This window comes from Prolixibacter sp. SD074 (assembly GCF_009617895.1).
Taxonomy (GTDB): domain Bacteria; phylum Bacteroidota; class Bacteroidia; order Bacteroidales; family Prolixibacteraceae; genus Prolixibacter.
In genome coordinates this window covers 57,672-112,500 of sequence record NZ_BLAW01000001.1, presented here as the reverse complement: position 1 = coordinate 112,500, position 54,829 = coordinate 57,672, and the positions used below count along the sequence as shown (strand labels likewise).

General features: G+C 44.3%; 46 protein-coding genes, 5 tRNA genes and 2 rRNA genes (2 of these 53 only partly in view). 8 read left to right on the top strand and 45 right to left on the bottom strand.

Translation table 11 applies throughout. The features are described 5' to 3' along the window. From GJU82_RS00530 to modA, 7 genes are all read right to left on the bottom strand, one after another. Positions 1-151, bottom strand: a 23S ribosomal RNA gene (locus GJU82_RS00530) (it extends 2,746 nt beyond the left edge of the window). Positions 152-365: 214 nt separating this feature from the next. After that, positions 366-439, bottom strand: a tRNA-Ala gene (locus tag GJU82_RS00525). Between the two features lie 86 nt (positions 440-525). Beyond that, positions 526-602: transfer RNA gene (locus GJU82_RS00520), tRNA-Ile, on the bottom strand. 243 nt (positions 603-845) lie between these two features. Further along, positions 846-2,365, bottom strand: a 16S ribosomal RNA gene (locus tag GJU82_RS00515). The 16S and 23S rRNA genes sit together here with 2 tRNA genes alongside, the layout of an rRNA operon. 668 nt (positions 2,366-3,033) lie before the next feature. Beyond that, the gene (gene modC / locus GJU82_RS00510; protein WP_153630365.1) at positions 3,034-4,137 is read right to left on the bottom strand and encodes a molybdenum ABC transporter ATP-binding protein; all 1,104 of its coding nucleotides are present in this window, start codon (positions 4,135-4,137) and stop codon (positions 3,034-3,036) included. 24 nt (positions 4,138-4,161) lie between these two features. Then, complete coding sequence (gene modB / locus GJU82_RS00505; RefSeq protein ID WP_153630364.1) at positions 4,162-4,863, bottom strand: molybdate ABC transporter permease subunit; 702 nt, start codon at positions 4,861-4,863, stop codon at positions 4,162-4,164. Next, a complete protein-coding gene (gene modA / locus GJU82_RS00500; protein WP_194830922.1) occupies positions 4,860-5,675 on the bottom strand; it encodes a molybdate ABC transporter substrate-binding protein in 816 nt (271 codons plus the stop codon). Before modA ends, modB begins: the two co-directional genes overlap by 4 nt. 277 nt (positions 5,676-5,952) lie before the next feature. Here modA and GJU82_RS00495 point away from each other — a divergent pair, with 277 nt between their 5' ends. Next, complete coding sequence (locus GJU82_RS00495) at positions 5,953-6,474, top strand: GNAT family N-acetyltransferase (RefSeq protein ID WP_153630362.1); 522 nt, start codon at positions 5,953-5,955, stop codon at positions 6,472-6,474. 36 nt (positions 6,475-6,510) lie between these two features. Here GJU82_RS00495 and GJU82_RS00490 read toward each other — a convergent pair whose 3' ends face one another. Genes GJU82_RS00490 through GJU82_RS00480 form a run of 3 tightly spaced genes read right to left on the bottom strand, consistent with a single transcriptional unit; the run spans position 6,511 to position 10,168 of the window. Then, positions 6,511-8,220: an acyl-CoA dehydrogenase family protein gene (locus GJU82_RS00490; RefSeq protein ID WP_153630361.1), complete on the bottom strand. Its 1,710-nt coding sequence runs from the start codon at positions 8,218-8,220 to the stop codon at positions 6,511-6,513. A gap of 40 nt (positions 8,221-8,260) precedes the next feature. Further along, complete coding sequence (locus tag GJU82_RS00485) at positions 8,261-9,280, bottom strand: electron transfer flavoprotein subunit alpha/FixB family protein (protein ID WP_153630360.1); 1,020 nt, start codon at positions 9,278-9,280, stop codon at positions 8,261-8,263. A gap of 36 nt (positions 9,281-9,316) precedes the next feature. Then, entirely contained in the window at positions 9,317-10,168 is an 852-nt protein-coding gene (locus GJU82_RS00480) for an electron transfer flavoprotein subunit beta/FixA family protein (RefSeq protein WP_228488498.1), read from the bottom strand. Positions 10,169-10,463: 295 nt separating this feature from the next. Between GJU82_RS00480 and GJU82_RS00475 the strand changes: the two genes are divergently transcribed. Beyond that, positions 10,464-11,384: an IS1595 family transposase gene (locus GJU82_RS00475; RefSeq protein WP_153630358.1), complete on the top strand. Its 921-nt coding sequence runs from the start codon at positions 10,464-10,466 to the stop codon at positions 11,382-11,384. A 345-nt stretch (positions 11,385-11,729) separates the two neighbouring features. Here the strand turns inward: GJU82_RS00475 and GJU82_RS00470 are convergent, their stop codons facing one another. From GJU82_RS00470 to GJU82_RS00360, 23 genes are all read right to left on the bottom strand, one after another. Then, entirely contained in the window at positions 11,730-12,914 is a 1,185-nt protein-coding gene (locus tag GJU82_RS00470; protein WP_228488497.1) for a sodium ion-translocating decarboxylase subunit beta, read from the bottom strand. Positions 12,915-12,960: 46 nt separating this feature from the next. Next, entirely contained in the window at positions 12,961-14,871 is a 1,911-nt protein-coding gene (locus tag GJU82_RS00465; protein WP_153630356.1) for a biotin/lipoyl-containing protein, read from the bottom strand. A gap of 84 nt (positions 14,872-14,955) precedes the next feature. After that, positions 14,956-15,210: an oxaloacetate decarboxylase gene (locus tag GJU82_RS00460; protein WP_153630355.1), complete on the bottom strand. Its 255-nt coding sequence runs from the start codon at positions 15,208-15,210 to the stop codon at positions 14,956-14,958. Between the two features lie 173 nt (positions 15,211-15,383). After that, complete coding sequence (locus GJU82_RS00455; protein WP_153630354.1) at positions 15,384-15,704, bottom strand: DUF3467 domain-containing protein; 321 nt, start codon at positions 15,702-15,704, stop codon at positions 15,384-15,386. A gap of 11 nt (positions 15,705-15,715) precedes the next feature. Then, the gene (gene rpoC, locus GJU82_RS00450; RefSeq protein ID WP_153630353.1) at positions 15,716-19,993 is read right to left on the bottom strand and encodes a DNA-directed RNA polymerase subunit beta'; all 4,278 of its coding nucleotides are present in this window, start codon (positions 19,991-19,993) and stop codon (positions 15,716-15,718) included. Positions 19,994-20,096: 103 nt separating this feature from the next. Beyond that, positions 20,097-23,909, bottom strand: coding sequence for a DNA-directed RNA polymerase subunit beta (gene rpoB, locus GJU82_RS00445; protein ID WP_153630352.1), 3,813 nt, complete (start codon positions 23,907-23,909; stop codon positions 20,097-20,099). 102 nt (positions 23,910-24,011) lie between these two features. Beyond that, on the bottom strand, positions 24,012-24,389 hold the full coding sequence (gene rplL / locus GJU82_RS00440) for a 50S ribosomal protein L7/L12 (protein WP_153630351.1): 378 nt from the start codon (positions 24,387-24,389) through the stop codon (positions 24,012-24,014). Between the two features lie 59 nt (positions 24,390-24,448). After that, positions 24,449-24,970 (bottom strand): 50S ribosomal protein L10, encoded by a 522-nt coding sequence (rplJ, locus tag GJU82_RS00435; RefSeq protein WP_153630350.1) that lies wholly within the window; start codon positions 24,968-24,970, stop codon positions 24,449-24,451. A gap of 16 nt (positions 24,971-24,986) precedes the next feature. Next, positions 24,987-25,682: a 50S ribosomal protein L1 gene (gene rplA, locus GJU82_RS00430; protein ID WP_153630349.1), complete on the bottom strand. Its 696-nt coding sequence runs from the start codon at positions 25,680-25,682 to the stop codon at positions 24,987-24,989. A 16-nt stretch (positions 25,683-25,698) separates the two neighbouring features. Continuing rightward, a complete protein-coding gene (gene rplK / locus GJU82_RS00425) occupies positions 25,699-26,142 on the bottom strand; it encodes a 50S ribosomal protein L11 (RefSeq protein ID WP_153630348.1) in 444 nt (147 codons plus the stop codon). A gap of 24 nt (positions 26,143-26,166) precedes the next feature. Then, the gene (nusG, locus tag GJU82_RS00420) at positions 26,167-26,715 is read right to left on the bottom strand and encodes a transcription termination/antitermination protein NusG (protein WP_153630347.1); all 549 of its coding nucleotides are present in this window, start codon (positions 26,713-26,715) and stop codon (positions 26,167-26,169) included. Positions 26,716-26,735: 20 nt separating this feature from the next. Continuing rightward, the gene (secE, locus tag GJU82_RS00415) at positions 26,736-26,927 is read right to left on the bottom strand and encodes a preprotein translocase subunit SecE (protein WP_153630346.1); all 192 of its coding nucleotides are present in this window, start codon (positions 26,925-26,927) and stop codon (positions 26,736-26,738) included. A gap of 155 nt (positions 26,928-27,082) precedes the next feature. Further along, positions 27,083-28,270 (bottom strand): elongation factor Tu, encoded by a 1,188-nt coding sequence (tuf, locus tag GJU82_RS00410; RefSeq protein WP_153630345.1) that lies wholly within the window; start codon positions 28,268-28,270, stop codon positions 27,083-27,085. Positions 28,271-28,333: 63 nt separating this feature from the next. Continuing rightward, positions 28,334-28,405, bottom strand: a tRNA-Thr gene (locus GJU82_RS00405). 8 nt (positions 28,406-28,413) lie between these two features. Beyond that, positions 28,414-28,486 (bottom strand) — tRNA-Gly (locus GJU82_RS00400). A gap of 10 nt (positions 28,487-28,496) precedes the next feature. Beyond that, a tRNA-Tyr gene (locus GJU82_RS00395) sits at positions 28,497-28,579 on the bottom strand. Positions 28,580-28,831: 252 nt separating this feature from the next. Further along, positions 28,832-29,137 carry a ribosome hibernation-promoting factor, HPF/YfiA family gene (gene hpf / locus GJU82_RS00390; protein ID WP_228488496.1) on the bottom strand — a complete coding sequence of 102 codons (306 nt, stop codon included), beginning with the start codon at positions 29,135-29,137 and terminating at the stop codon, positions 28,832-28,834. Between the two features lie 15 nt (positions 29,138-29,152). Then, on the bottom strand, positions 29,153-30,037 hold the full coding sequence (locus tag GJU82_RS00385; protein ID WP_153630344.1) for a tyrosine-type recombinase/integrase: 885 nt from the start codon (positions 30,035-30,037) through the stop codon (positions 29,153-29,155). 77 nt (positions 30,038-30,114) lie between these two features. Next, on the bottom strand, positions 30,115-30,306 hold the full coding sequence (gene rpsU, locus GJU82_RS00380) for a 30S ribosomal protein S21 (protein ID WP_153630343.1): 192 nt from the start codon (positions 30,304-30,306) through the stop codon (positions 30,115-30,117). Between the two features lie 138 nt (positions 30,307-30,444). Next, positions 30,445-31,362, bottom strand: a complete 918-nt coding sequence (locus GJU82_RS00375; RefSeq protein WP_153630342.1) for a helix-hairpin-helix domain-containing protein — start codon at positions 31,360-31,362, stop codon at positions 30,445-30,447. Between the two features lie 95 nt (positions 31,363-31,457). Further along, positions 31,458-32,807, bottom strand: a complete 1,350-nt coding sequence (locus GJU82_RS00370; RefSeq protein WP_153630341.1) for a sodium-dependent transporter — start codon at positions 32,805-32,807, stop codon at positions 31,458-31,460. Between the two features lie 211 nt (positions 32,808-33,018). Further along, a complete protein-coding gene (gene fbaA / locus GJU82_RS00365; protein ID WP_153630340.1) occupies positions 33,019-34,101 on the bottom strand; it encodes a class II fructose-bisphosphate aldolase in 1,083 nt (360 codons plus the stop codon). Positions 34,102-34,232: 131 nt separating this feature from the next. Further along, positions 34,233-36,551, bottom strand: a complete 2,319-nt coding sequence (locus tag GJU82_RS00360; protein ID WP_153630339.1) for a BamA/TamA family outer membrane protein — start codon at positions 36,549-36,551, stop codon at positions 34,233-34,235. 108 nt (positions 36,552-36,659) lie between these two features. Here GJU82_RS00360 and GJU82_RS00355 point away from each other — a divergent pair, with 108 nt between their 5' ends. Continuing rightward, the gene (locus GJU82_RS00355) at positions 36,660-37,439 is read left to right on the top strand and encodes an RNA methyltransferase (RefSeq protein WP_153630338.1); all 780 of its coding nucleotides are present in this window, start codon (positions 36,660-36,662) and stop codon (positions 37,437-37,439) included. Here GJU82_RS00355 and GJU82_RS00350 read toward each other — a convergent pair. From GJU82_RS00350 to GJU82_RS00335, 4 genes are all read right to left on the bottom strand, one after another. Then, a complete protein-coding gene (locus tag GJU82_RS00350; protein WP_228488494.1) occupies positions 37,408-38,913 on the bottom strand; it encodes an NAD(P)/FAD-dependent oxidoreductase in 1,506 nt (501 codons plus the stop codon). The genes GJU82_RS00355 and GJU82_RS00350 overlap by 32 nt on opposite strands. 158 nt (positions 38,914-39,071) lie before the next feature. After that, a complete protein-coding gene (locus tag GJU82_RS00345; protein ID WP_153630336.1) occupies positions 39,072-39,890 on the bottom strand; it encodes an outer membrane beta-barrel protein in 819 nt (272 codons plus the stop codon). A gap of 111 nt (positions 39,891-40,001) precedes the next feature. Continuing rightward, positions 40,002-40,721, bottom strand: coding sequence for a bifunctional demethylmenaquinone methyltransferase/2-methoxy-6-polyprenyl-1,4-benzoquinol methylase UbiE (gene ubiE / locus GJU82_RS00340; protein WP_153630335.1), 720 nt, complete (start codon positions 40,719-40,721; stop codon positions 40,002-40,004). 11 nt (positions 40,722-40,732) lie between these two features. Then, positions 40,733-41,776: an AIR synthase-related protein gene (locus GJU82_RS00335; RefSeq protein WP_153630334.1), complete on the bottom strand. Its 1,044-nt coding sequence runs from the start codon at positions 41,774-41,776 to the stop codon at positions 40,733-40,735. 113 nt (positions 41,777-41,889) lie between these two features. Between GJU82_RS00335 and GJU82_RS00330 the strand changes: the two genes are divergently transcribed. From GJU82_RS00330 to GJU82_RS00315, 4 genes are all read left to right on the top strand, one after another. Then, the gene (locus tag GJU82_RS00330; protein ID WP_153630333.1) at positions 41,890-42,651 is read left to right on the top strand and encodes an SDR family oxidoreductase; all 762 of its coding nucleotides are present in this window, start codon (positions 41,890-41,892) and stop codon (positions 42,649-42,651) included. 127 nt (positions 42,652-42,778) lie between these two features. Continuing rightward, positions 42,779-43,150, top strand: a complete 372-nt coding sequence (locus GJU82_RS00325; RefSeq protein ID WP_153630332.1) for a DUF6165 family protein — start codon at positions 42,779-42,781, stop codon at positions 43,148-43,150. Between the two features lie 67 nt (positions 43,151-43,217). Beyond that, a complete protein-coding gene (locus tag GJU82_RS00320; protein ID WP_194830921.1) occupies positions 43,218-44,273 on the top strand; it encodes a glycosyltransferase family 9 protein in 1,056 nt (351 codons plus the stop codon). 38 nt (positions 44,274-44,311) lie between these two features. After that, a complete protein-coding gene (locus GJU82_RS00315; protein ID WP_153630330.1) occupies positions 44,312-44,632 on the top strand; it encodes a hypothetical protein in 321 nt (106 codons plus the stop codon). Here the strand turns inward: GJU82_RS00315 and GJU82_RS00310 are convergent. The 8 genes from GJU82_RS00310 to GJU82_RS00275 form a co-directional block, all read right to left on the bottom strand. Beyond that, complete coding sequence (locus GJU82_RS00310) at positions 44,589-45,392, bottom strand: lipopolysaccharide kinase InaA family protein (RefSeq protein WP_153630329.1); 804 nt, start codon at positions 45,390-45,392, stop codon at positions 44,589-44,591. The genes GJU82_RS00315 and GJU82_RS00310 overlap by 44 nt on opposite strands. Before the next feature lie 37 nt (positions 45,393-45,429). Then, on the bottom strand, positions 45,430-46,182 hold the full coding sequence (locus GJU82_RS00305) for a nitroreductase family protein (RefSeq protein WP_153630328.1): 753 nt from the start codon (positions 46,180-46,182) through the stop codon (positions 45,430-45,432). 346 nt (positions 46,183-46,528) lie between these two features. Further along, complete coding sequence (locus tag GJU82_RS00300) at positions 46,529-47,974, bottom strand: B12-binding domain-containing radical SAM protein (protein ID WP_153630327.1); 1,446 nt, start codon at positions 47,972-47,974, stop codon at positions 46,529-46,531. A 74-nt stretch (positions 47,975-48,048) separates the two neighbouring features. Continuing rightward, positions 48,049-49,230, bottom strand: a complete 1,182-nt coding sequence (locus tag GJU82_RS00295; RefSeq protein WP_153630326.1) for a hypothetical protein — start codon at positions 49,228-49,230, stop codon at positions 48,049-48,051. Further along, entirely contained in the window at positions 49,220-50,677 is a 1,458-nt protein-coding gene (locus tag GJU82_RS00290) for a radical SAM/SPASM domain-containing protein (protein ID WP_153630325.1), read from the bottom strand. The genes GJU82_RS00295 and GJU82_RS00290 overlap by 11 nt, the downstream gene beginning before the upstream one ends. Before the next feature lie 18 nt (positions 50,678-50,695). After that, positions 50,696-51,007 carry a hypothetical protein gene (locus GJU82_RS00285; protein ID WP_153630324.1) on the bottom strand — a complete coding sequence of 104 codons (312 nt, stop codon included), beginning with the start codon at positions 51,005-51,007 and terminating at the stop codon, positions 50,696-50,698. Positions 51,008-51,109: 102 nt separating this feature from the next. Beyond that, positions 51,110-52,567: a radical SAM/SPASM domain-containing protein gene (locus GJU82_RS00280; RefSeq protein WP_153630323.1), complete on the bottom strand. Its 1,458-nt coding sequence runs from the start codon at positions 52,565-52,567 to the stop codon at positions 51,110-51,112. Between the two features lie 395 nt (positions 52,568-52,962). Continuing rightward, positions 52,963-53,634 carry a porin family protein gene (locus GJU82_RS00275; protein ID WP_153630322.1) on the bottom strand — a complete coding sequence of 224 codons (672 nt, stop codon included), beginning with the start codon at positions 53,632-53,634 and terminating at the stop codon, positions 52,963-52,965. Between the two features lie 799 nt (positions 53,635-54,433). On the opposite strand from GJU82_RS00275, the gene gap reads away from it, so the two are divergent. Then, a protein-coding gene (gene gap, locus GJU82_RS00270) for a type I glyceraldehyde-3-phosphate dehydrogenase (protein WP_153630321.1) crosses the window boundary here: on the top strand, positions 54,434-54,829 show its 5' portion. Its footprint extends 618 nt past the window's final position; the window shows 396 of its 1,014 coding nt (coding positions 1-396); its start codon is at positions 54,434-54,436; its stop codon lies off the right edge, out of view.

Sequence of the window (54,829 nt, the reverse complement as noted above, 5' to 3'; positions counted from 1 at the left end):
GGATACCATAATTACTTATGGTGGGTTGCCCCATTCGGATATTCGCGGATTAGCGGTTATTTGCACCTCCCCGCGACTTTTCGCAGCTTATCACGTCCTTCGTCGCCCCTGAGAGCCAAGGCATCCCCCGTACGCCCTTCATTACTTTCTCTCGCCTTGTTCGAAGGTTTTATCCTTCGGCGTTTCTCTTGTAACTCTGTTTTTCTTCCAGCATGTCAATGAACTTTACCCTTATTATTGGGCCTGTGGATTACAGGGAATCGAACCCTGCTTCTTGTTTCAGGCCCCAGCCTAATCCTTCGTGTTCCAAAATGTCTTTAAATGAACTTGTGCCTTCGTGATTTCCTGGCCTTTTATCTCGCCTGTGGAGAATATCGGAGTCGAACCGATGACCTCTTGAATGCAAATCAAGCGCTCTAGCCAACTGAGCTAATCCCCCAGATCCCAATTGAGAATGGAAAATTGAGAATTGAAAATTATGGAAGTTTCATTCTCAATTCTCAATTTTCCATTATCAATTGTTCCTGGTAGTCCCGCCCAGACTTGAACTGGGGACCCCTACATTATCAGTGTAGTGCTCTAACCAGCTGAGCTACGGGACTGTTTGCAGATTTGAGAATTGAAAATGGATAATTGATAATGTCCGTTTCCTGCTCTGCCCCTGCCTCTTTCAGGCCCCGTGCATTGAACCGTGAGAACCGTTTTTCATTGAATTCTCAACTTCAATTCTCCCCCCGAAGTATCGGGATTCAATTGCTCCTGTGTTTTTCAGTATTTTTTTTAAAAAGGAAGAAGTAAACACCCTTCATTCATTTCCTCTCAGAAACCTCTCGTGCCGGCCCCAGAAAGGAGGTGTTCCAGCCACACCTTCCGGTACGGCTACCTTGTTACGACTTAACCCCAGTCACTTGTTTTACCCTAGGCCGCTCCTTGCGGTTGCAGACTTCAGGTCCCCCAAGCTTCCATGGTTTGACGGGCGGTGTGTACAAGGCCCGGGAACGTATTCACCGCGCCATGGCTGATGCGCGATTACTAGCGAATCCAGCTTCATGGAGTCGGGTTGCAGACTCCAATCCGAACTGGGACCGGCTTTTGGGATTAGCATCATATCACTATGTAGCTGCCCTTTGTACCGGCCATTGTAACACGTGTGTAGCCCTGGGCATAAGGGCCGTGCTGATTTGACGTCATCCCCACCTTCCTCTCACCTTACGGTGGCAGTCTCGCCAGAGTCCTCAGCTTGACCTGTTAGCAACTGACGATAGGGGTTGCGCTCGTTATGGGACTTAACCCGACACCTCACGGCACGAGCTGACGACAACCATGCAGCACCTTGTAAATTGCCCCGAAGGGAAGTCACTTTTCAGCAACGGTCAATCCACATTTAAGCCCAGGTAAGGTTCCTCGCGTATCATCGAATTAAACCACATGTTCCTCCGCTTGTGCGGGCCCCCGTCAATTCCTTTGAGTTTCAACCTTGCGATCGTACTCCCCAGGTGGATAACTTAATGCTTTCGCTTTGCCGCTGACTGTGTATCGCCAACAGCGAGTTATCATCGTTTACGGCGTGGACTACCAGGGTATCTAATCCTGTTCGCTCCCCACGCTTTCGTGCATCAGCGTCAGTTACGCTTTAGTAAGCTGCCTTCGCAATCGGTGTTCTGAGTAATATCTAAGCATTTCACCGCTACACTACTCATTCCGCCTACCTCAGGCGCACTCAAGCCCCACAGTTTCAATGGCAGTCCTACAGTTGAGCTGCAGCATTTCACCACTGACTTACAGGGCCGCCTACGCACCCTTTAAACCCAATGAATCCGGATAACGCTTGCACCCTCCGTATTACCGCGGCTGCTGGCACGGAGTTAGCCGGTGCTTATTCCTGCACTACCGTCATAACGCTACACGTAGCGCCTATTCTTGGTGCAGAAAAGCAGTTTACAACCCGTAGGGCCGTCTTCCTGCACGCGGGATGGCTGGTTCAGGCCATCGCCCATTGACCAATATTCCTCACTGCTGCCTCCCGTAGGAGTCTGGGCCGTGTCTCAGTCCCAGTGTGGGGGATCATCCTCTCAGAACCCCTAGGCATCGTCGCCTTGGTAAGCCGTTACCTTACCAACAAGCTAATGCCACGCATGTCCATCCTGTACCGCCGAAGCTTTATTTTATAAGCCATGCGACTCATGAAAACTATGGGGTATTAATCCGGATTTCTCCGGGCTATCCCCCTGTACAGGGCAGGTTGCATACGCGTTACTCACCCGTGCGCCACTCGTGTGCCCCCGAAAGGGCCTTACCGTTCGACTTGCATGTGTTAAGCCTCCCGCTAGCGTTCATCCTGAGCCAGGATCAAACTCTTCGTTGTAATTAAAAAGTTTAAATGTCTATTTGCCTGGCACGATGGGTTTTCCTCTAAAAGAAAATTGAACTCCTGGTGCTTATCTTCTTTCCTTTTCAATATTTTCAATGAACTTGTCTTCTTTCTTTTACTTTCGCTCTCCTGCCCAACCCTCAGTTGCCGTCGGACGGGCCGAAAAAAGCGTTGCAAAGATAGGTAATCTTTTGCGTTAATCCCAAATCTTTTTTTGCCTTTTTTCTTTAGGCTCCAGTACCGGTTATCAACGCCCGCTTTTCGCTAAAAACGTGGCCGCAAAGATAAACCCTTTTTTCCCGGCTTTCCATATACTGCTCAAGATTTTTTTTCGGCGGATTCCGGCCCTGCTAAACCGGACTATTCCGGCTCACTGCTTCCCCTTTTCACTACCGGCTGAACGCTGCCCCCCTTTCGGAAAGCGGGTGCAAAGAAAGCGTATTTTTTCCTATTACTCCAAACCCAAAGGCAACTTTTTCAACAAAAGAATCAAAAGCCGTTCATTTTCAAGAATAAAAATCTACCAATACGTCGATGGATTGCATGCCTTTTTTGCAAGGGGGCGAGTTATTAAACGAAATTCATGGCCAAAAGGTTTACAAATACGACAGGGAAAAGCAGTTTCCTATGAAATTTCCAAGAATTGATCCCGGATTATGAAATCAATCCATTTCACAAACCTTGACTGACATGGATTTAAAGAGGCAAAATACTTTCATCTCAACCTCCAGTCCAAGTCGTTCGGTAGAGCTCCTGGTCAGTTCAATCAGAAGCGGGAATCCGACATCCACCAGGCAAACGACCTGCCCGTTCTCGTAAAGCAAACGCCTAATGGTTCCTTCCAATTGGTTTTGGATGGAAATATTGGGAACCGACTGCAACGAAATGGCAATATCGCCTGGCGGTACCGAAACTTTTACTTCTCGTCCCAAAACAACTCCTTCATTGCAAGCTTCGCAATGCACCTTTACCTTTTTCTCTCCTTTCTCACCGGTAAGCGTTGTTATTCCCTGCGCTTCGTCGACTTCATCGACATAAAGCGAAATCACATTCAACAATCCTTCTCCGGAACTCCGCGGCAACATCTTTCGTGATAATACGAGATCGAGATATTTGCCGAATGCCTCAACACGACCGTCACGCACCATGAGAATTTCATCGGTCAGGCGAAGGATATCGGGCAGATCGTGACTCACCACCAACATGGGAATCCGATATTTCCGGTGAATGCGTACCAGGTAAATCAGGATTTGTTCCCGCAAGGCGCCATCGACGGCAGAGAAGGGTTCATCCATCAACAATAATTGCGGAGATTTCAACAGAGCTCGTCCCATTGCAATCCGCTGCTGCTCACCGCCAGAACATTGTTCTGGCTTCTTTTTTAGAAGATGCCCAATTTCCAGGGTGGAAACCACATCGTCAAACTGAATTTGTCGTTTCGATTTCGGCAAAAGCCTTTCGCCATAGCGGAGGTTTTCTTCCACCGAGAGGTGTGGGAAAAGCCTGCCTTCCTGAAAAACAACGCCCAGTTTCCGGTAACGGGAAGGAATATTTTTCTTCTGTGTTTTATCAAAAACAATCTCGTCGCCTATGCTGATGAACCCGTCATCAGGACTTAACAAGCCACTAATTAACTGAAGTAACGTCGTCTTTCCATGCCCGGAGGGGCCATAAATCCCGGTAATTCCTTTACCAAAGGCACATTTCATATCAAACTGAAATGCTCCTCGTGATAAAGTGGCCTGGAATTCAATAACGTTCTTCATCGGATTAACTCTTCTTTTGATTTTCTATTTTCTTGAGCGCTTTATCGCTCTACGATTCAGGAATTCTGCTACAATCATTGCCAGTAGCGATAACAGAACAGATATCATCACCAAACGGAACGTAGCCGTGTCCTGACCGGGAACCTGCATATAGGAAAATACTGCCAACGGCAGCGTTTGGGTCTCCCCCTCGATGTTTCCCGCAAAGGTAATGGTGGCACCAAATTCCCCCAGGCTTCTGGCAAATCCCAGAATAAATCCGCTAATGATACCCGGCGAAGCCATTGGCAACGTGATGGAAAGAAATGTCGTTAACCGCGAAGCTCCCAATGTACGAGCAGCCTCTTCATATTTTTCGTCGACCAATTCGATAGCCAGCCTGATGGAACGGGTGATTAACGGAAAAGAAACAACCACACTGGCCAACAGTGCTGCATAAAAACTAAAAGCGATGCGAATTCCCGTGAGGTCATAAAGCCATTTACCAATGACTCCGTTAGTGCCCAGAATAATGAGCAAAAGATAGCCTGTTACAACCGGAGGCAATACCAACGGAAGATGTATCACTCCTTCCAGCAACGCTTTTCCACGAAATTGATTGCGTGCCAGAAACCACCCTATTGCAATGGCAAATGGCAATGCAATTATCGAAGACCAGATAGCTACTTTCAGCGAAAGCGAAATGGCCGATAAATCGGAAGCAGTGAAGTTAAACAGGTCGGTCATTTGTTATTATTGGATTTTCGAGGTTCAGCGATGGTTTTAAAGCCGAACTTTTTCCAAATATAATCAGCTTCAGCGGAATGCAAATATTCCAGTAACGAATCGGCAGTCGAACCACCAAATTTCCCTTTTGCGGCCCAGTATTCAACCGGCTGATGCGAATCTTCCGGGAAAACGCCTACCGCTCTGACTTTTTTCGATTTCATCGCATCGGTAGCGTACACAATTCCCATTTCGCACTCGCCCAATTCCACCACCATCAGCGCCGAACGTACATCTTTTGTTTTCAGGAAACGAGACTGCAGAGGCTTAAACCACCCCATCGATTTCAATGCTTCAGCTGCATATTGCCCTGCCGGAACGTGGGCCGGATCGCCAATCGCCAACCGACAATTAAAAGAACCGGGAAAATTAAGTGATGAAGTAATGGGCAATGTGTCGATGCGACTATTCGTTGGAACAACAACGACCAGACTATTTCGGGCCACCGGAAAACAAAAGGTTGAATCAGCAGAGCCATTTCTGCAGGCGAATTTCATCCATCGCGGACTGGCCGAAAGGTAAATTCCGGGAGCGGCACCTTCCTGCATCTGCCGGGCCAGGGTTCCTGAAGAAGCAAAATTCAATGCTACCTTTACACCCGATTTCGTTTGATATTCCTTAGCTAGATTTGACACTACATCGGCTAAACTCGCTGCCGCGAAAACGCTGATTCCCTGCTTCGACTTTTCTGATAGATTCTTCTTGCCTGTTTTCGATTGACACGAAAATAAGAATATCAGGATGAAGCTAATGAGGCCGGTCGTTAAGCGCATATATTCACAATTTCTACAAATATAAAAAGGTAACTGAGAAGGTTTTCTGCTCATAAACATTTACGACAAAATGAAGAACGAATTTATGCAATTACGGAAAATCATATCGTTCAGTACATATTACTTATGATTAATTTTTATTATTTTTACTGACACGCGAATAGCATTTTCCCTATTTCCATAGCCATTTTATTGCAATTTAAAATTCAATATAATGAGCTGATGAGCAGAAACTGAATACCGGAATTCCGCTAGAGCCCAAATAAACTTTTCCCAAATGAGCCAGATTATTCAATGTAACTTAACCACGCATCCACACCAATTAGCGTTCATCGATTTACTAAATCACTACATTTCGGACGATATGGGTGGTGGGGAGACATTGAACCGATCGAGAGCCGAAGAACTTTTCGTCCAATTAAATAATCAACCCAACTTCCGTGCGTTTTTTGTTCTGTATGAAGGAGAAGTTGCCGGGATGATTACCACATTCAAAAACATTTCAACTTTCCAGGCACGTCCACTCATTAATATTCATGATGTGATTGTGAAAAAGAGCTGCAGGAATAAGGGACTAGGGCACAAACTAGTAGGCTATGTTCTTGCTTTGGCTCGAAATGAAAATTGCTGTCGGGTTAACCTGGAAGTACGGGAAGATAATCACCGGGCCATGGAGGTTTACCGTGATTTCGATTTTGGATCCTCCAATCCCAAAATGCTTTTCTGGGAACGAATACTCGATGACTCGGAAGAAGGAATAAAATCGACCGCAGCTGAAAAAGACTTATCCAGCGAGTAAAATAGGAAGAGGCCCCGGATGGAGGCCTCTTTTGTTTTATGCTTCATATTTGTAATGTCCGATATCTTCGAGTGATGAAACACGAATAAATTCGGACCTGGAACGCACTTCGGCCTTGGCAATTTTATTGAAAACAACTGCTGAACGCAGAAACGAACTGTCCCGGTTGGTATCGAGAACCAGCAAGTAACTCATGATGATGTAACCCGCCATCTCAACCAATCTGCGTGCGTGGAAATCGAGGAATTCATTATCCTCTGCATCATGCACTTTCTTTACTGCTTCTTCGTAATCCTCCGTAAGCGAAATAAGGGTACGGCGGAATTTCTCCAATTCGGGTTTCAGCTCCGCTTTCTCGTATTCACGTATTTTCTTCAGATATCCACCGGTTGTCACACCACGAATGGCTGCAACTACCTGCAACTGGGTCGTTCCTTCATAAATAGAAGTAATACGGGCATCGCGATAAATACGTTCTACCGGATAATCCTTCATGAAACCGGAACCGCCATGGATCTGAACTGCATCGTAAGCATTCTGGTTACAGTATTCAGAACTGATACCCTTAGCCAACGGCGTGAAGAAATCGGACGAACGCTGGTATTCCTTCATTTCGTCACGCTCTTCTTTCTCCAGTTTGCGCTCTTCCGAAATATGTTGATAAGTCTTGTAAACATCTACAAAGCGAGCAGTTTCATACAACAATGTACGCGAAGCATCGAGCTTAGCTTTCATTACTGAAAGCATTTCGTACACGGCCGGAAACTTAATAATCGGTTTGCCGAATTGCTGACGCTCACGGGCATAATCCAACGCTTCCCGGTAAGCAGCCTCCGAAACACCGACTGACTGAGCAGCAATTCCCAAACGGGCACCGTTCATCAACGCCATCACGTACTTGATTAGTCCCATACGGCGTGAACCAACCAACTCGGCCGGTGCATTCTTGAACACCAGCTCACAGGTTGGTGAGCCGATGATACCCATTTTATGCTCAATACGACGAACTTTTACGCCTCCTTGTTGCTTGTCATACACAAACATCGAAAGACCACGGCCATCATTCGTCCCTTCTTCTGAACGGGCGAGGACCAGCGAAATATCGCCGTCGCCGTTGGTGATGAAACGCTTCACACCATTCAGTAACCAAACATCATTTTTCTCGTCGTAGGTTGCTTTCAGCTGGACAGACTGCAAATCGGAACCGGCATCCGGTTCGGTCAAATCCATCGCCATGGTTTCGCCTTTACAGACCCGGGGCAGATAATACTCTTTTTGCTCAGGCGAAGCGAACTCATTCAGCGTTTCAGCGCAATCCTGAAGTCCCCAGATGTTCACGAAACCGGCATCGGCGCGTGAAACAATATCAGCAGCCATAATGTAAGGAACAATCGGGAAGTTCAATCCACCATACTGCCGGGGAAGAGTGATACCCATCAAACCTGCATCAACCAGCGCCCTAATATTTTCGACAGTACCACTGGCATAGTTAACGTGCTCGTTAACAACCTCAGGACCTTCCTGATCAACACCTTCGGCATTGGGTGCAATGATGTCACCACTAATTTCACCCACCACTTCCAGCACGCGATCGTAGCTGTCCATGGCATCCTCAAAATCAAGCGGCGCATAATCAAAATTTTCCTTGTCGCTGAAATTCCGCTCTTTGAGAGCAACAATCTTCTGCATCAGCGGATGCGTCAGATAGAATTTCAAATCTTTATTATCGGTATAATAATTAGCCATTTCTCTAATTTTTACGGGACGGACCCGGTTCAACCCTCAATTACTTGGTGTTTGATTTATAAAACCTGACCATCTTGGGAATCACTTCACCAACATCACCGTGAATTACATAATCGGCAATGCTGTTGATGGGTGCATCGGGATCGGTATTGATAGAAATAATCTGTGCCGATTCTTCCATGCCGGCCCGATGCTGAACTTGTCCCGAAATGCCACAGGCGATGTATAACTTTGGACGAACAGTGACCCCCGTCTGTCCAATCTGACGTTCGTGTTCGGCATAACCGGAATCAACAGCTGCACGCGAAGCCCCAACTTCACCGCCCAATACTTCGGCCAGTTCGTATAACATTTTGAAATTCTCTTTGGACCCCACGCCATATCCGCCAGCAACAATAATCGGTGCGCCTTTTATATTCACCTTCTTTTTCTCCATGTGGCGCTCGATAACCGAAACGACAAAGTCTTCATCGGATACATACTGAGCCACATCCAGCTTCTTCACTTTGCCTTTGTACTCCGGATTCATCACCTCCTTTTTCATCACACCTTCGCGAACCGTCGCCATTTGCGGACGGCAGTCGGGATTGATGATAGTAGCGATGATGTTTCCACCAAATGCCGGGCGAATCTGATACAACAGATTTTCGTAGGTTTTACCAGCTTTCTTGTCTTCATGCGGTCCAATTTCCAGACTGGTACAATCGGCAGTTAATCCACTATGAAGAGCAGAGGAAACACGTGGTCCCAGGTCACGTCCAACAGGAGTTGCTCCCATCAGGGCAATCTGCGGCTTCTCTTTATCGAAAAGCTTATTCAGAATCGTTGCGTGAGGTGATGTAGTAAAAGGCTCCAAACGGGGATCGTCGGCAATGTGTACCACATCTGCACCATAAGGGAATATCTGATTTTCGACGCCATCGAGTCCTTTACCGATGACGACAGCTTCCAGTTTGCATTTGAGTTGATTGGCCAGGCTGCGTCCTTTGGTCAGCAATTCCTGACTCACCTCGGCCACAACGCCATCCTCAACTTCGCAATATACAAATACGTTATTCATGATTTTCCGTTTTTTTAATCGTCTGTTTGAGCGGCATCAACCGATGGTGTGGCTCAAGATCAATTCTTTCATTAACAAATCGATATCCTTGTCGACCGGTTTGAGAACCTTCGCATCTTTTGCCTGCAATACTACATTCTCAATTTTCTTTACCTTGGTAGGCGAACCGCTCAGTCCAAGCTGTTCCTGCTCAGCCTTGATATCGTTCACGGTCATTTCACGAATATTGAGGAAAGGACGCGAATCATACAGAAAGAGGTAATCTTCGCTGGCTTCCTGACGCTCGGTTACCGTACGTGCGTGTTTGTATTTCATCAGCAATGCAGCATTCCGGGTACGGCACGTCGCAGCACTGCCGTTTACAGTCAATACCAATGGAAGCGGAGCCTTAACGGTTTCCACACCGTTCTCGAGGCGACGAAGAGCCGTAATATGCTTCCCATCTGTATCCATTATTTTCTCGACGTATGTTACTTGCGGAAGTCCCAGTTTTTCAGCTACCTGCGGGCCAACCTGGGCCGTATCACCGTCGATAGCCTGGCGGCCGGCGATAATCAAATCAACTTCGCCCATCTCTTTGATAGCCTGTGCTAATGCATATGAGGTAGCTAAGGTATCAGAACCGGCAAATGCCCTGTCTGTCAACAAAACACCGTCATCAGCGCCACGATATAGTCCTTCGCGGATAATCTCAGCAGCACGGCCTGGGCCCATGGTTAATAACGAAACGGTTGTTCCGGGATAACGGCCTTTTAATTGTAAAGCCTGCTCCAGCGCGTTCAGATCCTCGGGGTTGAAGATGGCGGGCAAGGCAGCCCGGTTCACTGTCCCGTCGGCTTTCATGGCATCTTTCCCAACATTTCGGGTATCGGGAACCTGTTTTGCCAAAACTATAATTTTTAAACCCTTCATAGTGATTCGGTATGAGTTTTATATTCACGGAAGTGAGCAAATATAGAATTTCAACCATATGTTATCAAGATGAGTTTAAGACACTTCGATCCGAATTAGGTTTTCTTTTTGGAAAAAGAGTAAAAGCACACCAAGTTTGGGATGCTCCACATCCCATGGTTCAAGAGATTAAAACAAATTAACCTTCCGGTCGAAAGTTTATGATATTATCGAGCCACTACTCAATTTAGAATAATTTTATTGAATTAGGCTCTTTGTAAATACAATAGAAATGTCTACTTTAGGGGGAAATATTATAAAAATGGAGAACAAATTCAGAAGCCTTACTATTTTTGAGTTTCAGGAACGTTTCCCTGACGAAGATTCTTGTTATCAATATTTGACTGAACTAAAATGGGGGACTGGCTTTGTTTGCCCCAATTGTGGACACACCAATTATTGTAACGGAAAGCGCCTATTCGACAGACAGTGTACCAGTTGCCACCGAATCTCCTCCCCAACGAGCGGGACATTGTTTCACCAGTTAAAGTTCTCGGTATTAAAGGCCTTTTACATTGTTTATTATGTAAGTACGAGTAAAAAAGGGATCAGCAGTACGGAACTAAGCAGAAAGCTTGGGTTAAGACAAAAGACCTGCTGGAAGTTCAAAGGCAAGGTAATGAAAGCCATGGAAAGCAGTGGCAACCATAAAATCGATGGCAAGGCCGAAGTTGATGAAACAGTTGTCGGCGGCCAGGAAGAAGGGGTTGTGGGGAGAAAAAACGGCAAAAAGAAGTTGGTTGTATTTGCCATTGAGAGAAACGGCAAAGGAGTTAGCCGTATGTACGGAAAGGTCATCAAGCAGAGCAGTTCGAAGGAACTTGGTGGGTTTATGAAAATGACCATTGAGACAAGTGCACAAATAAAGACAGATAAATGGCGAGGATATTCCCCTTTGGTAAAAGACTTCAGTAATCTTGTGCAGGTTGATTCAGGGAAAAAGGGCGGCAACTTCCCTGACTTGCACAGGTGTATTATGGGCTTCAAAGGCTGGCTCCGGGGCATGCACCACCAAGTCGAAAATTTGCAAGCCTATATTGATGAATACTGCTACCGGTTTAACCGAAGTAATATGAAGGAAAGAATCTTCGATAGCCTTTTAACCAGAATGGTTAATGCAGAGCCCTTCCCTTATAAACAAAGTATTATTTAAATGCCTAATTCAATAATTTTATTTTCGGAACGACTCTAAACGAGGGCGAATCGGTGCGAATGGTTTGGATACTGCGGATAGGAATTCCCTCTTTTTTAAAAGTATCAAAATTCCTGCGGAATAATAGTTACTATATGTTATAGTTGACCATCTCCCGAAAATTGGATTGATCAAGTTCCACAATCCAGTCATATCGAAGTTTAAACATGTTTTATATATGAGGAAAGCTGGTTTAAAAAGGATATTTTAATTGTGTAAACAACATACAATGCAGCGCTCGATGTATGAAGAAAAGCCACCCCTCAATAATGAAGGATGGCTTTAGAATTTGGTTCGTATCTATTATCAGGCCAGGAATGTCATCAACACACCGGCAGCAACGGCCGAACCAATAACTCCCGAAATATTACTGGCCATGCAGTATTGCAGAAGATGATTACCCGAATCATGCTTCAAAGCAATTTCGTTGGCCACACGCGATGCCATTGGGACAGCGCTCAATCCGGTAGCTCCCACCAGCGGATTGATTTTCTTTTTGGAGAAAACGTTGTACAACTTCACAGCAACAATTCCACCGGCAATGGAAATGGAAAACGCCAGAAATCCGCCGACAATGATGCCGAGAGTTTTGGGTTCAAGGAACACATCTGCCGTCATGGTAGCACCTACGGTCAGGCCCAGAAAAATAGTAGCTGAGTTCATAATGGTTGTGGTAGCCGCATCGGTCAGGCGGCTCACTGTACTTCCAATTTCCTTCACCAGATTACCGAAGAACAACATCCCCAAAAGCGGAGTTGCTGTAGGTACCAAAATGGCAATCACGATGATCATTGTAATGGGGAACAGAATTTTCACCAGCTTCAGATTTTTGATCTTATGCTTTGGTGGAAAGAGTTTGTCCTGCTCCTTCATGTTAATCTTCAACTCATTCTTCGATACCATGCCTCTCACAACCAATGGTATAATAACGGGAACCAACGACATATATGAGTATGCAGCGATGGCAATCGGTCCCAGCAGATGTGGCGCTAATTTGATCGTGGTATAAATAGCTGTCGGGCCATCAGCACCACCGATAATTCCCAGCGAACCAGCTTCACGCGGCGTAAATCCCAAACCGATAGCTGCCAGAAATACCGTGAAAATACCAATCTGAGCTGCGGCGCCAAAAAATGCCAGCCGCAGGTTCCGCAACATCGGCCCAAAGTCAGTCAGCGCGCCAACTCCCATAAAGATCAACGGCGGTAACAAACCGGTTTTGATGAGTGCATAGTACAGAAAGTTCATGATGCCAAACTTATGGGCAATCTCGAACAGGTTCATGTAATGCTCTTTTCCTAACGCAATGCTTTCGCCGGGAACAACGCCCATCTGGCCACCCGGAAGATTCGCCAGAATAATTCCGAAGGCAATGGGCACGAGCAATAAGGGTTCATATTTTTTTCGAATTCCAAGATACAAGAGCACCGAGCCGATAAACAACATCAGCAAAACGGAAGGGTGCCCGAAGATCGCCTGAAATGCGGTCATTCGATACAGACTTTTTAAAATTTCCATGTTAATCAGGTTTCAGGCCTTATTTAATCCGGACCAGTACATCATCCTCTTCCACATCGCTGCCACTATTTTGAACAAGTTCCACAACCTGTCCGCCTACATCGGCTTTAATGGCATTGTATGTTTTCATGGCCTCTACATAACCTATCAGGTCACCTGCGTTAATGGTGTCTCCCACTTTAATTGCAGTCTCTGATGAGTCCTTGGTCAGGTAAAATTTACCTTCCAGCGGTGCCAGAATCTCACGAACTTTTCCATCAACTGCAGGCATGGCTGCTGCCGGGGTACTCGTTGAAGCAGGTGCTGCTGGAGCTCCAGCCGTTGTTTGCTCGTCACCATACGAAACCGTCACCTTGAAAATTTCGCCGTCGACATTGATATTCATGGATGTGGGAGCAAAATCAGCCAATGAAGCGACTGCTGTAGCTGCCGGTTTAACCGGCTCAGGCTTCGTATTCACGCCGCTTCCTTCTGCTTTTCGCTTGGCCAAATCTTCGTTAAAAGCTTTCTTGGCTTCGCCTGATTTATAGGCCCGGTATTGTTCGGGATGCATAGCCAGTTCGAGCAATTCCTCGTCATCCTGACCGTAATCCCAACCTTTTTCGTCCATTTCCTTACGGAAAGTATCGAGCGCATCCGGATACGGATCCTGCGGATGCCCGGTATAAAATTCTTTGCCTGCTTCTTTGGCAAGTTGTGCCAATTCCGGTGCCAGTTCTCCGGGCAGTTTTCCTGAATATCCTAAAAGCATGTCCCAGATGTTGTCTGCAATCATCGACCAGCGCCCTTTGCCTTTCTCCATCTGCATTACATTCATCAGCGCCAGGTTCTTCACATACTGGCTAAAGGGTGTTACCAGTGGCGGGTACCCCAATTTTGGCCAAATGTATTTCACTTCATCGAAAAGTTTGATGAGCAAATCGTCCTGCGAAAGCTGTGGCTCGTTACGTTTAGCTTTCCATTTATTCAGACTGGCCAGGTTATTTTCCAGATCGGACATCAAACTTCCCATCATACCACCGGGAAGGCCGGGACCAATCAACAAGGAGTTAATATAGCGGTTACGCGGGTTTATATAATACCCGAGGAAATCATCCATAAATTCCTGCGTCAGGCTACGGACTTTCATGTACTCAACCATATTGATATCCGGCACATCGAAGCCGTCATCCTTCAGCATCTCATGAACGGAAAGCAAATCGGCATGTCCTGTTCCCCATGAAAGGGGTTCCATACCTACATCGATAATGTCAGCACCCGCACGGGCAACCTCCAAAATAGAAGCCATGGTAAATCCGGGAGTCGTGTGCCCGTGGTATTCAATCACGATATCGGGATGTTTTTCCTTGATGCCGGCGGTAATTTTCCCCAACCATGCGGGGCGGCCAATTCCGGCCATATCTTTCAGACAAATTTCATCGGCTCCCGCCTGAATCAAATCATCTGCCAGGTTCACGTAATAATTTACCGTATGAACTTCGGAATAGGTAAGCGAAAGTGCCGCCTGGGCAATCATTCCGCCTTCTTTGGCATATTTAATTGAATCCTTGATATTGCGGGGATCGTTCAAACCACAAAAAGATCGGGCAATGTCGGTTCCCTGTTTCTTTTTCACCTTGAACATCAAACGACGAACATCAGCCGGGACAGGGCTCATGCGAATGCCGTTCAGGGCACGCTCGAGCATATGGGTTTGGATTCCTGCATCGTTGAAGGGCTGTGTCCATTCACGGACTGATTTATTAGGATTTTCACCAAAAAGGAGATTGATTTGCTCAAATCCACCACCATTGGTTTCCACCCGTGCAAAACATCTCATATTAACGATATGCGGAGCGACCTTCACCAATTGGTCTACCCGGGGCACATATTTCCCCGACGACTGCCACATATCACGATACAACAGTGAAAACTTAATCTTACGCTTCATAGTTACATTATTTTTGCCGACATCGGCACAGTTGTTTTTATTGTTTTAAGGTTATTGGCTGGCTGGCATGGGTGGTCAGTCCAGTCAAAGTTTTTCGATGTTGGTCATTTTTCCTTTGCCCCTGGTCGTAATATTTACTACTGCGGTAATAACTGCCAGTTTTTTCCGATTGATTCCTTTGTCTGTGTCAGTAGGAAAGACCTTTTCTGCTTCCGGAAAATATTTATTAACCAACCGGATAATTACATTTCCGAAAACGACAACAAGAAGAAGAATCAGGAAAACGGTGATCATCCCTACTCCAAGAAGCTTAAATGCCAGAGCATATTCCTCACTCATAATCTAACTATTTAATAATTTACATTTTTATATAAAAGTTTTTCCATGAAGGCCAATTTTAGTGATTATTACATTCAAAATGAAACTAAATAGTGGCCCCAGAATTTAAACTCGCCCTAAAAAAAAAGGTCCTTCCGAATCGAAAGAACCTTTTAACACTTATTGTCAATTACTTAAGCCTCACCCTTGGGTCCAAAGGTCATGGGGATACCCGGCTCATGTCCTTCAGCAATATTTTTGATGGGGCCATGAAGCGATTCATACTTTTGGATATTATCCTGCAATGCTTTCATAAGCCTTTTAGCGTGTTCCGGAGTGAGAATCACCCGCGATTTCACCTTGGCTTTCGGAAGCCCCGGCATTACACGTATAAAATCCACAATGAACTCGGTTGGCGAATGGGTGATGATAGCCAGGTTGGAAAATGTTCCCTGTCCTACTTCATCACTCAACTCGATGTTCAACTGCTGTTGTTGATTTTTATCTTCATTCATGGTAATACAGGTTATTCAGCATCTACATTTTCGGATGCCTTGATGTCTACCAAACGATCGTACTCCTCACGTGAGCCGACTACCAGGTTGCGGTATTCGCGTTTACCTGTACCCGCCGGAATAAGGTGTCCACAAATGACATTTTCCTTCAGGCCTTCGAGGTAATCGACCTTTCCGTTGATAGCAGCTTCATTCAATACCTTGGTAGTTTCCTGGAACGATGCAGCTGACATCCACGACTTGGTTTGTAGTGCCGCACGGGTAATACCTTGTAATACCTGGCTCGAAGTGGCAGGTACTGCAGGACGTGCTTCCACAATTTTCTTGTCGCGACGTTTCAGTAGCGAGTTTTCATCGCGCAAACGACGGGCCGTGATAATCTGGCCTGAACGCAAGGTTTCCGAATCACCCGGATCGTTTACGACCATTTTGTCGTAAATCCAGTCATTCTCCTGGTTGAATTCGCTCTTGTCGACAATCTGTTTTTCCAGGAATCGGGTATCTCCCGGATCATCGATATCAACTTTGCGCATCATCTGGCGAACGATTACTTCAAAGTGCTTATCATTGATCTTTACCCCCTGCATGCGATAAACGTCCTGTACTTCATTCACAATGTACTCCTGAACTTCGGTCGGGCCTTTAATCCGTAAGATGTCAGCCGGAGTGGTAGCGCCATCAGAAAGCGATGTACCTGCCCGAACATAATCGTTCTCCTGAACCAAAATCTGACGAGACAGCGGAACCAAATATTTCTTCACATCGCCTAAGCGGGAAGTGATGATAATCTCGCGGTTACCCCGCTTGATTTTACCCAATGAAACCTCGCCGTCAATTTCAGAAACAACCGCTGGATTGGAGGGATTACGTGCTTCAAACAGCTCAGTTACCCTCGGCAGGCCACCGGTGATATCGCCCGCTTTACCGGAAGCACGCGGAATTTTCATCAATACATCACCCGCATTCACCGTCGCACCTTCATCAACACTCAAGTGACCTCCTACCGGGAGGTTGTATGAACGCAATACCTCGCCCTTCTCATTGAGAATACGTAACGTTGGGTTCTTTGTTTTATCGCGCGTTTCAACGATTACTTTTTCCTTATATCCGGTCTGCTCATCGGATTCTTCCCGATAAGTTATCGAGTCAATCAAATCCTGATAAGAAACGCGACCTTTGAATTCGGTAATAATAACACCGTTGTACGGGTCCCATTCGCAAAGCTTGCTATCCTTACTAATAGGTTCGCCTTCTTTTACGTAAAGTTTAGAACCATAAGGCAATGTATGTGTCGACAACGGAATACCCGTATTCTTATCTACAATTTTCAACTCGGCCAAACGACTAACAACAATATCCATCTTGTCGCCGGCATCGTCGGTCCATTCAACTGAACGGAGTTCCTCGAACTGGGCAATACCATTGTAACGTGCCACAACCGTAGATTGTGACGAAACGTTACCGGCAATACCTCCCACGTGGAACGTTCTCAGTGTAAGCTGAGTACCTGGCTCACCAATGGACTGGGCAGCAATAACACCAACCGACTCACCAGCAGAAACCATGCGACCGGTAGCCAGGTTGCGTCCATAGCATTTGGCGCAAACTCCAACTTCAGATTCGCAGGTCAGTACCGAACGGATTTCAACACGCTCGATGGGTGATTCGTCAATAATTTTTGCTACCTCTTCGGTTATTTCCTGTCCCGAACGGATGATCAAATCACCGGTCATCGGATGGAAGATATCATGAACGGTGGTACGCCCCAGAATACGTTCATACAGCGATGCAACGATCTCCTCGTTGTTCTTGATAGCGCTGGCTACCAATCCACGCAGTGTACCACAATCACTTTCCGTAATAATGACATCCTGGGCCACGTCAACCAGACGACGGGTCAAATAACCCGCATCGGCAGTTTTAAGTGCGGTATCGGCCAAACCCTTACGTGCACCGTGAGTAGAAATAAAGTACTCGAGTACCGAAAGTCCTTCTTTGAAGTTGGCCAAAATCGGGTTCTCAATAATCTGAGCTCCGGTTGAACCTGACTTTTGGGGTTTCGCCATCAAACCACGCATGCCACAAAGCTGACGAATCTGCTCTTTAGAACCACGGGCTCCTGAGTCAAGCATCATATAAATCGAGTTGAACCCCTGCTTATCAGTACTCAACGTTTGCATTACATTCTGCGTCAACTTCGCGTTAACATGTGTCCAAATATCAATTACCTGGTTGTAGCGTTCGTTGTTGGTAATGAACCCCATATTATAGTTGGCCATCACCTCTTCAACTTCGGCATAACCTTCAGCAACCATATCTGATTTTTCATCCGGGATAATAACGTCATCGAGGTTGAATGACAGGCCTCCACGGTATGCCATTTTGTAACCTGTATTTTTGATGTCATCAAGGAATTGAGCTGTAATGGCATTGTTGGTCCGCTTCAGAATCAACGAAATGATTTCACGCAAAGCTTTTTTCGTCAACAGTTTGTTGATGTAACCAGCTTCTTTCGGTACCAATTCATTGACAATGATTCGACCTACCGTGGTTTCAATCATGTGCTCCTTCAGCTCGCCATTTTCATCCAGGTCAACCACTTTACAGTTGACAATGGCATGCAATTCGGCTTTGCCTTCATTATGAGCAATAATTGCCTCTTCAGGTGAATAGAAAGTCAAACCTTCGCCGCGTGCACCTTTTCGTGGTTTGGTCATGTAATACAAACCCAATACCATGTCCTGAGAAGGTACGGTAATCGGAGCACCGTTGGCCGGGTTCAGCAGGTTATGTGACGACAACATCAGCAACTGAGCTTCAAGAATCGCAGCATTACCTAACGGAAGGTGAACAGCCATCTGGTCACCGTCGAAGTCGGCGTTAAAACCGGTACAAACCAACGGGTGCAGACGGATAGCTTTACCTTCGACCAATACCGGCTGGAATGCCTGAATAGAGAGTCGGTGAAGCGTAGGAGCACGGTTTAGCATAACCGGGTGTCCTTTCATCACATTCTCCAGAATATCCCAAATAACCGGATCTTTCCGGTCGACAATTTTTTTCGCCGATTTAACCGTCTTTACAATTCCGCGCTCAATCAGTTTACGAATAATGAACGGTTTGTAAAGCTCGGCAGCCATATCCTTCGGAATACCACACTCGTGGATTTGAAGAGTTGGTCCAACCACAATTACCGAACGGGCTGAATAGTCGACACGTTTACCCAGAAGGTTCTGACGGAAACGTCCCTGCTTACCTTTCAGCGAGTCGGAGAGTGATTTCAGTGCACGGTTATTATCCGTTTTCACTGCATTGGATTTACGGCTGTTATCGAAGAGTGAATCAACCGCTTCCTGAAGCATCCGTTTCTCGTTACGGAGAATCACTTCGGGGGCTTTAATTTCAATCAGTCGTTTCAAACGATTGTTCCGGATGATAACCCTACGATACAAGTCGTTCAGGTCGGAAGTCGCAAAACGTCCACCATCCAACGGTACCAGCGGACGCAAATCCGGTGGGATTACCGGTACAACTTTCACGATCATCCATTCCGGCCGGTTACGGCCTTTCGATGCACGGAAAGCTTCAACGACCTGGAGACGTTTCAACGCCTCGTTTTTCCGCTGTTGCGAAGTCTCCGTGTTAGCTTTGTGACGGAGATCGTAGGACATTTCATCCAGGTTAAGACGTTCGAGCAGACGATACAGTCCTTCGGCGCCCATGTCAGCGATGAATTTGTCCGGATGATCATCATCCAGTGTTTGATTCTCCTTCGGCAGCGTCTCAATGATATCGAGATACTCTTCTTCCGTAAGGAAATCAAGATATTTTACACCATCATTACGTTTGATACCCGGGTTAATAACCACGTAGCGTTCGTAGTAAATGATGGAATCGAGTTTCTTGGTTGGCAAACCAAGCAGGTAACCGATTTTGTTCGGAAGTGATTTGAAATACCAAATGTGGGCTACCGGAACCACCAGTGAGATGTGTCCCATGCGCTCGCGACGTACTTTCTTCTCTGTCACTTCAACACCACACCGGTCACAAACGATACCGCGGTAACGGATGCGTTTGTATTTCCCGCAATGACATTCATAGTCTTTTACAGGCCCGAAGATCCTTTCACAGAAAAGACCGTCACGTTCGGGCTTATAGGTGCGGTAATTAATCGTCTCTGGCTTCAGTACTTCCCCGTGTGAACGTTCCAGAATTTCTTCCGGAGACGCCAAACTGATGGTAATTTTCGAGAAGTTACTTTTGACCTTGTTGTCTCGTCTGAATGCCATAATTTATCGAAAGAGTTTGTAAAGAATACAATATCTGAAGTATGGTGCTTCGGGTATACCGGGCATGTAAATATACCCGGTTTTCCCAAAGCGTAATATTCTACTACTCGAGGTTTACGCTCAATCCGAGCCCCCTGAGTTCGTGTAACAATACATTCAACGATTCGGGTATACCCGGACTTGGCATCGGATCGCCTTTTACAATGGCTTCGTAGGCTTTGGCCCTTCCAATGACGTCGTCGGATTTCACCGTCAGAATTTCCTGCAGGATGTGTGATGCACCGAATGCTTCGAGTGCCCAAACCTCCATCTCTCCAAAACGCTGTCCACCAAACTGTGCTTTGCCACCGAGCGGCTGCTGCGTAATGAGCGAGTACGGACCAATCGAACGGGCATGCATCTTATCTTCAACCATGTGACCCAGTTTAAGCATGTAGATAATACCTACGGTTGCCGGCTGATCAAATGGTTCACCGGTTTCACCATCATGCAGAACAGTTTTACCGAAACGTGGTACACCTGCTTTATCGGTGTATTCCGAGATTTCGTCAAGCGAAGCACCGTCGAAAATTGGAGTGGCAAATGTCAACCCCAGTTCTTTACCGGCCCATCCCAGAACGGTTTCGTAAATCTGTCCCAGGTTCATACGTGATGGTACACCCAGCGGGTTCAGTACGATATCAACCGGAGTTCCGTCTGCCAGGAACGGCATATCTTCGTCGCGTACAATACGCGATACGATACCTTTGTTTCCGTGGCGACCGGCCATTTTATCACCAATCTGCAGTTTCCGCTTTTTAGCAATATATACCTTGGCCAGCTGGAGAATTCCGGCAGGAAGTTCGTCCCCAATGGTCACGTTGTAACGTTTACGACGGGCAACAGCTTCCGCTTCCTTGTACTTCATAATGTAGTTGTTCACAAGGTTGCGAATCATTTCGTTCTTATCCTTATCGGTCGTCCACTTATTCGGATTCACATTCAGATAGTCGATTGACTGCAGTTGCTTCAAGGTAAACTTGGTTCCTTTCGGAATAATGTCCGTATTGAAATAATCTTTCACACCCTGTGATGTTTTACCATTCACTAACGTGAAGATTTTATCGTAAAGAATCTCGTTCAGCTTTTCAATCTCGGATTCAAACTCGCGGTCGATTTGCTCGAGTAGAGGCTTGCTGGTGATTTTGCCTTTTTTCTCTTTCATGGCACGAGAGAAAAGCTTTTTATCAATAACAACACCACGAAGCGACGGGGAAGCTTTCAACGAAGCATCTTTCACATCACCGGCTTTATCACCAAAGATAGCACGGAGCAGTTTTTCTTCCGGTGAAGGATCGGATTCTCCTTTCGGAGTAATCTTACCGATCATGATATCGCCGGGTTTCACATTCGCTCCAATGCGAATCAAACCATTTTCATCGAGGTTGCGGGTAGCCTCTTCACTAACGTTTGGAATGTCAGAAGTGAATTCTTCAGCACCTCGTTTTGTATCACGCACTTCGAGTGAATACTCGTCGATATGAACAGAAGTGAAGATATCTTCACGGACTATCCGTTCCGAAATCACAATAGCATCCTCGTAGTTGTATCCCTGCCATGGCATGAATGCCACTTTCAGGTTACGTCCCAATGCCAGTTCACCATTTTGGGTTGCATATCCCTGGGTCATTAGTTCACCTTTGGTTACCCTTTGGCCTTTGTATACCATGGGCGTCAGGTCGATGCAGGTTCCCTGGTTGGTTTTCTGATATTTAGGAAGATAATATGTTTTGCTGTCCGAATTAAAGCTGACAAAACGCTCGTCATCGGTCATATCATATTTAACGACAATCTTTTTCGCGTCAACATAGTCAATCACGCCGTCGCCTTCAGCGGCAATCTGAACGCGGGCATCGCGAACCACGTAGCCCTCGAGTCCGGTCCCAACGATCGGAGCTTCAGGACGCAACAACGGAACAGCCTGACGCATCATGTTCGATCCCATCAATGCGCGGTTGGCATCATCATGCTCGAGGAAAGTAATCAATGATGCAGCAATCGATGCAATCTGGTTAGGACCAACATCCATAAGAGTCACCTCTTCAGGACTGGCTACCGGATAGTCGGCTTCGAGACGCGATTTGATTCGTTTATTGACAAATTCGCCTTCTTCAGTCAGTGGTGCGTTCGCCTGGGCGATAACTTTTCCTTCCTCCTCTTCAGCCGTCAGGTAAACAACATCATCGTTACTCAGACTTACTTTTCCGGCTTCCACCTTACGATAAGGGGTGGAGATAAATCCAAGATCCGTAATCTTTGCAAATACACAAAGCGAAGAAATCAAACCAATGTTCGGGCCTTCCGGGGTTTCAATCGGGCACAGACGACCGTAGTGTGTGTAGTGAACATCACGAACCTCGAAACCTGCCCGTTCGCGTGACAGGCCGCCCGGACCAAGAGCTGACATACGACGTTTATGCGTCATTTCGGCCAGCGGGTTGGTTTGATCCATGAACTGCGACAGTGCATTGGTACCGAAGAAGGAATTGATAACCGATGAAAGGGTTTTCGAGTTAATCAGGTCAACCGGTGTGAACACCTCGTTGTCACGTACGTTCATTCGCTCACGAATGGTACGCGCCATACGGGCCAGACCTACACCAAACTGGTTGTACATCTGTTCACCCACTGTCCGTACACGGCGGTTCGACAAGTGATCGATATCGTCGACGTCAGTTTTGGAATTGACGAGTTTTATGAGGTACTTGATGATTTCGATAATGTCCTCTTTGGTAAGAACGCGGGTATCCATATCAATATTCAGCCCAAGCTTTTTGTTGATACGGTAACGTCCAACTTCACCCAAGTCATAACGAACTTCGGAGAAGAACAATTTTTCGATTACATCACGTGCAGTTGCGTCATCCGGCGGTTCGGAATTACGCAGTTGTCGGTAAATATGCAGTACTGCTTCTTTCTCCGAGTTACACGGGTCTTTTTGCAAGGTATTGTAAATGATGGCATAATCACCCACATTTTGTTCTTCTTTATGCAGAAGAATCGTTTTTGCGCCCGAATCAAGGATTTCTTCGACGTGTTCCGGTTTAATAACCGTTTCACGATCGATGATAACTTCGTTACGCTCAATGGATACCACCTCGCCGGTATCTTCATCGACAAAATCCTCCACCCATGTTTTCAGAACACGAGCAGCCAGTCTGCGTCCAACAACCTTTTTCAATCCCGATTTCGAAACCTTTACTTCATCAGCGAGACCAAAGATTTCGAGAATGTCTTTATCGCTCTCGTATCCAATTGCACGCAAAAGGGTGGTAACTGGTAATTTCTTCTTCCGGTCGATGTAAGCAAACATCACATTATTAATGTCAGTGGCAAACTCGATCCAGGAGCCTCTGAAAGGAATAATCCTAGCTGAGTAAAGTTTGGTTCCATTAGCATGTACACTCTGCCCGAAAAATACGCCGGGTGAACGGTGCAGCTGCGATACAACTACCCTTTCAGCTCCGTTAATCACGTATGAGCCACTTGGTGTCATGTATGGCACGGTGCCAAGATATACATCCTGAACAACCGTATCGAAATCTTCGTGCTCGGGATCGGTACAGTATAGCTTTAATTTGGCTTTTAAGGGTACACTGTAAGTGAGCCCACGCTCGATACATTCGGTAATCGAATATCGAGGCGGATCGACCTGATAATCGAGGAATTCGAGGACAAAATTATTTCGGGTATCAGTTATGGGGAAATTCTCCTGAAAAACGCTACTCAAACCTTCGTTTTTCCGCTCTTCAGGAGAGGTTCCCAACTGGAAAAATTCTTTGAAAGATTTAATCTGCACCTCCAGAAAGTCGGGGTACTCGAACCTACTCTTAGTAGATGCAAAACTAATTCTTTGATTTACAGTATTTGAAGACATTAGCAACCAAATTAAGGAACCTAAAATATAAACATAAAAAGGCTTAGAATCCCTTTACGGGATCCTAAACCGTATATAACCTCAGAACTATAGGTCAAAGTCTTATTTGAGTTCAACTTCAGCTCCAGCTTCTTCAAGTTGAGATTTCAGCGATTCAGCCTCTTCTTTCGAGACTTTTTCCTTGATGGCTTTCGGTGCACCGTCAACCAATTCTTTAGCTTCCTTCAGGCCAACACCCGCTAATTCCTTAACCAGTTTTACTACGGCCAGTTTAGAACCTCCGGCAGCATTAAGAATAACATCAAACTCTGTTTGAGCTTCTTCAGCGGCAACTTCACCACCAGCAGCAGGACCAGCAACGGCTACAGCAGCGGCTGCAGGCTCTATGCCATATTCTTCTTTCAGGATCTCAGCCAGTTCGGTAACATCTTTTACAGTCAGATTTACCAGTTCTTCTGCAAGCTTTTTAAGATCTGCCATTTTCCTCGAGATTTAAATATTAAGTAATTAAATTTTTTAACTCTAAATTGTAATAATAATTAGGCGTTACGCTCTTCCAATGTTTTCAATACACCAGAAATAGTTGTTCCTCCAGATTGAAGGGCCGAGATAAGATTCTTGGCCGGTGACTGGAGCAGCGCAATAACGTCTGCAAGCAATTCTTCTTTTGATTTGATATTTACCAATACGTCCAACTGATCGGCACCAATATATGTTGATTCTTCAACATAAGCACCTTTCAATACAGGCTTCTTGTTCACTTTGCTGAACTCTTTAATGAGCCTAGCTGGTACGTTACCTGTATTGCAAAACAGAATGGACGTATTTCCTTTCAGTACGTCATAAAGCGACTCAGCTTCCTTTTCAGAATTTTCGAGGGCCCTACGGAGCAGTGTATTCTTAACTACAATCAGTTTTACTTCACGCTTGTGACACAACCGCCTTAAGTCATTTGACTTCTCAGCATTCAGGTCGGCTGTATCGGCCAAGTAAAAGTGACTGTATGAATTGATCTGCTCGGTTAATTGATCAATAACCTCTATTTTTTCGGATCTTTTCATCTCAATAATCTTTTACTTAGTCCAAGCAAGACTTAGGTTCAACCTGAATCCCCGGGCTCATGGTACTGGAAACATAAATGCTCCGGATGTAAGTACCTTTCGCAGCGGCGGGCTTTAATTTCTGAATGGTATGCACAAACTCGCGGATATTCGCTTCGATTTTGTCCGGTTCGAATGATGCTTTTCCAACTGAGGTATGAACAATTCCATACTTGTCAACTTTGAAGTCGATCTTACCCATCTTTACTTCCTGGATTGCCTTACCAACTTCCATGGTAACGGTTCCACTTTTGGGATTGGGCATCAGACCACGAGGGCCAAGGATACGACCCAACTGACCTACTTTTCCCATTACCGGAGGCATAGTGATCACAACGTCTACATCGGTCCAACCATTTTTGATTTTATCAATGTATTCATCCAGACCAACATAATCAGCTCCTGCTTCATTGGCTTCGGCTTCCTTCTCAGGAGTTACCAACGCCAGAACCTTCACTGATTTACCGGTTCCATGGGGCAAAGTCACAACACCGCGTACCATTTGGTTGGCTTTCCGGGGATCGACCCCGAGCCGGACGTCTACATCAACCGAAGCATCGAATTTCGAACTGGTAATTTCTTTTACCAACGCTGATGCTTCCTGCAAAGTATAGACTTTCCCGGCTTCGAGTTTCTCCAAAGCAGCCTTTTTATTTTTGGTAACTTTTGCCATTTGGACGTTTACTTTTTTAGTTATTAAATGGAGAATCTCCGTTTACGGCAATCCCCATACTCCGAGCGGTACCGGCAACCATACGCATAGCCGATTCCACGGTGAAACAGTTCAGGTCAGTCATTTTGCTTTCGGCAATTTCCTTCACCTGATCCCATGATACCTCTCCCACTTTATTAACATGAGGCTCCGAAGATCCTTTTTTCACCTTTGCTGCATCGAGAAGTTGAACTGCTACAGGCGGTGTTTTTACGATGAAGTCGAATGACTTATCGGCATACACGGTAATTACTACCGGTAATACTTTGCCTGCCTGCTCCTGCGTCCTGCTGTTAAACTGCTTGCAGAACTGCATGATGTTCACCCCTTTGGCACCAAGGGCCGGACCTACGGGAGGTGAGGGATTCGCTGCACCACCTTTAATCTGTAATTTAATTAATCCAGCAACTTCTTTTGCCATAACGTTTTTTTAGAAAAAGTTACGTTACTCCTTTTCTACTTGCATAAAGCTAAGTTCCAAGGGTGTTTTTCGACCGAAGATCTTAACCATTACTTTCAGTTTCTTCTTTTCCTCATTGACTTCTTCAATGATTCCATTGAAACCGTTGAACGGTCCATCGATCACTTTGACGGTCTCTCCTACAACGAACGGCACTTCAAAACCTTCGCCACCTTCCTGAAGCTCGTCAACCTTACCAAGAATACGGTTTACTTCTGACTGACGCATGGGGACCGGTTCGCCCCCTTTGGTGTCACCCAGAAAACCAATTACATTGGTAATATTCTTTAGCATGTGTGGAATTTCTCCCACCAATGCTGCTTCAATCAGGACGTATCCCGGGAAGAAATTGCGTTCTTTCGCTACCTTCTTACCGTTTCGGATTTGATATACCTTTTCCGTCGGGATTAAAACCTGTGAAATGTAATCTTGAAGACCAGCATTCGCAATTTCGTTTTCGATATATTCTTTTACCTTCTTTTCTTTCCCTCCGATGGCTCGAAGAACATACCATTTGCGTTGAATTTCACTCATTACGGTCCTCCAGAATCAAATTAATAGAATAAACTGTAAACAAATTTCATCAAATTCTCAAAAGAGATATCGATCAAAAATATTAACAGTGCGATTATTAAGGAAGCAACCATTACTACTACTGCACTATTCTGTAATTCCTTCCAGGTTGGCCATGTAACTTTGTGTACCAACTCGGTATAGGCTTCAGCAAAATACGATTGTATCTTCATATCTGAATTTAATTCGTTTTATTTCTCTTTGCGAGATGTCGGGCAGGAAGAGTCGAACTTACCAGCAAACACCCCCAATGGGCTCACCCGTTGTAAAAGCAGTCCCGGGCATAAAGTCCGGGACTGCTTTATTGCTTTAGCTTTATGCTTTCAAATCACTCAATAATTTCAGTAACCTGACCTGCACCTACGGTACGGCCACCTTCGCGGATAGCAAAACGCAGACCGAGGTTCAAGGCAACCGGGTAAATCAGCTCAACAGTAATTGATACGTTGTCGCCAGGCATTACCATTTCAGTTCCTTCAGGAAGAGAAATTTCACCGGTTACGTCAAGGGTACGCAGATAAAACTGTGGACGGTACTTGTTGTGGAAAGGAGTGTGACGACCACCTTCTTCTTTTTTCAGTACATAAATCTCAGCTTTAAATTTGGTGTGAGGAGTGATTGTTCCTGGTTTTGCCAGAATCATACCACGTTTGATTTCCTTTTTATCAACACCACGAAGCAACAAACCTACGTTGTCACCAGCCTGTCCGTCGTCAAGAATCTTACGGAACATCTCAACTCCGGTACAAACAGTTTTACGACCTTCAGCACCCAAACCAATCAACTGCAACTCATCTCCAGTGTGTACGACACCAGTTTCGATACGACCGGTAGCCACGGTCCCACGACCAGTAATTGAGAATACGTCCTCTACAGGCATCAGGAAAGGCTTATCAATATCACGGGGAGGAAGCGGAATCCAGTTATCAACTGCATCCATCAGTTCCATCACTTTTTCTTCCCATTTTTCTTCGCCATTCAATGCGCCAAGTGCAGACCCCTGGATAACGGGAGTATTGTCACCATCGAATTCGTAGAAATCGAGCAGTTCACGAACTTCCATTTCAACCAGTTCCAACAATTCTTCGTCGTCAACCATGTCAACTTTGTTCATGAAAACAACGATCCTGGGAACGTTTACCTGGCGAGCCAACAGGATGTGCTCACGAGTTTGCGGCATAGGACCATCAGTAGCAGCTACTACAAGAATGGCTCCGTCCATCTGGGCAGCACCAGTTACCATGTTCTTTACATAGTCGGCGTGCCCCGGACAGTCAACGTGTGCGTAGTGACGATTTTCAGTCTGGTACTCGACGTGAGCCGTATTAATGGTAATACCACGCTCCTTTTCTTCAGGTGCGTTGTCAATAGAATCGAATTCTTTTACTTCAGACAGCCCCTTCTTAGCCAGAACTTTAGTAATTGCAGCTGTAAGTGTTGTCTTACCGTGGTCCACGTGGCCAATGGTACCAATGTTCACGTGGTCTTTGGTCCTGTTGTAATGTTCTTTAGCCATAAATCCAAAAATTAGATAGTGTGTTTTTAATTTTCTATTTGTAAATCATCTAATCTTTTTACGAGCCGATGACGAGAATTGAACTCGTGACCTCTTCCTTACCAAGGAAGCGCTCTACCCCTGAGCTACATCGGCAAAACCAGAGCGGGAGACGGGGCTCAAACCCGCGACCCTCAGCTTGGAAGGCTGATGCTCTATCAACTGAGCTACTCCCGCAAATTTTACGTGGGGAGAGCAGGATTCGAACCTACGAAGGCATAAGCCAGCAGATTTACAGTCTGCCCCAGTTGGCCACTTTGGTATCTCCCCATCTCAAGAAAATATGATGAACTTTTTGCTGTTTTCTACAATAATCGGGAAGCTTTAACTTCAAATAAAAACCCCCACTCATTTACATAACAGCTATTTACCCGTGATAGTTGCGTTCAATTCAAAGCCACCTGCCCAAATCACGCCCCGATACACAGAACAAACCATTTCCAAGGAATTACTCCTTAAAAATGGTTTGCAAATGTAAAAAATTTTTTGCCTAAAAAGCAAATTTACCACACTTTTTTTAAATTATTTAGCCTTTAGTTTTTCCTTGTATTTCTTGAGCTGACGACGTAATGCATCGATCGCCGAATCGGTCGCTTCCTCGAAGGTTCGGGCCTGCTTTTTGGCAAAGAGGTTTTCGTTGGAAGGAACGGACAATCTTATCTCCGCAATCTTGTTTTCCTTTTCCTCATCATTTTCCAATTTTAGCACTATATCGGCACCGATAATCCCGTCAAAGAACAAGTCCAACTTGTTTACTTTTTTCTCACAAAATTCGACCAGCTTCTGATCGGCCTTGAAATGAACTGCTTGTACTTTAACGTCCATCATAAATCCTCCATTCGTTTAAGCCCTGGGGTGAGCTTGTTTATAAACTTCTTTTAGCTTCTCAAATGATGTATGGGTGTAGACTTGCGTAGCTGCCAGGTTTGAATGTCCCAACAACTCCTTGATTGCATTCAGGTCTGCCCCATGATTCAAAAGATGTGTGGCAAAAGTGTGCCGCAGGATATGCGGACTTTTTTTATCGAGTGTGGTAACTTTAGCCAAATGTTTTTTCACAGAACGATAGACCAGCTTATCGTATACCGGCTCACCGGCTGCTGTCATAAATAAAAAACAAGACCCTTCCCCGAAAAGTTCACGACGTTTGGTAATATAGGCGGTCAAATCACGATTTATTTCACGTGGATACGGGACCAGGCGTTCCTTATTTCTCTTGCCCAACACTTTCACCATCGATTCATCCTGATTCAGATCGTCCATTTTCATGGTTCTCAGCTCCGCCAGGCGAATACCGGTACCATAAAAGAGGCTTATCATGGCCTTATCGCGCACTCCTTCAAAATCATTGGTGAAATAACGGCCATCGAGCAACCGGTTAATTTCGGTTTCCTGAAGGAAGGAAGGAAGACGTTTACCCGCCCTTGGCGAAATAACGCGATCCATCGGGTTCTTCTCCATCAATTCCTCCCGCATCATAAACCTGAAATAGGTCTTCAGCGTCGAAAGTTTCCGATTAACAGTCCGGGCCGAAATATCCTGCTCCATCATGGAAATAATCCATTGCCTGACCAAGTGATAATCGACCGCCTTTAAACAAAAATCCTCCACCAATTCATTCCCGAAAGAAATAAACTGATCGAGGTCTTTTTTATAGGCCGCCAGCGTGTGCGGCGAATAACGCTTTTCGTATTTCAGATAATTCAGAAATGATGCCTGATTAAACATTGAAAAGGGTTAAAGATTTGAATTCAAGATACGAAAAAAATCGCACCCATTTTACATGTCTCAGCCCTTAACATGCGTTAATCTTCTTCATGCTGCATTTGCTGAATATAGATCGCTTTTTTAATCTCCGTGCGACGTTCAACTGAAGGTTTGGTATAAGCCTGACGGCTACGCAGTTCTTTTACTACTCCGGTTTTTTCAAATTTTCTTTTGAAACGCTTGAGAGCACGTTCGATGTTCTCTCCTTCTTTCAAGGGAATTACAATCATACCGTTTCCTTATTACTTAATTTATTCTAGTTTCTTTATTATTCCTGATTTCGGGTCGCAAATTTATGAATATTCCGTTACGAATCAAACTGTCAGCACTAAATAATTAGTGCCAACGACAAATAATGCTATCGAAATTTACGGCGCAAAGATAATGTAAGGATGTAGTTTTTCAACTTTTTCAGGAAGGAAAATATCACCAAGGGCATCAAAACCTTCAATCTTGCCCAGTTTCTCCCGTTTGTTCACTACCGCTTTAGCTTCACGATAGTCGATATAAGGATGACGGGCCAAATCGCCCAACGAGGCAAAATTGATTTGAATGGGGCGGAGAGCTTCTTTTGAAGCCTTTAAATAAGGCCGGGCTTTATTGTAATGTTCTTCCCTCAGGCCATAAACCTCTTTTAATTGACCGACAGAATAATATCCGCCCAACAGCTTTCTGTATTTAACAATGCGCCCGGCTAACACGGGACCAATTCCTGGTAATTTTTCCAGACTAACAGAATCAGCCCTGTTTAAATCGATAACCGGAATTGCGATTCTCTCTGGAATGGCAACTTGCAACCGGGCTATTTTAAGTGCCGATGATTTTCGAGGAGGCCGATTCTTGACGATTCTCTTAACCCGAGGCACCGTATCCTCAGCCAGCCGGACAAAAGGCACGAGTTGCTCACTAACCGAACCGGACAGTCCATAAATTTTCCCAACGTCTTCCGGCTTCCTGAAACGGCCGCCTTTCCGGAGATAATTTACCCAAATGGATGCCGGCTTTTCCGGAATCCCCATTGCAATTAACTGCTCTTTGGTTGCTTGGTTTGGATTGAACGGAACAAGATGCAACCGGCTTTTTTCCCTGGAAAGGCTATCCAGATGTTTTTGATATGTCGCGACCTGTTCTTCCCACTCCGAAAAATCGTATTTCGGTGCTGGGATAATAATTGGCAACATCAAATTAATTCCAATAATTACCAACAAAATGGTGAGCAAAACCAACAGGCCGTTTTTCTCTCTTTTCGAGAAACTAAAATATGTGCGCAAAAACGAAAATTTCATTAATATGAAGGCTTGGATTGTAACTTCTATATTAAAGTTACAAAAAAAGCTTCCTGCTAACCAGAAATCTTTTCAGTGAATTCGATATTGTCGGATTAAAATTTCAGGATCCCAAGACTATTCAGAAAAACAAAGGCAATAGCCACCGGTGCCAGAAACTTGATGATGAAATAGTAGGCCTTGAAGAGTCTTTCGTGTCCGCTTTCACCTTCAACACCCTTTTTTATTACGCCCTTTTTAAGAATATAGCCGGCAAAAATGGTAATTAATAATCCGCCAAAAGGCAACAGAATGTTGGAAGAAACGTAATCGAGCAATTCGAAAGCGGTTTTTCCGAATAGTGTAACATCTTTCAGTGGCCCGTATGATAAGGCGCTAAGAACCCCCAATATTCCCGCCGCAATTCCCGACATCCATGTGGCTTTTTTCCTGCTAATTTTTAACTCCTCGGCAAAATAGGCCACAATTACCTCCAGCAACGAGATGGAAGATGTTAGTGCGGCAATGACCAACAGGACAAAAAACAACAGCGCAAAAAAATATCCGCCGGGCATTTGCTGGAAAATATTCGGCAGCGTAATAAACACCAGTTTGGGGCCTGCATCGGGCTCGATATTGAAAGCGAAAACTGCCGGAAATATAGCGATTCCAGCCAATACAGCAATCAGTGTATCGGCAAACGACACGGATGCCGCCGTACTCATCAATCTCTCTTTCCGGTTAATGTAAGAGCCATAGGTAATAATGGTTCCCATTCCCAGGCTTAATGAAAAGAAAGCCTGTCCCAATGCCTCCAGAACCGCATTTCCGGTTAGTTTGCTAAAATCGGGTTTAAACAAAAACTCCAATCCTTCGCCTGCGCCGGGAAGGGTTATCGCCCGGATGTCGAGAATGATGATAATAACGAGCAACACCGGCATCAGAATTTTAGTATACTTCTCAATTCCTTTGCTGACTCCTGCCACCACAATAGTTGAGGTTAGAAGAAGAAAAATCAACATCCACAAAACGGGCCAAAACGAGCCGGAGACAAAATCGCCGTACATGGTATTCAACTCTACCGGAGTTTTCCCGGCAAAGCCATTTTCGACAGCCTGAAGCGTATATTCGAGCGCCCAACCGGCTACGGCGCTGTAAAAGGATAAAATCATGAACGCAGCTGCCACTCCCATTATACCGACCAATGGCCAGCCAGTTCCGGTGGACAGAAACTTAAACGTTCCGTAGGCATTACGTTGAGCGCTTCGACCAAGTGTCATTTCAGTTAGCATTAACGGAATGCCAATGAGAATAATGAAAAAAAGGTAAATCAGGAAAAATGCTCCTCCCCCGTTCTCTCCCAGGACATAAGGGAAGCGCCAAATGTTACCAAGTCCGATGGCCGAACCCGCAGCAGCGGCAATAATGCCAAAGCGACTTGTAAAACTGTCTCTCTTTCCTTGCATAAGGTGGTTCGTGTTAGTTCAATAAATTGAAATCGCAGATAATCCCTATTTAGAATAAATAAAAGCTTTTTATAATCAATGTTTTACAACGAACAAATTTGTCATTTTTTTTCGGATTGCCCAAGATGCTTCCTAACACGAACAAATGTATATAAACAAAAAAACCACCTCCGGGTGGTTTTTATATTTGTATCGTTCGGTTTGAACTTTCTTAATCGCGATCGATAGCGTTCAATGCTTTAAACGCTTCTTTCAAACGCGCAATAACACCTTCTTCTCCGGCACGCAGCCAAACGCGGGGATCGTAATGCTTCTTGTTCGGTTTATCTTCACCTTCCGGGTTACCAATCTGGCTCTGAAGGTAGCCGTGGTTTTTAGCTTCGAATTCACGAACACCATTCCACATTGCCCACTGAGTATCGGTATCGATATTCATCTTGATAACACCATACCCAATCGCTTCGTGGATTTCTTCAGGTTTAGAACCAGAACCGCCATGGAATACAAAGTTAACCGGCTTCTTATCTTCGATACCCAGTTTTTCAGCAATGTAATCCTGTGAATTTTTCAGAATAACCGGACGCAATACAACGTTACCCGGTTTATAAACTCCGTGAACATTACCAAATGAAGCGGCAATAGTGAAGTTGGGCGAAATTTTACTCAGTTCAGTATATGCATAGAAAACATCCTCCGGCTGTGTATACAGCAGCGCATTATCTACACTGGTATTGTCAACTCCATCTTCCTCTCCACCAGTGATACCGAGCTCGATTTCAAGAGTCATACCCATTTTGCTCATGCGGGCAAGGTATTTTTTACAAATCTCGATATTCTCTTTGAGTGGTTCTTCAGAAAGGTCGAGCATATGTGAACTGAACAACGGTTTTCCGTATTGTTCGAAATGTTTTTCACCTGCATCGAGCAATCCGTCAATCCATGGTAACAGTTTCTTTGCTGCATGGTCGGTATGCACGATCACGTGCACTCCGTAGGCTTCAGCAACCGTATGAATATGTTTTGCAGCTGAGATCCCACCCAGAACAGCAGCTTGCTGACCTTCGAGTTTTAACCCTTTACCTGCATAAAAAGCAGCACCACCGTTTGAAAGCTGAATGATGACCGGTGAGTTAACAACTTTGGCAGCTTCCAAGACTGCATTAACAGTATCGGTCCCGGTTACGTTTACTGCCGGAAGAGCGAAGTTGTTTTCCTTGGCTACTTTAAAAATGGTTTGAAGGTCTTTCCCGGTTACAACACCAGGCTTAATGTCTTTAAATAATTTTGCGCTCATAGCTCTTATTTTTCAGGTAGATATAACTTACTATAAATAACCTTATTCTCTTAGTTATTTTTTCGAATAACCGATTGCAAAGGTACGAATAAAAAACGAAACAATGTTTTACAACACTTGTTAAAACAACGTTAAAAGGGATACCCGATAGCAAAGTTAACGTTGAAATCATCAATTGTATACGGGCGGTTACCGATGATCCATCTGGAGCCTTCCGGGCGCAAAGGATCGCGTAGTTTCATTCCGACATCCAGCCGGAAAATTACGTAGGAAAAATCGAACCGAAATCCGGTTCCTGTTCCCACCGCTAACTCATTATAAAACTTATCCAGACGAAACTCGGTTCCCGGGCGGTTATCTTTCAACGACCAGATATTACCCACATCCAGGAAAAAGGCTCCTTCCAGCATACCAATCATCTTATAGCGATATTCGATATTACCCTCCAGTTTAATATCTCCTGTCTGATTCGGGAAAGCATTCGGATCTGCCTTATAAGTACCCGGGCCAAGCGCTCGGACCGGCCAGGCCCGAATATCATTGGCGCCACCTGTAAAATATTTACGTTCGAAAGGCACCTGTTTCGAGTTACCATATGGAACGGCAATCCCGCCAAAACCACGAATAACAACGGTATTATACTTATCGAGCACCCAGCAACGACGATATTCCAGGTCGGCCCGGAAATACTGGGCAAAAGGAGTTCCCAGAAATTTGTATTGGCCTCCCGCTAACGTGTCCGTCAATTCCTGGGGACGATTGGCCAGTTTGCTGTAACCATACAAGGTATTCCCTGCTGTTTCGAATGAGGCACGCAGATATTTATAGTTGGTCCTTTTCTGCAAACGCTGTGTATTGTATGTATAAATGTAATTGAACGATGAAATGGAGTGATCGGTATATGAGCTACGGATATACAGATTCTCGATGGATGCAATGAATCCCGGATCGTACGAGAACATTTTCACCAGGTTAAAATCCAGCAGATTGATTCGGTGTGTCGAGAATTCAGACGATTTCCACTGATAACCAAAACTGGCACGCGCAATGGTCCGGGTGTAATCGGGACGACGCTGGTAATTGTATGCCAGGTTGAAAAGTGTTTTGGGAGTGGAGTATTGAAACAGCCTATTTGACCGAATGGGGGCCAAAAATTTGGGCAGCGTAAGTTTGGTGTCAATACCTGTTTCCAGTGTATTGAAAAATTTGACAGAATCCTTCACACCATAGCTTTGCCGCTCGGTTGCCCCACGCAATTGCACATCGAGGATCTCTCCCCCTTTGAAAAGATTTCGGTGTTGATAATTTAAATTCCCGGCGACCCCCAGGTTCCCCGATGAATTCGTTCCTTCGAGCGAGAATGAATAGGATTGCTTGGTAGATGGGGTTAATTGAATGATACAATCGAGCATTGGGCGCCCCATTGAATCCCGTTGCCCGGTATCCTCAAACTGAATATTAATCACCTTGAACAACCGCAGTAAGGATAATTCGTTGTAGGTGCGCTCTACTTCACTCACCTTATAATAACCCGCATCACCAATATGGTTCGCATTGATGAGCAAATCCGGACGGAAACGCAACGATTTTTTATAGATGAAGTAGTAGTTGTCAACTTTCAGCGTATCCTGCGGGACCATGTCCATATTCAGGTGTGCACTGAATAACGCTTTACGGGGTTCATATTCCGTAAGGAAATAAAAATTCCGGAATGTAAACTTCTTATGCGGCTGGTATTCGATATTACCCAGCGAATCCTGTATTTCCTGCTCTCCAACCAACATCGTTACGTCCGACTGCCGTTTCCCCAGAGTTGTATCGGCCTCATAGGAAATGCTGTTGCGGTTCATCCGATAATAACCTTGATCCTTTAACGTGCGAACCATCCGCATTCGCTCACTGCCCAGTTTATCCATGTCCAGATTTTCACCGAGATGAACGGCCGACAATGTCGAATCCTGACGCACAATTGTCCGGAGTGAGTCGTCAAGCACGTTGACCTTGTAGCGACTGATTGTATAAGGTTCATTGGCCACAATGCGATAGACGACTTCAGCCTTTTTCTTTTTGCGATAAACCGTATCGGTTACCTCTGCATCATAATAGCCCTTATTGTGCATATACCTTTCCAACTCTTCGTCTGAGCGCCTGGTCAGGAAGGGATCGTATATCACAGGTGCTTCACCTATTCGCTTCAGCCAACCATCTTTTTTCTTTTGTGACGATAAGTTGTAAAGTGCCAGATGAAACTTCCAGAATCCGAGAATCGAGGTGTTAGGTGTCTGCCGAAAATAACTCTTTAACTCCTGCTTGTCAATGTTTTTCGTATCAGACTCAACCTTCACTTTATTCAACAGGTATTCATCCTGCGGAACAAATTTCGTTGTCCGGCAGGAAAAAATTAGTAAAACCAGAAAAGCCAATCCGAAAATCAGCTTTATTGTTCTCAACAAATCCTTCAACACATTGAAAATTGGAAACCTCACAAATATAGTGAACTCAATAATTTAAAATCGTTTATTTTTGCTGAAGTTAATTATGAAACTCAGTATAGCGGTTTGCTCTCAAAAAACAAAATAAAACAACTCCGTTTGCTTCATCTGAAAAAATTCAGACGCAGTGAAGGCCTTTTCGTTGCTGAAGGCCAAAAACTTGTTTTCGATCTGCTTGATTCAGGAATGAAAGTCCGGGAAGTCTTTTGCTCGCCGGAATTAATTACAACAGTCGAAAAAAAGGGGTTTAACCCAAAAAATATACACTCCTCACAGTTAGTCGATCTAAAGAAAATATCGCAATTAAAATCAGCACCTGATATCATTGCCAGCGTGCAAATTCCTGAACATTCATTGTCCTGGGAAGAAATTGCCGGCGATCTGTGCCTTGCGTTGGACGGCATCCAGGATCCGGGCAACCTCGGAACCATTATCCGACTGGCCGACTGGTTCGGCATCCAACATATTCTTTGCTCGGAGGATACGGTTGATTTATACAATCCTAAAACTGTTCAGGCCACGATGGGCGCTATCGCCCGAATCAAGCTGCATTACGGAAATCTGCCCGATTATCTTCAACGCGCCAACGAAATGGGAATTCCGGTATACGGCACATTTCTCGAAGGCGAAAACATTTATTCCGCGCCTCTTTCTCCTAACGGGATTATTGTGATGGGTAACGAAGGAAAAGGAATTTTGGGAAGTGTTGAACCGCTGATTCGGCATAAGATTCACATCCCCAACTTCCCGGCGAACCGGAAAACATCGGAATCACTGAACGTGGCCATGGCTGCCTCCATTACTTGTTCTGAGTTCAGACGCCGGATGACACCCCGCAAACCTTAACCACCGCTTCGGCACATCGTTCTCCATCAATGGCAGACGAAACAATACCTCCGGCATAACCCGCACCTTCACCGCAAGGGAAAAGTCTTGGGACTTGTATGTGTTCCAGAGAAATTTTGTCTCGGGGAATTCGTACCGGAGACGATGTGCGCGATTCTACGCCCAGAATGAGCGCATCATTTGTGAGAAATCCGTGGGCTTTTCGCCCGATTTGAGCAAATCCCTTTTGCAGTTTCTGGCGAATAACCCCGGGCAACCATTCATGCATCGGCGACGACTGAATTCCTGGCCGGTAAGAGGTCTCCGCCAAATCATACGATAAACGCCCCTTCACAAAATCATCCAACCGCTGGGCCGGCGCCATTAGCGAGCGGCTAGCCTGCCGGAAACACTTCTGCTCCAAATCGGATTGAAAATGAAGACCAGCCAACTGCTCAAACCGTTTATAATTTTTCGGAATATCTTCCAATCGAATCTCCACGACAATTCCTGAGTTGGCAAACCTTCCGCCCCTCCCCGAAGGCGACATGCCATTTACCACCAACTCTCCCGGAGCCGTCGCTGCAGGGACAATCACTCCGCCCGGACACATGCAAAAAGAATAAACTCCACGCTGTTCCACCTGCTCGACGAAAGAGTAGCTGGCAGCCGGAAGAAATTCGCCTCTGGGCCTTCCGTGATACTGAATCAAATCAATCAGCTCCTGCGGATGTTCAACCCGCACCCCCATGGCAAAAGGCTTTCCTTCGACAACCAGATGTTTGTCGTGCAGCATTTGATATACATCGCGGGCTGAATGACCGGTGGCCAAGATGACAGCTTTCCCCGAAAGGGTTTGCCCGCTCTTTAATTTTACGCCGGTGGCTTTGCCGTTTTGACTGATAACATCGGTTACCCGCGAATGAAAATGAACTTCGCCACCAGCTTCGATTATGGTTTTGCGCATAGCCGTTACCACCCGGGGTAATACATTGGTCCCGATGTGCGGATGAGCATCAATCAGAATATCGTCCTGGGCACCGTGAAAATGAAGAATTTCCAGAATCCGGTTGACATCTCCCCTCTTTTTCGAACGGGTGTAAAGCTTGCCGTCTGAAAATGTTCCTGCCCCACCTTCACCAAAACCGTAATTGGAATCCGGATCGATCTGCTGCTCGCGATGAATGGCGGCGATATCGCGTTTGCGCTCACTCACACTTTTCCCCCGCTCCAAAATAACCGGTTTCATTCCCAGTTCGATAAGGCGGAGTGCAGCGAACAAACCTGCAGGCCCGGCACCGACAATAATCACCGGATCGGCTTTCGACACATCAGGATAGATTTTTTCAGCTGGTTTTAACGGCTTGGGGCCTTCATCGATAAAGGCCAGGATACCCAAATTAATCCGGATATCACGCTTCCGGGCATCCACCGAGCGCCGACGAATGACGATTCCGCTGACTCGATCTTCATCCAAACGTAACTGGGATGCCACAATTCGTGACAACTGTTTTTCATCGGCGGCCTGCTTTGGGCTGACGGAAATGTTTATCTCTTTTTGCAACTTATTTCTGTACTTAAGGTCATACGATTCCTGTACAAGGAACTTTCCGCTACAAAAATACAAACATTCAGGCCTTGCCTAACGAGGAATTATTCAAAATAAAAGACAAGTGAAAAAACATTGGAGGTAAGCCGTTCTATTGCGAAACCGTAATAAGGGATACGATTTTCATTGGTTCCAACATTGTGATCGATCAAATTATCGACTCCAAAAGAAACACGCAATTCGGTGGATAACCGGAAAAACTGCAGATAGGAATCCAGTCCCATCGCAAAATCGACATAAGTTCCCGTTTTATACATATGAAATACGCGCTCTGCTACCCTTTTTTTCTCCAAGTCGATGCGATACGTACCGCCAAGATAAATGTAGGGACGCAGGTTGCCGTATCGCTTTCCCTTCAGGCGAACGCCTATCGGTAGATCAATGTAAGTAGAAGGAATATTCAGATAAGACTTCTCATCCAGTCCGTTTGTTCCCAAGCCACTTAAAATATCCGGGTTAATCGTATCGTTATAAACCAATTGACGACTGCCAAAACTCATTCCAGGCGTAATGCGTAAATCGGCAAATTCCGCCAGTCGGAAATTGGACACAATCCCTACACTGAAGCCCGGAGAAATTGGATCAACATCGGCACGGATCGAACGGTTATGGTAATATTCGCTTGTTTTATTTTTGATGGCAGCATTTTCGGGCATTTGAAGTACCGGATTCTGTGCAATCGGAGCGGGATAGAACCGAAAACCAAAGTCCATGGCATTGACACCCAGGTAAAACCCAAAATGAATGGGCCGCTCATCGAAACTCGATAAATTCTGAACCCTTCCAAATTGGGCATAAGCTACATTACCTACCAACATGAAGGCAAGCAAAAGAAGTAAATTTCTGGACTTTTGGTAAATCATCTGTTTCCCGTTAAAGTACACCTTTTTTCTATGATCAATAACACGATTCTTAAGCGTTTATTGTTCACTCCGCCAAAATGTACTCCCAATTGGGCTTCGGGAATACTCCTGCTATTTATCGCCCAGGTATATGGTGGCAATACCGAAAGTCAGCCGGTATTCGCGTGTATTCTTAAAGCCGGAATCGCGCATGATAGCCATAAAATCAGAACCATCGGGAAAAGCCTGTACCGATTCAGGCAAATAGCTGTAGGCCGTTTTGTCTTTCGAAAAAAAGCGTCCCCAAAACGGGAGAATCCGGAACGAGTAAAAATGATACAGCTGCTTCATCGGAAAATTTCGCGGCTGCGAAAATTCCAGGACACATGTAACACCACCGGGTTTTAAAACGCGATGCATTTCTTCCATGCCTTTACCCAGGTTTTCAAAATTCCGAACACCAAATGCAACCGTGATGGCTTCAAATTTTTCCGGTTCGAACGGAAGGTTCTCTGAATCACCTTCCAGCAATTCAACTTTTCCGTCAACGCCCAGACGCTCCATCTTTTTCCGTCCTTCGGCCAGCATACCCGTGGAAATATCCACTCCCGTAATTTTATCAGGTCCCAGCTTCAAGGCTTCGATCGCAAAATCGCCGGTCCCGGTCGCAATGTCCAGCATTTGCTTTGGCTGATACGCTTTCAGCAATTTGATGGCTTTCTTCCGCCATCCCCGGTCAATACCAAAGGAGAGGAAGTGATTCAAAAAATCATAACGAGCTGCTATTCTATCGAACATAGCCGCTACCTGCACCTTTTTACTGGTGTCAGAATCTTTATAAGGAGTTACCACAAATTTCAGGTTTATTCCGTCTCTACATTTTCGGTCATCTTATCCACAAACCCGTAGGAAGTATCGTCGATGCGAATTTCTCCACGTGTCACATGTCCTAACGTGAAGAAGGGCAATTTATGCTCACGGAGGTAATCAACTAAATCATCTTCTTTATCTTCCGAAACACAGGCAATCACGCGCCCCATCGATTCGCCGAACAGAAAGGCGTCCTGACGGATTTCCGCATCGGTGGTAATATCGAAGCCCAAATCGTTAGGAAGCGAAGCTCTGAGTAACGTGAAAAACAAACCACCAATTCCTACGGGGCTCAACGATTCAACCAGGTTGCGTTCGGCCAGCCCTTTCACCAAGTCCATCAATTGCTTCTCCAAACCGAGATCGAACTGCATCAAGGGCCACTCTTTTATTTCGTGGTAATGATCGAGATACTCTGACGCGTTAACATCATCGTACGATTTCCCGATAAGGAAGATATTGGTTCCTTTATTTTTGAATTTCGGCGTAATCAATTGTGCCTCTTTCTTCATCTTTCCCACCATACTTACAATCAATGTGGGAGGAATGTTGGCGCGTTCACGGGAATAATCATAGAAAATTTTCCGGTGTGAAATCTGCAAACCAAATACTTCGGCCGCTTTCTCCAAACCATTCCGGGCCTCCACGACTAACTGCTGATCCAGCGGGTCAGACAATTCCACATGGTTGAGCATAACGCTCATCGCCACGGGCTCGGCACCATAGCAAACCAAGCGCCTGACTGCTTTGGCTACCAAAATTTGGGAAGCAACTTCCGGCTCAACAATCATTCGCCGGTGATCGGCATAAATGGTCAGCGAGAACAACCGGTTTTCTCCGTCAATCTCAAAAATCCCCGCTTCACTCATATCATCCTTTCCCAACTGCGAAGGATCATCAACCATGGCTGAAAAATCGTTGAAGAAGTTGACCGGAGAAAGATGCGGTATGGCCACCATGGAATAAATGACACTCTGTAAGCTGTCCGGTTCAGGGACCAGATCAATGCTAAATGGTTTTTTTTCTTTTTCGTACATGTACTTTGAAGGTTTGGTTATCGCCAAAGATTCTTTCTCAAAATTAGCGAACCGATCATTTTATCCTAGAAAATCGTCGTTATTTTTTAATTTTGCCATTAAAACTGATCAATATGAGAAAGATTGCTATCGTAACCGGAGCCACTTCCGGAATTGGTGAAGCAACCGCCATGATACTGGCCCAAAATGGTTTTAACCTGATCATAACCGGGCGCAGAAGCGAAAAATTGAAAGCCATAGAAGGAAAATTGCTGAAAATTGACGACACCAAAGTCCTCAGCCTTGTTTTCGATGTGCGCAACAACGATGAAGTACAAAAAGCGCTCTGCAATCTTCCGTCCGAATGGAGCAACATTGATGTGCTGGTAAACAATGCGGGACTGGCTGTTGGTACCGAACCGGCACACGAAGCCGTTGTCGACGACTGGGAACGGATGATTGATACCAACGTGAAAGGCCTGCTGTATGTCAGCCGCTGCCTAACCCCCGGAATGGTCGAAAGAAAAAAAGGACACATTATTAATGTGTCGTCTATCGCCGGAAAAGAAGCCTATCCCGGTGGTTCGGTCTATTGCGGAACGAAACATGCTGTTTCAGCTATTTCAAAAGCGATGCGAATTGAATTGGTACAACATGGTGTGAAGGTCAGTACGATTAGCCCCGGAATGGTGGAAACCGAGTTCTCACTCGTTCGCTTCAAGGGTGATGAAAGCAAAGCTGACAATGTTTACAAAGGGCTTACTCCATTGTACCCGCAGGATATTGCTGAAACCATCTTGTTCATGGTAACCCGTCCTGCTCATGTTAACCTCGACGATGTACTGATTATGCCCACGGACCAGGCCAGTGCCCGCGATGCCCGGCGCAACCAATAGGCATTAGCAATTTGTTGTTCAGAAAAATGAAGCCACCCAGGGCGAAATCCCGGCAAAAAACATTTTTCGAGGTACAGAAAATTAAATCCGTACATTTGTCGGATATCAAACATTCAATATTTAGCTAATGAAAATTGAGGTTTCCAACGGAGAGATTGCAGATAAACTGACCATCATCGAAATTAAACTGAAACGGATTTCGGATGAAGCAAAACTGGTAAACCTGAGAAAGGAATACGACGTGCTGAATGAAGCAGTTTCTCAAATCATCGACAAAAATGATCCGCTGTACAAGGAATTGTATGACATTAATTATCAACTTTGGGATATTGAGGATCGAATCCGCGATTTGGAACGGAACAAAGATTTCGGACAGGATTTCATCGAAACAGCCCGCGCCGTTTATTTCACCAATGACAAACGCTCGGACGTAAAAAAACGCATCAACGAAAAAACAGGCTCCAACCTGGTCGAAGAAAAAAGCTACGAAGACTATTAATAGTTTTTGTCTTGAAAAATATCTCCCCGGCTTCGTTCGTGCTGCCGGGGGTTAAATTTATATGCCGGTGCAACGTATTTTAGTTTTCCGACTTTCCGCCATGGGTGATGTAGCCCTCACGGTTCCCGTTATTCGGGGAATACTTGAGGAAAATCCGAACCTGTCCATCACCTTTGTTACCCGCCCGTTTTTTGCCCCATTTTTTGACGGAATTCCCAGACTTCATCTCTATTTTCCCGACTTAAAAGGAAAGCACAAAGGTTTTGGCGGTTTGTTCCGGCTTTTTCTCGACTTGCGGAAAGAAGGCCGTTTTGAAACGGTTCTCGACCTGCACAACGTTCTCCGGACGAAACTGGTGAGAAGCTATTTTCGCGCGGCTGGCACGTCTGTTTTCTATATCGACAAGGGAAGGGATGAAAAGAAAGAGCTGCTGAAAACAAAAGAAATCAAACAGCTGAAACATTCTTCGGAACGTTATTGTGATGTTTTCAGAAAAGCCGGGTTCAATGTTCAAATGTCACCAATGCCCGCCATTGTACCTTCTGCGAAAGCGAGCGAAAAAATTCAGGAATATCTGGAAAGCCAAAAATTACCAGAACAAACACTGAAGATTGGTTTTGCGCCGTTCGCCACCCATGCAACAAAGATTTGGGGATTGGAAAATACCCGACAATTGATGCATCTGATTAATGAGAAGTATCAGGCCCAGTTTTACTTGTTTGGCGGCGGACAAGAAGAAATCGAAAAATTGCAGGCGTTGTCATCCGCCCATGAACATATTACATTGGTAGCTGACCAAATGAACCTTTCGGAAGAGATTGCACTAATTGCCCGGATGGATTTCATGTTATCGATGGACTCTTCGAACATGCACATATCGGCGCTGGCGGGAACCAAAACGATTTCCATTTGGGGAGCAACGCATCCTGCGTTTGGATTTTATGCGCTGGGACAACCAACTGAATATAGCCTGCAAACACCAGTTGAAGAATTGGACTGCCGCCCCTGTTCGGTTTTCGGAAATAAACCCTGCATCCACGAAACCGTCAAATGCATGGAAATGCTAACTCCGGCCATTGTTTTTCGTAAGATGGAACAACTCAATCTTTTTGAACCGCTCTAATCTCACGACCATTTTATTTCCAGCAACACAACCTCAAAATGAATAAGCTGATTATTATTACTCCTATCAAGGATTCACTGGAAACACTCCGCCATACCATTAAAGCATTACGCTCAGGGGCAAATTCCACACCTTATTATATATTCGATGATTTCAGCAACGATGAAACCATGGGTTGGCTGAAAAAGCCCCAGGAAAAGTATCAGTTCGAAATCATTCACCTGGGCGGCCATACCAGCGAGCCGTCGCCCAATTACAAGTTAACCCTGGACATGGCGAGAAAAATGGCGCTGGAGCAGAATGCCCATCTGGCCATCATTGAGTCGGATGTGATTGCCGGGCCGAACAACCGAATCTGATTATTTTCCTGAATGCTTTTTTCCATTTGATTTTCCGGTGACGGTAGTTTTTGTTCTGCCGATCGTAAGCCAACAACTTCCGCACCGCTAAACCCGGATCTTTTTCATTCAACAAGGCATATTCAGTTGCCAGCAACTCCAGTGTTTGCCGGTCGGTATCCAGCTGACGGAAATTGCGCAAACCTTTTTCAAAATCAATCTCACCAAACTTCATCCTGTTCAGATCGATCAAGGTGAAGTGATATTCATCTCCATCATGACGAATAAGGGTATTCCCCGGCGAATAATCGAGATGGAATATTCCATTCCCATGAAGCTTCTGGTAGGTAAAAGCCACCCACTGCCGTAAAATCCGGTCACGTTCGCTAACCTGGTAATTCAACACTTCACGTAAAGTGAAATCGTATTTAAAGTGTAGCGAGACGTAAAAGCTCTCCTTTAGCACGCCACCCCGAATGTACTCGGCATAAGCAACCGGCTGTGGAGTCGGGACACCCAGTTTCAGGAGTTTTTCCGCGTAAGCGAATGATCGGGCAGCCTTGGAACCTCTGAAATACACGTAAACAAAACGGTTGACCAGGTTGGGCAACTTGAATGACTTGACATTGTATATCTGATCACCATACTCAAATATTTTCACCTCATTCCGCGACTTGAATATGGTTTGCCCCGTTTGAGCAAATTCGTCCTTCAACCCGGCAACCCAATTTTCAACTTCCTGAAATTCCTGAACTATATGATAATTCTTTTTCTCTTTCATGACGCTGGCGGAAGAGTGGAACTTCCGTCACAAGTAATTATTGGTTCATAAATCCCTGCTCACGAAGCACCTCCAGCAGCATATTTGAGAAGGTTACATTGTCGGCTTTCTTATATCGAATGTCCGTAAAAACCTGCGCCAGGGATTCTTTTTGGTTTTCGGCGACAAATCCCTTCGAATCTTCGCGCGCCTCCTTCTCTACATACATCCGGTCAATATCTTCGTCAGAATAGTCGTGATATGTTTCGTTATGAACCACGCTTTCCAGCGGAAGACGGTCGATCTGCTCCGGATCTTCAGCGGGCCAGCCAAGGGTAACGGTCGTGATGGGCACAACACCTTTCGGAAGCTCCAATACATCAATGATATTTTTGGCCAGATAGGTAGTCGTTCCCAGGTAACAAATGCCCATTCCCTCACTTTCGGCGGCAACGCAAACATTCTGGGCTACCAGCAACGTATCAATGGCAGCTGTAACAAATGACAGGAAATTATCGTATCCCGGCTCAGCATTTCGCAGGTTGCACCATTTGTTAAAGCGGTTGAAATCGGCACAAAAGGTTAACACCACCGGTGCCTCTTTAATCATGGGTTGATTGTAGTGACACGGTGCCAGTTTATCCTTCATTTTTTGATCCTTCGACACAATAATACTGTAAACCTGCATGTTTCCGGTAGTAGAGGCCCTTGTTCCGGCTTCCAGAATTTTATTCAGCAGCGGATCAGCTACCGGTCCTGAAGTGTATTTTCGAATGGTCCGATGATTTAATAATGTATCTATGAGTGCCATATCGTCAAAAAATATTGATTTTAAGATACAAAGATAGGAAAAACGAAAGGGCAAAAATAATGATCAATTAAAGGTATCGCTGAAAAATAGCATTAATTTGCCCCACAGAAGAATCTCAACGTTATAGAGATACTTCATTAAAGGAGAAAAACCCCGGGTTAAATGAAATGCATACTGATGGCAGCGACGGAGGTGAGGACAATGACAAGAAATTTGAAAAGCTGGAATTAGATCAGATAACCACAGCGGTCAGGGGACGGGAAAGTGAGACAGAAAAAAAATTGAACAGACCTCCGGGTCACCTGATGTTTATACTGTAACATGTACTTTTCAGAAAAATCAGCAATTATTGTGCATAATTATTTCCGTGATTTTTAACTGCCTGTTGTCTAAGGGTAAACATAAAAGTGAAAGCGATTACGACGGTTTTTAATTTTTCTATAAACGATAATTTATTTTTAGAAGCTTTTTGATTTTCGTTCGAATTTTTCTTAGTAGCCCGGCCCAGTATCCTGGCAGGATTCAAATAGACTTTTTGATAGGCCCTGATTAAAAGTTTTCCGAGTTGTTTGGGACTTATATTATCGAGTTTAATTACCGGATGTAGCGCATCATACAATTCCCAATCTTTATGAAGGAACCGGTTTTCTTTTTCGATATCATTGTACAGTGCGGTACCCGGATAGGGCGTTAATATTGAGAACTGGGTAGTTTTAGCATTGACACTTCGGGCCCAGTTAATAGTTTGGTTGACCATGGGAATGGTTTCTTTGATATCGCCCATGATATAGCTTCCGTGAATTTTGATGCCATATTTTCTCAAAAGTTCAATGGCTTGTTGTTGCTGGTTATTTCCAATGTGTTTGTTATAGGTCTCCAGCAGGGTTTCATTGTTACTTTCAAGGCCTAAAAAAACCATGTAAGCACCTACTTCTGCCATTCTTTTCACCATGGCTTCGTTTTTAACCAGGATATCCACCCTGGAAAAGCACCACCAATAGATATCATTTAGGCCTCTTCTTTCAAGCTCATCTGCAAATTCAAATATTCTTTTGGGTTTAAAAGTAAAATTGTCATCCATAAAAGAGAAGGCTTTAAATCCATACGTGTGATAAAGCTGTTCGATTTCGTCAACAATGGATTTGGCGCTGCGCGCCCGCCATTTGAGCCCACCGAATTTAGATGACGAGCAGAAATAGCAATTAAAAGGGCAGCCCCTGCTTGTAATCAGGTTTGTGAAGGGCATTCCATTCATTTTATTTTTATATGCCTCCATATTCAATAAGTCCCTTGCCGGAAATGGCATTTTGTCTAAATCTCTTGGTGGGGCTGCATCGGGGTTTTTTTGATAAACTCCATGGTTCATAAAAGAAATCCCCTGAACCTGGAGCAAGTCGCCTTTGTTTGAGAGTGTAGTTATCAGGTTGAGAATTATCTCCTCTGCTTCACCCCTGACGATAAAATCAACCAGTCCCGTATTTAAGGCCTCTTTATCAAGAAAGGTGACGTGATAGCCTCCCATAATTACCGTTTTATCGATGCTTTTTGCAACTCTGGCAATTGACAGGGCTTCAGGGTAGCTTGGTGTATCGGCTGATATACCCACGACATCGAAAAATTTCAAATAGTCCTGAGAGGGCATACCTTTTTCTACGCCAAGGTCAATAAGTTTTATATAGTGTCCATTTTGGCGAAGTACCGCTGCAATATAAGCCAGCCCGAGCGGAGGAATCGTCGCGCCCATTTTGGCGTAAAAATTTGAACCTTTCGGGTTTATCAGGATAATATTCATTTTTTCAATTAATTAGAATTAATAAATTTCAATTATGTCAGAATAGAGAAATAAATTAATACCGGGAAATCCAATCAGGGCTCGTTTACTCTTTTAAATGGCTTTGAACCGTCAAAAAGATATCGGTAGGTAATATGTTTTTTATAAATTTCACCACCAATCTTTTCCACCAGTTTCATCATGGTAGGGTTAAAATCGCCAATCCAATTCATTTCGATGCTTTTGTATGGAAAACCGGGTTTGGCAATTTCTTCTTCCATCCGCATCACCAAACCGGCTTCCACCCCTTTACCGTGATATTCAGGAACAACACCAAAAACAATACCGATTAACCGGTTGGGTTTTTTTAATATTTTCAAATCAAAAAATAGCCTTAATTTTTGAATCAATCCGAATTTTCCGTGAAATTTCTTAATGATTTGGTTAAGATCAGGAATCATCACATAAAACCCCACCGGCTCATTGTTATGATAGCCAAAAATAACCGCCCTTGGATCAAGAATGGGTGTTAACTCTTCAATAATTGCCCGTGCCTCAGATTTTTGCATTTTTCTAACCCCTTTAAATTCTGCCCATCCCCGATTGAAGATATGGATGATATCGCCGACATATTTATGGGCCCTTTTCAAATTAAAGGTTTCGAAATAATAGCCCTGGTTTCGCTTTAGCCGCATGGCCCTTTCCATAATAGCTCCAGCCGGTTTCCTGTTTTCGATATTTATTTTGTAAGTGTATTGATTAAAATAATTTTTGAAACCGTAATTTTCAAATAACTGGTTATAATATGGGAAATTATAAGGCATGTTAAAGACAGGTTCATAGAAGCCCTCCGAAAGGCAACCCCAAAAGCTATCTCTGTTTCCAAAGTTGATGGGCCCGTCCATGGCTTCCATTCCCTTGTCTTTTAACCAATTTTCCCCATGATCAAAAAGGATGTTGGCTGCTTCCTGATTATTTATACAGTCGAAAAAACCTATTCCACCCGTGGGTTGTTCATTTTTTTCTGCCCCTATTTTGTCATAAAATGCTGCCATTCTGCCCACCAGATTATTGGAAGAGTCGAATAAGAGCCACCGGATAGCATCTCCGGTTTTGAACAGATGATTTTGCGAAGGGTCAAATACCTTTTCTATCTCACCATCCAGTGGCCTTATCCAGTTCTTATCATTTTTATATAAAGTCGATGGGAAATCCAAAAAGGCTTTTATTTGTTCCTTTCTGTCAACCACCACCGCATGAAATTTTTCAGGCTTCATCTGTTTTGAGTTCTTTTTTTAAGTACTTTTCCTGAAAGATGCTTTCGGTGAGTTTTTGTAGTTTCTCATCATACTCAATCATCATTTCCTTGTATTTCGGATCATACAAAACAGCTTCTGCATCTTCATCTTCCCCTTTCACACCAGGGGTCAGGATGTTATGCTTAAAGTTTTCATAGTGGTCACGAATTGAACAAGGCATCAGGACATTTTCTCTGTGATCAGGATTTTCGAACCCATAACTTTTTTGCCATTTTCTACCATTTTTAAATAATTTGGACTGAAGGGCATCCTCCAACGTTTTGCCATTGGCATAAAGGTTTTTGATATTATCGACATAATAAGGGACAAATACGCAGGGCATAATATTTCCATTCCAATCGATATAAAAATACCCGTTCCATCGACCGTAAGCAATACAACCGCTGGATAATGAAGCAGAGTTCCAGAAATCGGCAATTGGAAAATGCTTATCTTCCATCAAATGAACCCATTGTTTATATAATTTTACTCTTTGTTCGGGAGTAACCATCAAATCGACAACATCTTTACCCCTGCCAATGGGCATCAATTGGAATTGCCACATGTATGAAACACCGAGTTTATCAAAGAAATATTCGTAAAATTCATCTTCCAACAACATTTCCGCATTGTGCCTGGTAGCTGTCAGGGAAATTCCAAACGGTACGCCGGCATTTCGCAGGTTAGACATGGCCTTCAGTATCATTTTATAAACCCCTTTGCCACGCCGTTCATCAGTTTGTTGTTCCCATCCTTCGACAGAGATAGCCGGAGTTACGTTACCCAATTCGGCAAGTTTATCAGCGAGTTTCTCGTTGAGCATGGTCCCGTTCGTATAAACGAGGAAGAACATATCGTTAAATTCCTCAAACAGGTCCAGGATAGTTTTGCCATCGGATTTATACATAAAAGGTTCGCCACCGCTGATTACCATAAACCGGCTATCGAAAAGATCATGAGCTTCCCTCACGATACGTCTTGATGTTTCGAAATCAAGTTTTTCAGCAATAGCCGAATCTGCAGAAGCGTAACATCCTGTGCACTTTAAATTACAACCTTTCCCTGGCGACAATACTAAGAACTGAGGAGGATAATCGCCATGTTTTTCTTTATAAGCCTCTTTTACAGGACTCAGTTTTTTGTGCCTGTCGGGAGAATAGGAATCCCCCACAAAGACTTTAGCCATTTTTTTCATTACGGCGGGCTTTATGTACCCCTTGTCGAGATTATTCCTTACCCGGTCAACAATCGAGGACATGAAAGCATACTGATCCAGTTTTTCCTGTTCCAACTGCTGACGTCCTATATCCATTAAGCTGGAATAAAGATATTTATCCAACTGTTTTACGGCCACGCCCCGTAATATTTTATTAGATATTACCTGGTTGACCATTTCTTTAAATAAATTCTGTTTCACGTTTTTCATGACAGTATATTTATTTAATTACTTATGATACTCCTCTACTTTCCACCGTTTTTGATACATTGTAGCTATGCTCTCATCCACAATAAATACTGCATCTCTGCCCCTAATCTCATGGAACAGCGGCCTGGCACGATTCCACAAATAGGTTTCATTCATTGGACCGCCTGAAAGCAGTCGCGTAAATTTGTCGTGGCTGATTATCCCTTCAACCATGCGCGATAATCCAGAGCAAGTGACCTGTCCCTGACTTATCATCAGTGGTTCCTCGTAAAAATCCGATAGCTTATTAACATCCATTTGGCAAAAACTAACATTCTCTTTGCGTAACATCAATTAATTATTTTTATAAAGGAATGCCAGAACATCCAGAAATTCTTTGATTTGTTTTTTCGTGGCAACTTCAACAAGCTGGCATGAATTAACCCTCATTACTTACTTCAAAGAATTTACAGTTTCTTCTTTCAAATATTTACTTCTGAAAATATTGTCTGTCAAATGTGTTAGTTCTTCGTCAAATTCGTCCATCATTTCTTCATATTCAGGGTCGGAGAGAATGGCGTCTGCCAAATCATCTTCCCCTTTGGAGTCGGGGGTGAGGATGTTCTCCTTGAAATTTTTATAATGGTCCCGAATGGAACAAGGCATCAATAAATTGCCACGGAAATCTTCATTCTCGAATCCATATTCGTTTTGCCATTTTCTGCCGTTTTTAAAGAATTGCGATTGCATCACATCGGCAAGGTTGCCTCCGTTTTTATACACTTCATTAATATTATCAACGTAATATGGCACAAATACACAGGGCATTACGTTTCCGTTCCAGTCGATATAAAAATAACCGCCCCATCTTCCGTAGGCAATACAGCCACTGGAAAGCGAGGAGGAATTCCAGAAATCGGCCACGGGAAATTTGTTATCCGCAAGGAAGTGTTCCCATTGTTTATAGAGTGCCACGCGTTGTTTTGGAGTTATCATTAATTCGCGCGTATCTTTTGCTTTTCCAATCGGCATCAACTGAAATTGCCACATGTAGGTGGCGCCGGCTTCATTAAAGAAAAAGTCATAGAAATCATCTTTCAGCAGGGTTTCTACATTCATCCTGGTTGCGGTAACTGAGATGCCAAAGGGAATTCCTTCCTTTTTCAGGTTGCCCATAGCCCTCAGGATTTTTTTATAAATTCCTTTTCCTCTTCGTTCGTCGGTATCTTTTTCGAAACCTTCTACAGAAATTGCCGGTGTTACATTTCCCAATTCGGCAAGTTTTCGGGCCATTTCTTCACTGATTAATGTCCCGTTGGTATATACCAGGAAAAAGATATCGGAAAATTCTTTAAACAAATCAAGTATGGTTTTTCCGTTGTCTTTGTACATAAAGGGTTCCCCGCCACTGATAACCATAAACCGGGTTCCAAAAATGTCATGGGCTTCCCGGATTATCCGGCGTGCGGTTTCAAAATCGAGCCTCTCGCGCAGGGAAATATCACTGGATGCATAGCAACCGGTACAATGCAAATTACATCCTTTGCCGGGTGAAAGTGTCAGAAACTGAGGAGGGTATTCCCCGTATTTCTTTTTATAGGCTTCTTTTACAGGATTCAGTTTTCTATGACGATCCGGATTGTAAGATTTAGTGACAAGCACGTTAATCATTTTGAGTAACACGTTTGGATTGATAAAACCTTTGTCCAGATTTTGTTGTGCCTGTCGGATTAAGGATAAAACAAAATGGTACTGATCAGTTTTTTCCTGCTGCAGTAAGTTTCTGGAGCTATCCATCATTGCTTTGTGCAGTTGCTTGTCCAGTTGTTTAACAGCTATTTGGCGTAAAAACTTGTTAGACATGGTAGCACCCACTGCTTCTTTAAAAAGATTTTCTTGTATGCTCTTCATGGCTTTTAATTTTTATAATTAATTTCTGTTTCAACCGTTGTTAACACAAATTTATAAAAAAAAACAATGCCATATTTGAAAGATTTTTCTAATGCGTATTAAATCAATTCTAAATAATTTATAAAAAAGATTGTGTGTAATTTAGGCCCCCCTGGAATCACGATGTATTTAATATAATTTAATTCTGCCTTTCAGAAAATCAACTTCTCCGGGTGTCCGAATGCTTCTATGGTGGCATTTTTCCTTTCTGCCTGGCCTGATTATAAAGCTCTTCAATGATGAAACCGGCTTTTATTGGTCAACTGAGGCGCTTTATAAAGGAATGGAATATCCCAACGAGATTTGTAAATAACCGCTGTGGCTCTTGCCGTCAGTAGCATATTTTTGTACGTAAGTTAAGCCGTAGCTCCTCTTACATCCAGCGTGAGCATGTCTTTTCCAATTTGTTGGGAGTAACCGACTCCGCCCGTAATGCCAAAACTCATATTGTGGATACTACTTTTGGTATTGGTGGTGGCATTAAAAGAAACCGGTTCCGGAGAAACGGGTTGTATCTCAGTTTTGTCTGCATAAACAATACTTGTCCCACTGGTTTTTTGTTTCGCTTTTAAAAGGTAACCACCATAAGGGCCAACATTAATATAAAATTTTGAAGCCTTAACAGGGATTGAATATTTTATTAAAACAGGTAATTCGAGATAGTTTAAAATAGATTCATTTTTAAAGTTGGCGTAAAGATAAGTTCCTTCCGGAACCTGAGGATTAAAAGCATGTCCGTCAATAGCCTGTAATCCGTCCCGTTTTCCACCTTCGCTTGAATATAAAAGATCCATGCGCAAGGAGAAATTGGAACCCAAATCCAGGTTGGAGGTCAATCCGAAAGCGGCCCCGGAACGGGACGAATAACCACTGGTCATTTCATTATTACTTCCCCCACTCAGTCGGGGAATGTTTAACCCGCCGAAAACACCCAACATAAACTTTTTTGAATTTGAAGTTGTTTGGGCAAAGCTTGTTACTGTCAATAAAGCCAGGAACAACATAATAATCAATTTAATCCTTTTCATACGTTTAAAATTTATAATTATTGTTCATAATTTAATTCTAAATTTGAGAACGTATGGAACCGCTTCGCTCTCACATGAACTTTTTTTAATCATTGCCTTTGGCGAACTTTTGATTAAAAAAGTTCATGTTCGTTTCATTTTAGAAGTTTTTAAAGTTTGACAATCTTTCCATTTGGGAAAGCGATACCAGTAATGATTCATCGGCCAAAGAATGAAATAGTTAAATGAACCTTTTTGTTTTCATGAATGATTCTCCGCCTTCAAAAGCCTGAGATTTCAAATTTTGAAGCGTAAAATTAAGGATTTTTAAGGATTTTTTTTATTTGAATGACATTCTCAGGATAAATATGCCAATGATGCAAACTTTAAATTAAATTTGTTCTTAAAACGGACTCAATTATAAAAACAAAAAACTTGAAAGGGCCATCGGGTTAGTATAACAAAACCCACTTAAACGATTCAATATGAAGAAAAAAAGTATCCTATTTATTATGATTCTGGCAAGCGCCTTTTTATTCACCCAATGCCGTTCATGTGGGTGTACCGGTTACACAGCAAAATCAAATAAACGGGTCAGCAAAAAGGATCATTCTATGTGGTATAAGAAGTAGTTAAAAGGCCTAAATGCCAGACTTCTATATACTCATTTCAGTCACAAACACTAAAAACCGGGCAATATCAGAATTAACAAAAAGGTAAACAACAAAAATTTGATGTTTTTGAATATATATTGTTCCTTTGTGGGACTATTGAATTTAGAGGTTCTAATTCATCCTATAAAACTTTAAAAGAATCAATTATGTCTAAAGTTAAGATTGGTATTAACGGTTTTGGCCGTATCGGACGTTTGGTTTTCCGTGCTGCCGCAAAAAATAATGATGTTGAAGTTGTCGGTATCAACGACCTGATTGACGTTGATTACATGGCATACATGCTCAAATATGATTCTACTCACGGCCGTTTTGATGGCACCGTAGAAGTAAAAGACGGTAAACTGATTGTTAACGGTAACGCAATCCGTGTTACTTCCGAAAGAAACCCTGCAGATCTGAAATGGGATGAAATTGGTGCAGAGTACGTTGTTGAATCAACTGGTCTGTTCCTGACCAAAGAAAAAGCTCAGGGCCACATCGATGCAGGCGCCAAGAAAGTAGTGATGTCAGCTCCTTCTAAAGACGATACTCCTATGTTCGTT

Excerpts from the sequence above, each read along its gene's own strand:
- GJU82_RS00310 (WP_153630329.1), bottom strand. The coding sequence starts at position 45,392 with ATGAAAGAGAAAAAGAATTATCATATAGTTCAGGAATTTCAGGAAGTT.
- GJU82_RS00295 (WP_153630326.1), bottom strand. The coding sequence starts at position 49,230 with ATGAAGCCTGAAAAATTTCATGCGGTGGTGGTTGACAGAAAGGAACAA.
- rpoC (WP_153630353.1), bottom strand. The coding sequence starts at position 19,993 with ATGGCATTCAGACGAGACAACAAGGTCAAAAGTAACTTCTCGAAAATT.
- GJU82_RS00375 (WP_153630342.1), bottom strand. The coding sequence starts at position 31,362 with ATGAAATTTTCGTTTTTGCGCACATATTTTAGTTTCTCGAAAAGAGAG.
- GJU82_RS00385 (WP_153630344.1), bottom strand. The coding sequence starts at position 30,037 with ATGTTTAATCAGGCATCATTTCTGAATTATCTGAAATACGAAAAGCGT.
- rplA (WP_153630349.1), bottom strand. The coding sequence starts at position 25,682 with ATGGCAAAAGTTACCAAAAATAAAAAGGCTGCTTTGGAGAAACTCGAA.
- GJU82_RS00490 (WP_153630361.1), bottom strand. The coding sequence starts at position 8,220 with ATGGCTAATTATTATACCGATAATAAAGATTTGAAATTCTATCTGACG.
- nusG (WP_153630347.1), bottom strand. The coding sequence starts at position 26,715 with ATGAGTGAAATTCAACGCAAATGGTATGTTCTTCGAGCCATCGGAGGG.
- GJU82_RS00300 (WP_153630327.1), bottom strand. The coding sequence starts at position 47,974 with ATGAATATTATCCTGATAAACCCGAAAGGTTCAAATTTTTACGCCAAA.
- GJU82_RS00285 (WP_153630324.1), bottom strand. The coding sequence starts at position 51,007 with ATGTTACGCAAAGAGAATGTTAGTTTTTGCCAAATGGATGTTAATAAG.
- rplJ (WP_153630350.1), bottom strand. The coding sequence starts at position 24,970 with ATGAAAAGATCCGAAAAAATAGAGGTTATTGATCAATTAACCGAGCAG.
- GJU82_RS00465 (WP_153630356.1), bottom strand. The coding sequence starts at position 14,871 with ATGAAGCGTAAGATTAAGTTTTCACTGTTGTATCGTGATATGTGGCAG.
- GJU82_RS00495 (WP_153630362.1), top strand. The coding sequence starts at position 5,953 with ATGAGCCAGATTATTCAATGTAACTTAACCACGCATCCACACCAATTA.
- GJU82_RS00290 (WP_153630325.1), bottom strand. The coding sequence starts at position 50,677 with ATGAAAAACGTGAAACAGAATTTATTTAAAGAAATGGTCAACCAGGTA.
- GJU82_RS00455 (WP_153630354.1), bottom strand. The coding sequence starts at position 15,704 with ATGAATGAAGATAAAAATCAACAACAGCAGTTGAACATCGAGTTGAGT.
- GJU82_RS00460 (WP_153630355.1), bottom strand. The coding sequence starts at position 15,210 with ATGAGTGAGGAATATGCTCTGGCATTTAAGCTTCTTGGAGTAGGGATG.
- GJU82_RS00345 (WP_153630336.1), bottom strand. The coding sequence starts at position 39,890 with ATGATTTACCAAAAGTCCAGAAATTTACTTCTTTTGCTTGCCTTCATG.
- secE (WP_153630346.1), bottom strand. The coding sequence starts at position 26,927 with ATGAAGATACAATCGTATTTTGCTGAAGCCTATACCGAGTTGGTACAC.
- GJU82_RS00315 (WP_153630330.1), top strand. The coding sequence starts at position 44,312 with ATGAATAAGCTGATTATTATTACTCCTATCAAGGATTCACTGGAAACA.
- GJU82_RS00330 (WP_153630333.1), top strand. The coding sequence starts at position 41,890 with ATGAGAAAGATTGCTATCGTAACCGGAGCCACTTCCGGAATTGGTGAA.
- GJU82_RS00470 (WP_228488497.1), bottom strand. The coding sequence starts at position 12,914 with ATGACCGCATTTCAGGCGATCTTCGGGCACCCTTCCGTTTTGCTGATG.
- modB (WP_153630364.1), bottom strand. The coding sequence starts at position 4,863 with ATGACCGACCTGTTTAACTTCACTGCTTCCGATTTATCGGCCATTTCG.
- GJU82_RS00275 (WP_153630322.1), bottom strand. The coding sequence starts at position 53,634 with ATGAAAAGGATTAAATTGATTATTATGTTGTTCCTGGCTTTATTGACA.
- hpf (WP_228488496.1), bottom strand. The coding sequence starts at position 29,137 with ATGATGGACGTTAAAGTACAAGCAGTTCATTTCAAGGCCGATCAGAAG.
- GJU82_RS00485 (WP_153630360.1), bottom strand. The coding sequence starts at position 9,280 with ATGAATAACGTATTTGTATATTGCGAAGTTGAGGATGGCGTTGTGGCC.
- GJU82_RS00305 (WP_153630328.1), bottom strand. The coding sequence starts at position 46,182 with ATGGCACTCATAGATACATTATTAAATCATCGGACCATTCGAAAATAC.
- GJU82_RS00280 (WP_153630323.1), bottom strand. The coding sequence starts at position 52,567 with ATGAAGAGCATACAAGAAAATCTTTTTAAAGAAGCAGTGGGTGCTACC.
- rplL (WP_153630351.1), bottom strand. The coding sequence starts at position 24,389 with ATGGCAGATCTTAAAAAGCTTGCAGAAGAACTGGTAAATCTGACTGTA.
- fbaA (WP_153630340.1), bottom strand. The coding sequence starts at position 34,101 with ATGAGCGCAAAATTATTTAAAGACATTAAGCCTGGTGTTGTAACCGGG.
- GJU82_RS00370 (WP_153630341.1), bottom strand. The coding sequence starts at position 32,807 with ATGCAAGGAAAGAGAGACAGTTTTACAAGTCGCTTTGGCATTATTGCC.
- rplK (WP_153630348.1), bottom strand. The coding sequence starts at position 26,142 with ATGGCAAAAGAAGTTGCTGGATTAATTAAATTACAGATTAAAGGTGGT.
- rpoB (WP_153630352.1), bottom strand. The coding sequence starts at position 23,909 with ATGTCTTCAAATACTGTAAATCAAAGAATTAGTTTTGCATCTACTAAG.
- modA (WP_194830922.1), bottom strand. The coding sequence starts at position 5,675 with ATGCGCTTAACGACCGGCCTCATTAGCTTCATCCTGATATTCTTATTT.
- modC (WP_153630365.1), bottom strand. The coding sequence starts at position 4,137 with ATGAAGAACGTTATTGAATTCCAGGCCACTTTATCACGAGGAGCATTT.
- GJU82_RS00335 (WP_153630334.1), bottom strand. The coding sequence starts at position 41,776 with ATGTACGAAAAAGAAAAAAAACCATTTAGCATTGATCTGGTCCCTGAA.
- rpsU (WP_153630343.1), bottom strand. The coding sequence starts at position 30,306 with ATGATTGTAATTCCCTTGAAAGAAGGAGAGAACATCGAACGTGCTCTC.
- GJU82_RS00325 (WP_153630332.1), top strand. The coding sequence starts at position 42,779 with ATGAAAATTGAGGTTTCCAACGGAGAGATTGCAGATAAACTGACCATC.
- GJU82_RS00475 (WP_153630358.1), top strand. The coding sequence starts at position 10,464 with ATGTCTACTTTAGGGGGAAATATTATAAAAATGGAGAACAAATTCAGA.
- tuf (WP_153630345.1), bottom strand. The coding sequence starts at position 28,270 with ATGGCTAAAGAACATTACAACAGGACCAAAGACCACGTGAACATTGGT.